56 protein-coding genes (2 of these 56 cut by a window edge) are annotated in these 55,699 nt (G+C 70.2%); 22 read left to right on the top strand and 34 right to left on the bottom strand.

Annotated elements, in window-relative coordinates; genetic code table 11:
- Nucleotides 1-58 carry the 3' portion of a hypothetical protein gene (locus ACIPJ2_RS10415; RefSeq protein WP_281264593.1) on the top strand. The gene continues 104 nt to the left of window position 1, outside the view, so the window shows 58 of its 162 coding nt (coding positions 105-162); its start codon lies off the left edge, out of view; its stop codon occupies nt 56-58.
- A 299-nt stretch (nt 59-357) separates the two neighbouring features.
- Here ACIPJ2_RS10415 and ACIPJ2_RS10410 read toward each other — a convergent pair whose 3' ends face one another.
- Nucleotides 358-786 (bottom strand): hypothetical protein, encoded by a 429-nt coding sequence (locus ACIPJ2_RS10410; RefSeq protein ID WP_402728759.1) that lies wholly within the window; start codon nt 784-786, stop codon nt 358-360.
- A gap of 55 nt (nt 787-841) precedes the next feature.
- Between ACIPJ2_RS10410 and ACIPJ2_RS10405 the strand changes: the two genes are divergently transcribed.
- The gene (locus ACIPJ2_RS10405; protein WP_402728758.1) at nt 842-1,153 is read left to right on the top strand and encodes a hypothetical protein; all 312 of its coding nucleotides are present in this window, start codon (nt 842-844) and stop codon (nt 1,151-1,153) included.
- Nucleotides 1,154-1,221: 68 nt separating this feature from the next.
- Here the strand turns inward: ACIPJ2_RS10405 and ACIPJ2_RS10400 are convergent, their stop codons facing one another.
- A complete protein-coding gene (locus ACIPJ2_RS10400; protein WP_402728757.1) occupies nt 1,222-2,253 on the bottom strand; it encodes an alcohol dehydrogenase catalytic domain-containing protein in 1,032 nt (343 codons plus the stop codon).
- A gap of 50 nt (nt 2,254-2,303) precedes the next feature.
- Between ACIPJ2_RS10400 and ACIPJ2_RS10395 the strand changes: the two genes are divergently transcribed.
- Complete coding sequence (locus tag ACIPJ2_RS10395) at nt 2,304-2,876, top strand: dihydrofolate reductase family protein (RefSeq protein WP_402728756.1); 573 nt, start codon at nt 2,304-2,306, stop codon at nt 2,874-2,876.
- Nucleotides 2,877-2,908: 32 nt separating this feature from the next.
- Here the strand turns inward: ACIPJ2_RS10395 and ACIPJ2_RS10390 are convergent, their stop codons facing one another.
- Together ACIPJ2_RS10390 and ACIPJ2_RS10385 are read right to left on the bottom strand one after the other, a co-directional pair.
- Nucleotides 2,909-5,017, bottom strand: a complete 2,109-nt coding sequence (locus ACIPJ2_RS10390; protein ID WP_402728755.1) for a transglycosylase domain-containing protein — start codon at nt 5,015-5,017, stop codon at nt 2,909-2,911.
- Nucleotides 5,018-5,077: 60 nt separating this feature from the next.
- Nucleotides 5,078-5,689 carry a TetR/AcrR family transcriptional regulator gene (locus tag ACIPJ2_RS10385; RefSeq protein WP_402728754.1) on the bottom strand — a complete coding sequence of 204 codons (612 nt, stop codon included), beginning with the start codon at nt 5,687-5,689 and terminating at the stop codon, nt 5,078-5,080.
- A gap of 52 nt (nt 5,690-5,741) precedes the next feature.
- Between ACIPJ2_RS10385 and ACIPJ2_RS10380 the strand changes: the two genes are divergently transcribed.
- From ACIPJ2_RS10380 to ACIPJ2_RS10370, 3 genes are all read left to right on the top strand, one after another.
- Entirely contained in the window at nt 5,742-7,196 is a 1,455-nt protein-coding gene (locus ACIPJ2_RS10380) for an MFS transporter (RefSeq protein ID WP_402728753.1), read from the top strand.
- 167 nt (nt 7,197-7,363) lie between these two features.
- Nucleotides 7,364-7,804 (top strand): GNAT family N-acetyltransferase, encoded by a 441-nt coding sequence (locus tag ACIPJ2_RS10375; RefSeq protein WP_402728752.1) that lies wholly within the window; start codon nt 7,364-7,366, stop codon nt 7,802-7,804.
- A gap of 26 nt (nt 7,805-7,830) precedes the next feature.
- Complete coding sequence (locus ACIPJ2_RS10370) at nt 7,831-8,418, top strand: copper resistance protein CopC (RefSeq protein ID WP_402728751.1); 588 nt, start codon at nt 7,831-7,833, stop codon at nt 8,416-8,418.
- Between the two features lie 18 nt (nt 8,419-8,436).
- On the opposite strand, the gene ACIPJ2_RS10365 is transcribed toward ACIPJ2_RS10370, so the two are convergent.
- Nucleotides 8,437-9,117 carry an SDR family NAD(P)-dependent oxidoreductase gene (locus ACIPJ2_RS10365; protein WP_402728750.1) on the bottom strand — a complete coding sequence of 227 codons (681 nt, stop codon included), beginning with the start codon at nt 9,115-9,117 and terminating at the stop codon, nt 8,437-8,439.
- 101 nt (nt 9,118-9,218) lie between these two features.
- On the opposite strand from ACIPJ2_RS10365, the gene ACIPJ2_RS10360 reads away from it, so the two are divergent.
- Nucleotides 9,219-10,052 (top strand): helix-turn-helix domain-containing protein, encoded by an 834-nt coding sequence (locus ACIPJ2_RS10360; protein ID WP_281264582.1) that lies wholly within the window; start codon nt 9,219-9,221, stop codon nt 10,050-10,052.
- Between the two features lie 15 nt (nt 10,053-10,067).
- Here the strand turns inward: ACIPJ2_RS10360 and ACIPJ2_RS10355 are convergent, their stop codons facing one another.
- Nucleotides 10,068-11,312: a beta-ketoacyl-[acyl-carrier-protein] synthase family protein gene (locus ACIPJ2_RS10355; protein WP_402728749.1), complete on the bottom strand. Its 1,245-nt coding sequence runs from the start codon at nt 11,310-11,312 to the stop codon at nt 10,068-10,070.
- A gap of 30 nt (nt 11,313-11,342) precedes the next feature.
- On the opposite strand from ACIPJ2_RS10355, the gene ACIPJ2_RS10350 reads away from it, so the two are divergent.
- Nucleotides 11,343-11,906: a TetR/AcrR family transcriptional regulator C-terminal domain-containing protein gene (locus ACIPJ2_RS10350; protein WP_402728748.1), complete on the top strand. Its 564-nt coding sequence runs from the start codon at nt 11,343-11,345 to the stop codon at nt 11,904-11,906.
- Between the two features lie 6 nt (nt 11,907-11,912).
- On the opposite strand, the gene dhaM is transcribed toward ACIPJ2_RS10350, so the two are convergent.
- From dhaM to dhaK, 3 genes are read right to left on the bottom strand one after another with little or no spacing between them, the layout of a single operon-like run.
- Nucleotides 11,913-12,698, bottom strand: a complete 786-nt coding sequence (dhaM, locus tag ACIPJ2_RS10345; protein ID WP_402728747.1) for a dihydroxyacetone kinase phosphoryl donor subunit DhaM — start codon at nt 12,696-12,698, stop codon at nt 11,913-11,915.
- The gene (dhaL, locus tag ACIPJ2_RS10340; RefSeq protein ID WP_402728746.1) at nt 12,695-13,321 is read right to left on the bottom strand and encodes a dihydroxyacetone kinase subunit DhaL; all 627 of its coding nucleotides are present in this window, start codon (nt 13,319-13,321) and stop codon (nt 12,695-12,697) included. Before dhaL ends, dhaM begins: the two co-directional genes overlap by 4 nt.
- A 31-nt stretch (nt 13,322-13,352) precedes the next feature.
- Nucleotides 13,353-14,354: a dihydroxyacetone kinase subunit DhaK gene (gene dhaK / locus ACIPJ2_RS10335; protein WP_402728745.1), complete on the bottom strand. Its 1,002-nt coding sequence runs from the start codon at nt 14,352-14,354 to the stop codon at nt 13,353-13,355.
- 307 nt (nt 14,355-14,661) lie between these two features.
- Here dhaK and ACIPJ2_RS10330 point away from each other — a divergent pair, with 307 nt between their 5' ends.
- Both ACIPJ2_RS10330 and glpK read left to right on the top strand, forming a co-directional pair.
- Nucleotides 14,662-15,384: an MIP/aquaporin family protein gene (locus ACIPJ2_RS10330; protein ID WP_281264576.1), complete on the top strand. Its 723-nt coding sequence runs from the start codon at nt 14,662-14,664 to the stop codon at nt 15,382-15,384.
- Nucleotides 15,385-15,414: 30 nt separating this feature from the next.
- A complete protein-coding gene (glpK, locus tag ACIPJ2_RS10325) occupies nt 15,415-16,926 on the top strand; it encodes a glycerol kinase GlpK (protein ID WP_281264575.1) in 1,512 nt (503 codons plus the stop codon).
- Between the two features lie 89 nt (nt 16,927-17,015).
- Here glpK and trpD read toward each other — a convergent pair whose 3' ends face one another.
- On the bottom strand, nt 17,016-18,071 hold the full coding sequence (trpD, locus tag ACIPJ2_RS10320; RefSeq protein WP_402728744.1) for an anthranilate phosphoribosyltransferase: 1,056 nt from the start codon (nt 18,069-18,071) through the stop codon (nt 17,016-17,018).
- A gap of 71 nt (nt 18,072-18,142) precedes the next feature.
- On the opposite strand from trpD, the gene ACIPJ2_RS10315 reads away from it, so the two are divergent.
- The 5 genes from ACIPJ2_RS10315 (at nt 18,143) to ACIPJ2_RS10295 (ending at nt 23,545) form a co-directional block, all read left to right on the top strand.
- On the top strand, nt 18,143-18,781 hold the full coding sequence (locus ACIPJ2_RS10315) for a heme-copper oxidase subunit III (RefSeq protein ID WP_402728743.1): 639 nt from the start codon (nt 18,143-18,145) through the stop codon (nt 18,779-18,781).
- 21 nt (nt 18,782-18,802) lie between these two features.
- The gene (locus tag ACIPJ2_RS10310; protein ID WP_402728742.1) at nt 18,803-19,612 is read left to right on the top strand and encodes a c-type cytochrome; all 810 of its coding nucleotides are present in this window, start codon (nt 18,803-18,805) and stop codon (nt 19,610-19,612) included.
- A gap of 33 nt (nt 19,613-19,645) precedes the next feature.
- Nucleotides 19,646-20,713, top strand: coding sequence for a Rieske 2Fe-2S domain-containing protein (locus tag ACIPJ2_RS10305; RefSeq protein ID WP_402728741.1), 1,068 nt, complete (start codon nt 19,646-19,648; stop codon nt 20,711-20,713).
- On the top strand, nt 20,713-22,395 hold the full coding sequence (locus ACIPJ2_RS10300) for a cytochrome bc complex cytochrome b subunit (protein ID WP_402728740.1): 1,683 nt from the start codon (nt 20,713-20,715) through the stop codon (nt 22,393-22,395). The genes ACIPJ2_RS10305 and ACIPJ2_RS10300 overlap by 1 nt, the downstream gene beginning before the upstream one ends.
- A 190-nt stretch (nt 22,396-22,585) precedes the next feature.
- Nucleotides 22,586-23,545, top strand: a complete 960-nt coding sequence (locus tag ACIPJ2_RS10295) for a phosphodiesterase (RefSeq protein WP_402728739.1) — start codon at nt 22,586-22,588, stop codon at nt 23,543-23,545.
- Between the two features lie 348 nt (nt 23,546-23,893).
- On the opposite strand, the gene ACIPJ2_RS10290 is transcribed toward ACIPJ2_RS10295, so the two are convergent.
- Genes ACIPJ2_RS10290 through ACIPJ2_RS10275 form a run of 4 tightly spaced genes read right to left on the bottom strand, consistent with a single transcriptional unit; the run spans nt 23,894 to nt 28,048 of the window.
- The gene (locus tag ACIPJ2_RS10290; RefSeq protein ID WP_402728738.1) at nt 23,894-25,447 is read right to left on the bottom strand and encodes a stealth conserved region 3 domain-containing protein; all 1,554 of its coding nucleotides are present in this window, start codon (nt 25,445-25,447) and stop codon (nt 23,894-23,896) included.
- Between the two features lie 50 nt (nt 25,448-25,497).
- The gene (locus ACIPJ2_RS10285) at nt 25,498-25,932 is read right to left on the bottom strand and encodes a DUF6804 family protein (RefSeq protein WP_402728737.1); all 435 of its coding nucleotides are present in this window, start codon (nt 25,930-25,932) and stop codon (nt 25,498-25,500) included.
- On the bottom strand, nt 25,932-26,519 hold the full coding sequence (locus tag ACIPJ2_RS10280) for a GDSL-type esterase/lipase family protein (protein ID WP_402728736.1): 588 nt from the start codon (nt 26,517-26,519) through the stop codon (nt 25,932-25,934). Before ACIPJ2_RS10280 ends, ACIPJ2_RS10285 begins: the two co-directional genes overlap by 1 nt.
- Nucleotides 26,516-28,048, bottom strand: a complete 1,533-nt coding sequence (locus ACIPJ2_RS10275; protein WP_402728735.1) for an SDR family oxidoreductase — start codon at nt 28,046-28,048, stop codon at nt 26,516-26,518. The genes ACIPJ2_RS10280 and ACIPJ2_RS10275 overlap by 4 nt, the downstream gene beginning before the upstream one ends.
- Before the next feature lie 42 nt (nt 28,049-28,090).
- Between ACIPJ2_RS10275 and deoC the strand changes: the two genes are divergently transcribed.
- From deoC to ACIPJ2_RS10260, 3 genes are all read left to right on the top strand, one after another.
- Complete coding sequence (gene deoC, locus ACIPJ2_RS10270; protein ID WP_402728734.1) at nt 28,091-28,822, top strand: deoxyribose-phosphate aldolase; 732 nt, start codon at nt 28,091-28,093, stop codon at nt 28,820-28,822.
- A gap of 110 nt (nt 28,823-28,932) precedes the next feature.
- A complete protein-coding gene (locus ACIPJ2_RS10265) occupies nt 28,933-29,895 on the top strand; it encodes an ROK family protein (RefSeq protein ID WP_402728733.1) in 963 nt (320 codons plus the stop codon).
- A gap of 84 nt (nt 29,896-29,979) precedes the next feature.
- A complete protein-coding gene (locus ACIPJ2_RS10260; protein ID WP_281264560.1) occupies nt 29,980-30,519 on the top strand; it encodes a hypothetical protein in 540 nt (179 codons plus the stop codon).
- A gap of 10 nt (nt 30,520-30,529) precedes the next feature.
- Here the strand turns inward: ACIPJ2_RS10260 and ACIPJ2_RS10255 are convergent, their stop codons facing one another.
- The 18 genes from ACIPJ2_RS10255 to ACIPJ2_RS10170 all read right to left on the bottom strand — a co-directional run bounded on the left by ACIPJ2_RS10255 (nt 30,530) and on the right by ACIPJ2_RS10170 (nt 49,376).
- Entirely contained in the window at nt 30,530-32,863 is a 2,334-nt protein-coding gene (locus ACIPJ2_RS10255) for a bifunctional (p)ppGpp synthetase/guanosine-3',5'-bis(diphosphate) 3'-pyrophosphohydrolase (protein ID WP_281264559.1), read from the bottom strand.
- A 60-nt stretch (nt 32,864-32,923) separates the two neighbouring features.
- Entirely contained in the window at nt 32,924-33,262 is a 339-nt protein-coding gene (locus tag ACIPJ2_RS10250; RefSeq protein ID WP_402728732.1) for a rhodanese-like domain-containing protein, read from the bottom strand.
- 5 nt (nt 33,263-33,267) lie between these two features.
- Nucleotides 33,268-34,266 carry a protein translocase subunit SecF gene (gene secF, locus ACIPJ2_RS10245; protein ID WP_281264557.1) on the bottom strand — a complete coding sequence of 333 codons (999 nt, stop codon included), beginning with the start codon at nt 34,264-34,266 and terminating at the stop codon, nt 33,268-33,270.
- Nucleotides 34,266-36,020: a protein translocase subunit SecD gene (gene secD / locus ACIPJ2_RS10240; protein ID WP_402728731.1), complete on the bottom strand. Its 1,755-nt coding sequence runs from the start codon at nt 36,018-36,020 to the stop codon at nt 34,266-34,268. Before secD ends, secF begins: the two co-directional genes overlap by 1 nt.
- A gap of 95 nt (nt 36,021-36,115) precedes the next feature.
- Entirely contained in the window at nt 36,116-36,502 is a 387-nt protein-coding gene (gene yajC / locus ACIPJ2_RS10235; RefSeq protein ID WP_402728730.1) for a preprotein translocase subunit YajC, read from the bottom strand.
- Nucleotides 36,503-36,584: 82 nt separating this feature from the next.
- Nucleotides 36,585-37,622: a Holliday junction branch migration DNA helicase RuvB gene (ruvB, locus tag ACIPJ2_RS10230; RefSeq protein ID WP_281264554.1), complete on the bottom strand. Its 1,038-nt coding sequence runs from the start codon at nt 37,620-37,622 to the stop codon at nt 36,585-36,587.
- Nucleotides 37,619-38,242 carry a Holliday junction branch migration protein RuvA gene (gene ruvA, locus ACIPJ2_RS10225; RefSeq protein ID WP_402728729.1) on the bottom strand — a complete coding sequence of 208 codons (624 nt, stop codon included), beginning with the start codon at nt 38,240-38,242 and terminating at the stop codon, nt 37,619-37,621. The genes ruvB and ruvA overlap by 4 nt, the downstream gene beginning before the upstream one ends.
- On the bottom strand, nt 38,239-38,970 hold the full coding sequence (ruvC, locus tag ACIPJ2_RS10220; RefSeq protein ID WP_402728983.1) for a crossover junction endodeoxyribonuclease RuvC: 732 nt from the start codon (nt 38,968-38,970) through the stop codon (nt 38,239-38,241). Before ruvC ends, ruvA begins: the two co-directional genes overlap by 4 nt.
- Nucleotides 38,971-38,990: 20 nt before the next feature.
- Entirely contained in the window at nt 38,991-39,761 is a 771-nt protein-coding gene (locus ACIPJ2_RS10215) for a YebC/PmpR family DNA-binding transcriptional regulator (protein ID WP_402728728.1), read from the bottom strand.
- Between the two features lie 114 nt (nt 39,762-39,875).
- Nucleotides 39,876-40,472, bottom strand: coding sequence for a pyridoxal 5'-phosphate synthase glutaminase subunit PdxT (pdxT, locus tag ACIPJ2_RS10210; protein WP_402728727.1), 597 nt, complete (start codon nt 40,470-40,472; stop codon nt 39,876-39,878).
- Nucleotides 40,473-40,476: 4 nt separating this feature from the next.
- A complete protein-coding gene (gene pdxS / locus ACIPJ2_RS10205; RefSeq protein ID WP_281264550.1) occupies nt 40,477-41,403 on the bottom strand; it encodes a pyridoxal 5'-phosphate synthase lyase subunit PdxS in 927 nt (308 codons plus the stop codon).
- Between the two features lie 13 nt (nt 41,404-41,416).
- Nucleotides 41,417-41,989 (bottom strand): HIT family protein, encoded by a 573-nt coding sequence (locus ACIPJ2_RS10200; RefSeq protein ID WP_402728726.1) that lies wholly within the window; start codon nt 41,987-41,989, stop codon nt 41,417-41,419.
- A complete protein-coding gene (gene thrS, locus ACIPJ2_RS10195) occupies nt 41,989-43,911 on the bottom strand; it encodes a threonine--tRNA ligase (RefSeq protein WP_402728982.1) in 1,923 nt (640 codons plus the stop codon). The genes ACIPJ2_RS10200 and thrS overlap by 1 nt, the downstream gene beginning before the upstream one ends.
- 154 nt (nt 43,912-44,065) lie before the next feature.
- Nucleotides 44,066-44,608, bottom strand: a complete 543-nt coding sequence (locus ACIPJ2_RS10190) for an adenine phosphoribosyltransferase (RefSeq protein ID WP_281264548.1) — start codon at nt 44,606-44,608, stop codon at nt 44,066-44,068.
- A gap of 60 nt (nt 44,609-44,668) precedes the next feature.
- Nucleotides 44,669-44,902 carry a hypothetical protein gene (locus tag ACIPJ2_RS10185; RefSeq protein ID WP_402728725.1) on the bottom strand — a complete coding sequence of 78 codons (234 nt, stop codon included), beginning with the start codon at nt 44,900-44,902 and terminating at the stop codon, nt 44,669-44,671.
- A gap of 602 nt (nt 44,903-45,504) precedes the next feature.
- A complete protein-coding gene (locus ACIPJ2_RS10180) occupies nt 45,505-48,108 on the bottom strand; it encodes an ATP-dependent Clp protease ATP-binding subunit (protein ID WP_402728724.1) in 2,604 nt (867 codons plus the stop codon).
- A gap of 131 nt (nt 48,109-48,239) precedes the next feature.
- Nucleotides 48,240-48,725 (bottom strand): Cys-tRNA(Pro) deacylase, encoded by a 486-nt coding sequence (gene ybaK / locus ACIPJ2_RS10175; protein ID WP_402728723.1) that lies wholly within the window; start codon nt 48,723-48,725, stop codon nt 48,240-48,242.
- Between the two features lie 456 nt (nt 48,726-49,181).
- Nucleotides 49,182-49,376, bottom strand: a complete 195-nt coding sequence (locus ACIPJ2_RS10170) for a hypothetical protein (RefSeq protein WP_402728722.1) — start codon at nt 49,374-49,376, stop codon at nt 49,182-49,184.
- A 93-nt stretch (nt 49,377-49,469) separates the two neighbouring features.
- On the opposite strand from ACIPJ2_RS10170, the gene ACIPJ2_RS10165 reads away from it, so the two are divergent.
- On the top strand, nt 49,470-50,339 hold the full coding sequence (locus tag ACIPJ2_RS10165) for a hypothetical protein (protein ID WP_402728721.1): 870 nt from the start codon (nt 49,470-49,472) through the stop codon (nt 50,337-50,339).
- A 231-nt stretch (nt 50,340-50,570) separates the two neighbouring features.
- Nucleotides 50,571-51,929, top strand: coding sequence for an MFS transporter (locus tag ACIPJ2_RS10160; RefSeq protein WP_402728720.1), 1,359 nt, complete (start codon nt 50,571-50,573; stop codon nt 51,927-51,929).
- 112 nt (nt 51,930-52,041) lie between these two features.
- On the opposite strand, the gene ACIPJ2_RS10155 is transcribed toward ACIPJ2_RS10160, so the two are convergent.
- Nucleotides 52,042-54,093 carry a carboxypeptidase regulatory-like domain-containing protein gene (locus ACIPJ2_RS10155; RefSeq protein WP_402728719.1) on the bottom strand — a complete coding sequence of 684 codons (2,052 nt, stop codon included), beginning with the start codon at nt 54,091-54,093 and terminating at the stop codon, nt 52,042-52,044.
- Nucleotides 54,094-54,197: 104 nt separating this feature from the next.
- Nucleotides 54,198-54,671 carry an NUDIX domain-containing protein gene (locus tag ACIPJ2_RS10150; RefSeq protein WP_402728718.1) on the bottom strand — a complete coding sequence of 158 codons (474 nt, stop codon included), beginning with the start codon at nt 54,669-54,671 and terminating at the stop codon, nt 54,198-54,200.
- A 22-nt stretch (nt 54,672-54,693) separates the two neighbouring features.
- Between ACIPJ2_RS10150 and ACIPJ2_RS10145 the strand changes: the two genes are divergently transcribed.
- Both ACIPJ2_RS10145 and ACIPJ2_RS10140 read left to right on the top strand, forming a co-directional pair.
- The gene (locus tag ACIPJ2_RS10145) at nt 54,694-55,560 is read left to right on the top strand and encodes an alpha/beta fold hydrolase (protein ID WP_402728717.1); all 867 of its coding nucleotides are present in this window, start codon (nt 54,694-54,696) and stop codon (nt 55,558-55,560) included.
- A gap of 61 nt (nt 55,561-55,621) precedes the next feature.
- Nucleotides 55,622-55,699: the beginning of a universal stress protein gene (locus tag ACIPJ2_RS10140; protein WP_402728716.1), read on the top strand. 783 nt of this gene lie beyond the right edge of the window; 78 of the gene's 861 nt are visible here — the first part of the coding sequence; the start codon lies at nt 55,622-55,624; its stop codon lies off the right edge, out of view.

Raw genomic sequence — 55,699 nt, 5'->3', positions numbered from 1 at the left:
CGCGGCGCTCGAGATCGACGCCGACGACGTCCCCACCGAGGACGGGGAGAAGTCGTAGGGCACGTCGTCAGACGGACACGGCGCGCTCGAACGGCGACGGGCAGCATCTCACGAGAAGTCGATGCTGCCCGTCGTCGTCTCGGACCGGTCGAGGCGGTGGCCAGCGGCGCCCTCGTTATGTCAGCTCACGGATGGCCACGAGTCGGCACAAGCTGAGGCGATGGGATCCCTGTCGCGACCGTCGGACTCATCGATCGGACACATCGTCCTACTCGCATGCAACGGCCCCTGCGAGCAACCTCATCGGGGCGGCCGGGCTCTTGGGCCGGGTGTCCACATAAGCGCCGATAATGCATATTATGTCAGCTCGTCCGTTCGCGGACGCTGCAGGACGAACCGGTCTCCCCGCTCGGACTCCGTGTAGACCAGCGCGCCGGGCGCGACCGACACCACGACGCCTCCAGCTTGTCCGGCGTGCTCGTCCAGGGCCGACCGGAGATCCTGGACGAACTCATTTCCGTCGACCGTGAACACCACACACGGTGTGTCCGCCGTCGCGCCGAGCGCTTCGAGCTGTCGCAACACCGCTTCGGGAGCCGGATCCGTTCCCGAGACGACCGGCAAGCGCCGATCGGTTCGGAACGGCTGTCGGAGTGCGACCTCGATCGCGAACTTCCGTCTGGCGGACACCGAGCCGCGGAGTCCGGCGAGCCGGGAGCGCCGGCCCGGTTCCACGAACGAGGTGATCAACGCCTCCGCATGGGCATCGATCTGCTCCGATGTCATCAAGACTCCCCTGGTGGTCCGTTGCACGTTCCGGTCTACCAGGAACGGCTCCGGGGTGCTGAAACTGGACGTGGTCGCGGACGGCGACGAGTTGGCTCGGTTGCAGTGCCGTCGTTCGACGGTCCTCGCCGACGAAAGGCACCTCATGCACCCCGTCAAGTACCTCAGCAGCATCGGTTTCCGCAGTGACTACGCCTACCTCGGAGCGTTCGTCTCGATCGCCCTCTCGCTGATCAGCTGGCTGTTCTCCCGCGGCAACAAGCACCACGACAAGGCACAGTCCGACCGATGGGGCATCTTCGTCGGCCACTGGGCGCCGACGTTCATGGCGCTCGGCGTCGCGCTGACCCTCGAAGAGCGGGACTGACACGACGGCGCGCCCCATCACATGCGTGTGATGGGGCGCGCGACCTGTCTGGGGTCCCGAGCGTGGGCTCAGAAGACCGCGACGGTCATCCCCACCGACGAGCTCGGTCCGTCCATGGCCTGGAGCGCGGCGGGCAGCTCCGAGAAGTCGATCGTCCGTCCGATGGACTCGTCCGGACGCAGTCGTCCGGCGACGACGTCGTCGAGCATCGCGGCGTACTCACCGACGGAGATGCCGTGGCTGCCGAGCAGCTCGAGTTCCTCGCCGATCACCCGGCCCATCGGGATCGCCGGCGCGGCCTCGTCGTCGAGGAGCAACCCGACCTGCACGTGCCGGCCCCGCGCGCGGAGTGACGCAACGGCAGCGACCGAGGTCGCGCGACTGCCGTAGGCGTCGACCGAGACGTGCGCTCCGCCGTCGGTCAGCTCCCGGACCCGCTCCACGGCCCGCTCCCCCGACGGCACGGTCGTCGCTCCGAGGGCCTCTGCGCGTGCGAGCGCACCGGGCGAGACGTCCACGGCGACGACGTGTGCACCTGCTGCGATCGCGATGATCACGGCCGACAGTCCGACACCGCCGCACCCGAACACCGCGACGTGCTCCCCCGCACGCAGGCGGCCGCGGGCGTGCAGCGCGTGGTACGCCGTCCCGAAGCGACACCCGAGTCCAGCGGCCTCGGCGAACCCGACGGCGTCGGGCAACGCCACGAGGTTCAGGTCGGCCTGCGGGACGACGAGCTCCTCGGCGAACGACCCGGGCAGGGTGAACCCCGGCTGCTCCTGCCGCGTGCAGACCTGGGTGGCGCTGTCCAGGCACTCCGGGCAGGTCCCACAGGCGAAGACGAACGGCGCGGTGACCCGGTCCCCCACCCGGTGGTCGCGGACCTCGGTTCCGGCCTCGACGACGACGCCCGCGAACTCGTGTCCGGGGACGTGCGGCAGCGTGACCGAGTCGTCGTGGCCGCGCCACGCGTGCCAGTCGCTCCGGCAGACGCCGGTCGCCGCGACCCGCACCACGACGCCGTGCGGCGGGCACGGTTCCCGATCCACGTCGACGATCGTCGGGGTGGCACCGAACTCCTGGTACATGACTGCGCGCACCGGATCATCATGGCAGGGACAGCAGCCAGAACGAGCGGACGAGGTGGGTGGTGACCGTGGGTGCACTGGTCCTGAAGATGTCGATGTCACTGGACGGGTTCACGAGCGGCGCGGACGGCTCTGACTGGATGTTCCGCGCGAGCACTCCGGACTCGGCGGCCTGGGTGACCGACACTGTCGCGAGCGCCGCGGTCCACGTCTTCGGTCGCCGGACGTTCGAGTCCATCGCCGGGTTCTGGTCGACCGCGACGATGCCCGTCGCGGAGGCGATGAACAGCGTCCAGAAGGTCGTGTTCACCCGGACCGGCTTCGACCCTCGCGCGCTCGAGGCCGCCGCGGTGTGGCGGGACGCGCGGGTCGCGGACGGGGACCTCGCCTCCGAGGTCACCCGCCTCAAGGCCGAGCGCGACGGGGTCGTGCTCGCGCAGGGTGGCACTACGTTCTGCCGGAGCCTCGTGCACGCCGACCTGGTCGACGAGTACCGGCTCGTGGTGTTGCCGGTCGCGCTCGGAGATGGGGACGCCCTCTTCGCCGGACTCCCCCGCGAGCTGGACCTCGAGCTCGTCAGCTCGACGACGTTCGTGGGCGGCGCGATGGCGAACGTCTACCGACCCCGGCGCTGACACCAGCCAACCGGCCGGCCGCGCCCCTGACCTCAGCCGGCCGCCGCCCGCATCGCCTGGTTCACCGCGGTCTGCGCCTGCTTCCAGACGTTCGACCGCATGCTCGCGTACGTGCCGCCCGCTCCGCTCCCGTAGTGCCGGAGGTTCGTCTTCTTCCCGTCTGTGAGCCCCTGCCAGTACGCGGTGACGGCCTGCTTGCTCCCACCGACGAGCCAGATCTGGTCGGCGTCGTCGGTGGTGCCGGTCTTCGCGAACAGTGGCGTGCCGTCCGGTGTCTGCGCGCCGACGGCCGTCCCCCGTGCGACGGTCCCCTGCATCGTGCGGAACGCGGTGTCCGCCACGGCCGGTGACAGTGCCTGCGTGCAGGAGCGCTGCTGCCCGCCGAGCGACTTCCCACTCCGGTCGGTGATGGCATCGATCACGGTCGGGGCGCAGTACACACCGCCGTTCGCGACCGCCGCGTAGGCCGACGCCATGGTCAGCGGGGCGATGTTCGACGTGCCGAGGATCGACGCCGGGTTCGCGGGCAGGTCGCCTCCCGCTGCGAGGTGCACGCCGAGCTTGGCGGCGACGTCGCGGATGTCGCAGAGGTCGAGCTTCGCCGCCATCGACGCGTAGGCCGCGTTCACGGACCCGGCGGTCGCGGCGGCCACCGTGAAGTTGCCGCGCTGCCCTGGGGAGTCGTTCTTCGGGCTCCACGCCGCGGTGATGGTCTCACCGCACTGCGTCCAGCGGCTCGTCGTGTGTGGTGTCCCGTTCACGACGGCGTTCACGCTCCGACCGGCTTCGAGCCACGCGAGCAGGGTGAACAGCTTGTACGTGGAGCCCGGCTGGAAGCCGATCCCACCGCCGCGGTCCTGGTCGACGCTGTAGTTGATGCTCGTGTCCGTCGCCGGTGCGCAGGCGCCCTGGTCCGAGTCGACCGCCGCGCAGGACGGCAGCTGGTTGTAGTTCCGGTTCTGCGCCATCGTCAGCACGCGACCGGTGGACGCCTCGACGGTGTCGAGCGTCGATCCGAGCGCGATCCTGGCCTCGGTGTTCGGGTCGTACGTGTCGAGCAGGCCCTTCTGCTGGCCGTTCAGCTCGAGGTCGAGACTCGTCTGGATCGTGTAGCCACCGTTCCGCCACGCGACGTCCCGTTGCTCCTGGGTCGCGCCGAGTTGCGTCATCGTCTTCACGACCCGAACGGCGTAGTCGCAGAAGAACTGGGATCCGACCCCGGCGGCGGCCACGCACCCCTGCGACGGCGCGGTCAGGTGGACGTACTGGTCCGGCTGCGCCGCGATGGCCTCGTCGTACTGGGCCCGGGTGAGGTGCCCCTGCGCGTGCATCGACCCGAGGATGACGTCTCGGCGCTCGGTGTTCGCCGGGTAGTGCGACGGATCGGAGAGGTTGCGCTTCTCCGGCCACTGCACGATCGCCAGGATCGAAGCAGCCTCGGCCGGTGTGAGGTTCGTCGCGTCCTTGCCGAAGTAGCGCTGCGCCGCGGCCTGTACACCGTAGGTCTGGTCGCCGAAGTAGGCGATGTTGAGGTAGGCGGCGAGGATCTCCTTCTTGGAGTACTGCTTCTCGAGACCGATCGCGAGCTTCATCTCCGCGAGCTTCCTGGACGCCGACGGCTCGATGGCTTCGCGGTACGCGGCGTCGACCTCCTCCTGCGTCGGGAGCTCGAGCGCCTGCTGCATCTTGATGTTGCGCACGAGTTGCATCGTCAGCGTCGACGCGCCACCTGACCCGCCGAGTCCCCCGCTGGCCAGGCTGCCGACGGCGGCACGGACGACCGACGACGCGTCGACGCCGCCGTGGTCCCAGAACCGCTTGTCCTCGCCGTCCACGGCCGCGTACCGGAGGTACTCGCTGATCTCGTCGAGCTGCAGCTCCTCGCGGTTCTGGTCGTACACGGTGGCCAGGTGCACGGGTTGGCCGCCCTGGTACGCGAGCACCTCGTTGCGCTGCGGCAGGTCACCGATCTCGATGTACTCCGGCAGCGAGTCGAAGACGTCGATCGTCGAGGTCGTGGTGACGCCGAGCACGGCGATCGCGGGGGTGACACCGACGGTCACGAGCAGCCCGGCGAGCGTGCTGAACCCGATGAACCCGATGAACGCTCCGACCCCCGAGCGGTTCTCCTGTGTTGCCATGCGCACACTGTCCTGCATGCGACATGACGTGCACTGGGTGATCGGTGTGGATGTCCGGGGTCAGGCTGGCAGAACGCCGTGACGGAGCGTGTCGACGAGGCGTTCGACGCGCGCGCGATGTGCAGCTGCGACGTCGTCACTCGACTCCCCCGCGAGCACGCGGCCGGCGGTCTCGACGAGCACCGAGGCGTACCCGGCGACCACGTACGCCGCTGCCAGTCCTGCGTCCGCCGGGAACGCCGGGTCCGACGACAGCGCGTCGCGGAGCGCGGCCTGGAGTTCCGTGGCGATCGCACGAGCGTGCGCCAGCAGCGCCGGCGACCCGGCGATCGTCCGGAAGAAGGGCACGGACCGTGGATCGAGCCCGGACAGCGGATGGTGCTCGTCGGCGAGTCGGTGGAACAGGCCGGACAGGGCCTCCCCCACCCCGACACCGTCCGCGCGCTCTGTGACGGCTCCGACGAGCAGTTCGCGGGCCTCGTCGGAACGATCGAGGAACAGGTCCTCCTTGCGTGGGAAGTGGTTGAAGACCGTGACGCTCGAGACCCCGGCGGCCCGGGCGATCTGCGCGACCGTCACCGCGTCGAACCCGTGCTCGAGGAACAGCTCCGCCGCCGTCGACGCGATCTTCTCGCGCGTCTGCGGTCCCCCGCGGGTCGCGGTCCTGGGCATGCCGACTCCTTCGTGCCTTGTGTCACTAACTTTAGTCGGTTAACCTAACGACATGTCCACCAACCAGTCCGACGTCATCATCCCGCAGTCTCGCGCCTCGCTCCGTGATGCGTGGGTCGCACTCGCCGGTCTGTCGGCGGTGTTCCTCTTCGAGATGCTCGACAACTCGATCCTCAACGTGGCGCTCCCGACGATCGGGCGCGAACTCCACGCGAGCACGACCGCCCTGCAGTGGGTGACCGGCTCCTACGCGGTGGTGTTCGGCGGTCTGATGCTCGGGTTCGGCGCCGTCGCTGACCGGTTCGGCCGCCGCCGCGTGATGCTCCTCGGACTGGTGCTCCTGGGGCTCGCCAGCCTGGCGACGGTGTTCGTGACGACGGTCGAGCAGCTCGTCGCCGTCCGGATCGTGATGGGCATCGCCGCCGCGATGACGACACCGGGGTCGATGGCGCTGGCCTTCCGGCTCTTCCGCGAGGACGACCTGCGGGTCCGCGCCACCACGGTGATCTCGACGGTCGGCCTCGTCGGACTCGCGATCGGCCCCACGGTCGGCGGGCTCGTCCTCGCGGTCGCCCCCTGGCAGGTGCTGCTGCTCGTCAACGTCCCGATCGCTGCACTCGCGTTCCTCGGGATCCGCACCGGCATCGCTCGCGACGACCCGACGGAGCTCCACCGCGACCCCGTCGACGTGCTCGGGGCTGTCCTCGGCACGGCGGCGATCGTCTGCGCGCTCGTGGCTCCCACGCTCTTCGTGCAGGAGGGCGTCGGCGCCGTCGGACCGTGGATCGCGACGACCGCCGCAGCCCTCGCGGTGGTGCTCTTCGTCGTGCGCGAGCGCACGGCCCGACACCCGCTCCTCGACCTCGCCCTGGTCGCTCGTCCGCTGGTGTCCGCCGGTCTCGCCTACAAGGCCGCGACGGGCATCGCGGTCGCGGGCATGGGGTACCTCGTCACCCTGCAGCTCCAGCTCGCCTGGGGCTGGTCCCCCGCGCTCGCCGCCGTCGGCATGCTGCCGCAGGTCGTCGTCCTGATCGCGGGTGGCCGGTTCGTCGGACCGTTCGTCCAGCGCGTCGGTCTGGGGCGTGCGGCGTGGATGAGCGCCACCTCCGTGGTCCTCGGACTCGCGGTGTTCGCGCTGCTCGGTCGCACCGGTTACGTCGCCGTCGCCACCGCGCTGGTGCTCGTCGCCGCCGGCATGCGCGTGGTCGGTGTCGTCGCCGGCGTCAACGTCCTCCGCGGCCTCCCCGAGGACCGCACCACCATCGGCGCCGCACTCGTCGACACCGCCTCCGAGGTCTCCTCCGGCGTCGGCCTCGCGGTCGTCGGCACGATCCTCGCCGCACTCGTCTCCGGCTCGATCGCGTCGGCGCACTGGACCGCAGCGCAGGCCGCCGGGTTCGACGAGGCGGTCACGGTCGGCAGCGTCGCCCTGACCGTGGTCGCCGCTGCGCTCGTCCTGTGGGCGACGACGCGGACGCGCCGCGGCGCGGCGCAGCCGACGGCCTGACCCGTCACGATCGACCCAGTCGACGGACGGCCCGGTCACGAGGCGGACGGGAGGCTCTGCGCACCGCCGCCACGAGCCTCCCGTCCGGCCATGGTCGAGTGGACCACCGGTCCACTCCGCGGAGATCGGCCGTTGTCGCGCCGCGCCGCGCCTGCTTGGGTGGTCGGATGAGCGACCTGCGGTTCTCCGACGACCCGGCTGATCTCGACTTCGAGCGAGTGCACCGCTGGCTGAGCGAGCAGTCCTACTGGGCGCGTAGCCGGACCCGCGAGCAGCAGCGCGCCGCGATGGCGGGCTCGCGGGTCTTCGGCGTGTTCGACGGCGCGAGCGGGGTCCAGCTCGGGTACGCCCGGGTGATCACCGACGGCGCGACGTTCGGCTGGCTCGCCGACGTCTTCGTCGACCCCGACAGCCGTGGCCGCGGCGTCGGCATCGCCCTCGTCGAGGGCATCACGACGTCGTTGGCGCCGCTCGGACTCAAGCGGATCGTGCTCTACACCGCGGACGCACACGGCCTCTACGAGAAGTCCGGCTTCCGACCGGTGCCGGATCCGGCGAACTGGATGGTCCTGCCCGGCCCGGGGTTCGGCCACGACGTGCACGACTGACCACCAGCCTCCCGGAGAATGGACGCATGCGTCGCATCCTCCAGTCCTCGGTCGCCGCAGCGGTCCTCGTCCTGACCACGCTCGTCGCGACGGAACCGGCCAGCGCGCACTCGGCGCTGACCGCGAGCAACCCCGCCGACGGCGCGACCGTGACGACGCCGCTGGAGCGGGTCGAGCTGACGTTCTCGCAGGCGCCGCTCGCCGGACTCGACGCCGGCCTCCGGATCGAGGTCCGCGACGCAGCCGGAACCGACGTGTCGAACGGCGAGGTGCTCGTCGACGGGACGACGATGTCCACCGGGGTCCGTGTCGAGGACGGCGCGTACTCGGTGCTCTGGCGGTACGTCTCCCCCGACGGGCACCCGATCACCGGCGAGCTCGGCTTCACGGTCGCGCTGCCCGCCGCGTCGACGCCGACGGCGGTACCGAGCCCGTCGTCATCCTCGCTCGACGTGACGCGGTCTCCGACCGCCCTGCCCGTCTCCGGGGCCGACGGCGGATCCCCCTGGTACGCGGGACCGGCGCCGTGGATCGGTGGCGGCGCGCTGCTGCTCGCCGTGGCCCTCGTGCTCGTCGCCACCACCCGCGGACGCCGGACCCCCGACGAGGAATGAGCGGCCGAGGACTGAGCGTCAGTACGCGATGCGTCCGTCGCGGTCGTGGAACTCGCCCGTCGGGCCGCTCTGGTCGAGCGTCGCCCGGGCGACCGTGGCGTCGGTGCCCTCGGTGACGGTCTGGTGGCCGCCGAACCCGTTGAACTCCGTCGCCGTGTACCCGGGGTCGCTGACGTTGACGCGGAAGTCGGGCAGGTTCTTCGCGTACTGCACGGTCAGCGCGATCACCGCTGCCTTCGACGCCGCGTAGGGGATCGACGGCACCGGGTACTCGTCCCGGCCGGGGGTGGTCAGCCAGCGCGCGAACCCGACGCCAGAAGCCACGTTGACGATCACCGGGTTCGCCGACTGCCGGAGACGGGGCAGCGCCGCCTGCGTCACCCGGACGATCCCGGAGACGTTGGTGTCGAGGACGTGCGCGATCGCGTCGGCGTCCAGGTCGTCGACGCCGAACGACGTCCCGAGGATCCCGGCGTTGTTCACGAGGACGTCGAGTTCCGGCAGGGACGCCACTGCCGCGTCGATGCTCGCCTGGTCGGTGACGTCGAGCCGGAGGACGTGCGCGCCGAGATCGCGTGCGGCGTCGCCGGTCGCGGGGTCGCGCATGCCGGCGTAGACGGTGTGGCCGGCGTCGATGAGTCGTCGTGCGGTCTCGAGCCCGAGGCTCCGGTTGGCTCCGGTGATGAGTGTGGTGGTCATGCACCCAGCCTGGACCGCACGCGGTAGGCCTCCCAGGTGCCGGTCGACGGTGGGACCCGGAGTACCAGGCCGACCCGGCCGATCGGGGCGATGATGGGGCCATGAGCGAGTTCGCGAGTGTGCTGCGGTCCTGGCGCGATCGGGTCCGGCCCGAGGAGGTCGGCCTCCCAGCCGGCCCCGGGCGACGCACACCAGGACTCCGTCGCGAGGAACTCGCCGCGCTCGCCGGTGTGAGCGTCGACTACGTGGTCCGGCTCGAGCAGGGGCGCTCGGTGAACCCGTCGCCGCAGCTGCTCGGCTCCCTCGCGACCGCACTCCGGCTGACGACCGAGGAGAGGGACCACCTGTTCCGCGTCGCCGACGCCGCTCCGCCGTCACGCAGCGTCGTCCCCCGCCACGTCACACCAGGGGTCCAGCGCATGGTGGACCGTCTCGGCGACGTCCCGCTCGCGGTGTTCACGGCGGCGCACGACACGCTGCTCTGGAACGACCTCTGGGCGGCGCTCACCGGCGACCCGGAACGCCTCGTGGGCATCGAGCGGAACCTGGTCTGGCGACACTTCATGCTCGGCCACGACGGCATCGAGTACGACGACGACCACCAGGAGGAGTTCTCCAGCGACCTCGTGGCGGACCTGCGCGTCGCCGTGGGGAAGTACCCGGGCGACCGGGCACTCGCCGAGCTGGTGGCCCGGCTCCGACGGGAGTCGCCGGAGTTCGAGCGCCGGTGGGCGGTCGCGCGGGTAGCGGAGCACCGAGCGAGCCGGAAGACCCTCCACACCGCCGTCGGACCGATCACGGTGGACTGCGACGTGCTCAGCGTGCCGGGCGGGGACCTGCGGATCGTGGTCTACACGGCGGTCCCCGGATCGGACGACGCCGACAAGCTCGACCTGCTCCGGGTCACCGGGCTGCAGGACCTGGCGCCCCGCTGACCCACCACGACCGGCTCACGCGGCCGTCAGGAGCAGCGACGCGTTCTGGCCACCGAAGCCGAACGAGTTGTTCAGTGCGGCCCGCATCGGCGCCTGCCGTGCGACGCCGGACACGACGTCGAGGTCGATCTCCGGGTCCAGCCGCTCCAGGTTGAGCGTCGGCGGCACGGTGCCGGTCTCCAGCGCTCGGATCGTCAGGATCGTCTCCACGGCACCTGCGGCGCCGAACATGTGGCCGATCGCGCTCTTCGGCGCCGTCACCACGGCATCCGTACCGACGACCCTGGCGATCGCGGCCGCCTCGCTCGTGTCGCCGACCGGCGTCCCGGTGGCGTGTGCGTTCACGTGGTCGACGTCGGTCCCCTGCAGTCCGGCCATCCGGAGCGCCTGGAGCATCGCGCGTTCCTGTCCGGAACCGTCCGACCGCGGTGCGGTGATGTGGAAGGCGTCGGAGGTGATGCCCCAACCCGCGAGCCGCGCACGCACCCGTGCACGGCGGGCGGCGGCGTGGTCGGCACGCTCGAGGACGACGAGCCCCGACCCCTCCCCGAGCACGAACCCGCGCCGGGCGGCGTCGAAAGGTCGCGACAGGGTGGTCGGGTCGTCGCCGTCCGGCTTCGCGAGCGCCTGCGACTGGGCGAACGACGCCATCGTCACCGGGGTCACCGCCGCCTCCGCTCCCCCGGCGACGACCACGTCCGCCTCCCCCGAGCGGATCAGACGGGCACCGAGCGCGATCGCCTCGGCTCCCGACGCGCAGGCGGAGACGGTCGTGTACGCGCCGGCGCGAGCATCGAGTGCGATGCTGATCTGTGCCGCAGCACCGTTCGCCATGAGCATCGGCACCGTTCGCGGGGACACGCGCCTGGCACCGTTCCGACCGAGTTCGTCGTGCGCGTCGAGGAGCGTCTCGATGCCGCCGATGCCCGTGCCCACCACGACGGCGAGTCGATCGGGGTCGACGTCCGGCGCGCCGGCGTCCGCCCACGCCTCGGCAGCGGCGACGAGGGCGAGCTGCTGGCTGCGGTCGAGACGCTGCGCGCGGACCCGCCCGAGCGCACCATCGGCGTCGAGCGCGGCATCGGCGCCGATGCGGATCGGCACCTGCGCCCAGAGATCGCCCTGCCGATCGAGCGTCCGGACGCCCGACCGACCGGCGACGAGCGCGTCCCAGAGCGGGGCGACGCCGTGTCCGAACGGCGAGACCGCGCCGGACCCGGTGATGACGACGTCGTGGAGATCGTTACTTGTATGCTGCACAAGTTGAGTTGTACCACGTACAATCCGGGCATGGCAAGCACACGCGGCTCGGCGACGCGGGCACGGATCCTCGACACGGCGGCCGACCTCCTCGGTGACCGCAGTCCCCGTGCACTCACCGTCAGCGACGTCGCACGGGTCGCCGAGGTCTACCCGAACCAGATCACGCACCACTTCGGGTCGAAGGACCGTCTCGTCGTCGACGCGGCGTTCGCCCGGTTCCTTCGTGACACCACGCGACTCCAGGCTGCCGGGCGTCGTGCGACGACCCCTGAGGCACTCCGGTCGGTGCTGGCGCGGACCGCGCTGGCGATGCCGTCGACGGCCCTCCTGGTGACGGCGCTCGGCACCGCGCAGGACGACGCCCGCCTCCGCGATCGCACGAGCACGCTGCTCGCGGTGCTCTTCCGGCAGTCCGAGCGCTACCTCGACCGCATCACCGCTGACCACGGCTGGCACAGCGAGCGCGGCGTGGCGCGTGATGCCCGGACGTTCTGGAGCGCGGTGTTCGGTGCCGTGCTGTTCGCCACGGCGGGCGCCGTCGGCGGGCCGTCCGACGTCGACGTCGCCGCGACGATCAGCATCACCGACTGACGGCGACTACTCCCCGAAGCCGGACCGGACGAGCGCCTCGAGCGCGTTCACGGCGTCCCGCGCGTCGCCCCCAGAAGCCTCGATGGTCACCGTGGCGCCCTTCGGCAGGGCGAGCGCCATGATGCCGAGCAGGCTCTTCGCGTCCACGCCGTTCACGCGGACGGCCGCGTCGTACTTCGCGGCGGTCTTCACGAAGTCCGCAGCGGGGCGGGCGTGCAGGCCGGTCTCGTTGACCAGTTCCACGGTCGTGGACGCGGCCACCTCGTCATCGGGGCCGGCCTGCTCGTCCGGCACCGAGCCTCTCCCCATCGGCACGGCCGTCTCGCCGCTGGCGCGTCGATCCGGAACCGGCGACGTGGGCCCAGACTGGTCGCCGTCCACCGGACGGGAGGCAGTGCTCGCGTCCGATCCGGAGGCTGCGGCGGACGCCGCGGCGGTGAGCACCGCGTCGACGTCGCCACCCGTCTGGGCCGCGACGGCGGCGGCGACCGTTCCCTCGACGATCGGGGCATCGGACACGTGCACCCGCGCGCGCACCTCGTCGTCCAGGAAGTCGAGTGCGGTGTCCGTCGTCAGGTACGCGGACCCGAGGTCGCACAGGACGACGACCGCGTCGGCATCGGCGAGCTCCTCGATGCCGGCCGTGATCGCCTCGAACGAGGTGCCGATACCGCCGTCCTCGGTACCCCCGGCGGCGACGAGCTGCACGTCGGCCGCCATCTGGCGGGCGAGCTCGACGGTCCCGGTCGCGACCGCCGCGCTGTGCGACACGACCAGGATCCCGACGGTCACGCCGCGTCCACGGCTGCGCGGAGGATGTAGGCGGTCGACTGCGCCCCCGGGTCGCGGTGCCCGACCGCCCGCTCGCCGAGGTAGCTCGCACGGCCCTTGTGGGCGACGAGCGGCTCGGTCGACTCCGCGCCGGTGACGGCCGCGTCCGCTGCCGCCTCGAGCACCCGCTCCGGGGACTCGCCGGCCTGCGCCGCCGTGGCCGCGGCGTCGACCGCCGGGGTCCACGCGTCGATCATCGTCTTGTCGCCGACCGCGGCCTTGCCGCGGGAGACGACGCCGTCCCTGGCTGCCGTGAGGACCGCGACGAGCGCGTCCGCGTCGAGTTCGGATGCGTCACCCGCTGCCTGGGCCGCCTTGAGGTACGCGGTGCCGAACAGCGGACCCGCCGCACCGCCGACCGTGGAGATCAGCTTCGTGGCGACGGTCTTGAACACGGCGCCTGGTGTGTCGAACGAACCGCCGTCGACGGCTTCGAGCACGGCGCGGAAGCCCCGGTCGAGGTTCTCGCCGTGGTCGCCGTCACCGATCTCCCGGTCGAGCGTCACGAGCTCCGCCCGGTGTTCGTCGATCGTCGCGGCGGTGCGGCGCACCCAGTCGATGGCCCATGCGGTGTCGAGCGCCAATTCTCGTTCCCTTCCTGCGGTCGGTGCGGTGTCAACGGCCCCAGCGCAGTGCTGGGGTCTCCACCGGTGCGTCCCAGAGTGTGGTCAGTTCGTCGTCGAGCACCGTGACGGTGATCGAGAACCCCTGCATCTCGAGGGACGTGACGTAGTCGCCGACCAAACTACGCGTGACCTCGTAGCCGCGGTCGGACAGGACTTCTGCGGCGCGTCGGTAGGCGATGTACAGCTCCGACAGCGGGGTTCCACCCATGCCGTTCACGAACAGGAGCAGGCGTGCGCCAGCCGGTGCGGCGAGGTCGGTCAGGATCGGTTCGAGGACCCGGTCGACGAGTTCGTCGACCGGCGCCATCGCGATCCGCTCACGGCCGGGCTCTCCGTGGATCCCGATGCCGAGCTCGGCCTCGTCGTCGGCCAGGGTGAACGACGGCTCCCCGGCGTGCGGCACGGTGCCCGGCGCGATCGCGAGGCCCATCGACCGCGTGACGTCGTTGACGTGCCGGGCGACGGCGGCGACCGCGTCCAGGTCGTCGCCGCGTTCGGCGGCGGCGCCTGCACACTTCTCCACGACGACGGTGCCGGCGACACCGCGGCGGCCGGCTGTGTAGAGGGAGTCCTGCACGGCGACGTCGTCGTCGACCACGACGGACTCGACGCGGATGTCGTCCATGCCGGCGAGCTCCGCCGCCGTCTCGAAGTTGAGGACGTCCCCGGTGTAGTTCTTCACGATGTGCAAGACGCCGGCGCCGCCGTCGACGGCCTTCGTCGCGGCGACGATGGGGTCCGGCGTGGGGCTCGTGAACACCGGGCCGGGAACGGCGGCGTCGAGCATCCCGTGTCCGACGAACCCGGCGTGCAGGGGTTCGTGCCCGCTGCCGCCGCCGCTGACCAGGCCGACCTTGCCCTGCTTCGGCGCATCAGTACGGTGCAGGTGGATCGGGTCCTCCACCAGGACGACGTGCCCGGCGTGTGCCTGGGCGAACCCGCGGACGGTCTCGATGACCACGTCCTGCGGGTCGTTGATGAGCTTCTTCATGTGTGGCCTCCACGGGTGTCGACGCCGAGACGAGGCCTGCACACCGCCGACGTCGTCCGGAGTGCGCCCAACATACAACGGGCGGGCGTTCGTCCGATCTGCACGTTCGTGCACGGCAGGGTCGTCGCGGGCAGCCCCCGGGGCTGGCGGACGCACATCCCGGATGCACGTTCGTGCACTTTCGCGCAGATCGCTCACGTGTCCATCGCGCGCCGCGAAAACCCAGCAGTATGCTCGCCACAATCACTCGATGGGGAGTGTCGGTGCAGCCCGGGACCCCCAAACCACAGCGCAATGGAGGTCACCGATGGACGGCATCGGAGTCAAGTTCCTGTCTGAGCTCGTCGGCACCGCGATGCTCATCATCCTGGGTGGCGGTGTCGTCGCCGCAGTGTCCCTCAAGAAGTCCAAGGGCTTCGGCGCGGGCTTCCTCATGGTCACGATCGGTTGGGGCTTCGCGGTCTTCGCCGGTGTCACCGTCTCCTACAAGTCGGGCGGCCAGCTCAACCCCGCGGTCAGCCTCGCCCAGGCCATCCTCGGCAACATCACCATCGGCGAGATGTTCCTCTTCTGGCTCGCCCAGATGATCGGTGCCGTGATCGGCGCCGTCATCGTCTGGCTCGCCTACAAGCAGCACTTCGACGAAGAGCCGGACCCGGCTGCGAAGCTCGGCGTCTTCTCGACCGGCCCCGCGATCCGCTCGTACGGCTGGAACCTCGTCACCGAGATCATCGGCACCTTCGTGCTCGTCTTCGTCGTGATCGCCTTCACGAACGGCAAGACCCCCGCTGAGCTCGGAGCCATCCCCGTCGCCTTCCTCGTGATCGCGATCGGTGTCAGCCTCGGTGGCCCGACCGGGTACGCCATCAACCCCGCCCGTGACCTCGGCCCGCGCATCGCGCACGCCTTCCTGCCCATCAAGGGCAAGGGCTCGAGCGACTGGGCCTACGCCTGGGTGCCGGTCGTCGGCCCCCTCCTCGGTGGAGCGATCGCGGCGGGCCTGTCCTACGCGCTCCTCCCCCTCGCCTGAACCCACCGAACGAACCCGTAAGGAGCACCAATGGCCGACTACATCGTCGCCATCGACCAGGGCACGACCAGCACCCGAGCGATCGTCTTCGACCACTCCGGGTCGATCGTCTCGACCGGACAGAAGGAGCACGAGCAGATCTTCCCGCGCGCCGGCTGGGTCGAGCACGACCCCGCCGAGATCTGGGACAACACCCGTGAGGTCATCGGCCAGGCACTGTCCCGCGCCGACATCACCCGCCACGACGTCGCGGCGGTCGGCATCACGAACCAGCGCGAGACCGCGGTGGTCTGGGACAAGACCACCGGCAAGCCGGTCTACAACGCCATCGTCTGGCAGGACACCCGCACGCAGTCGATCGTCGACAAGCTCGCGGACGGCGACACGGACCGGTACAAGTCGATCGTGGGCCTCCCGCTCGCGACCTACTTCGCCGGCACCAAGATCATGTGGATCCTCGAGAACGTCGAGGGCGCCCGTGAGAAGGCCGAGGCGGGCGACCTGCTCTTCGGCACCACCGACACCTGGGTCCTCTGGAACCTGACCGGTGGCGTCGACGGCGGCGTCCACAAGACCGACGTCACGAACGCGTCCCGCACGCTGTTCATGGACCTCGAGACGCTGCAGTGGCGCGACGACATCCTCGCCGACTTCGGTGTGCCGAAGTCGATGCTCCCCGAGATCGTCAGCTCCTCCGAGGTCTACGGCCACGTCGAGTCGTCCAGTCTGCTCCGCGAGGTCCCGATCGCCGGCATCCTCGGCGACCAGCAGGCCGCGACCTTCGGCCAGGCCGCGTTCGACAAGGGCGAGTCGAAGAACACGTACGGCACCGGCAACTTCCTGATCTTCAACACCGGCACGGACATCGTCCGCTCCGAGAACGGGCTGCTGACGACCGTCGGCTACAAGCTCGGCGACCAGGAGACGCACTACGCGCTCGAGGGCTCGATCGCCGTCACGGGCTCGCTCATCCAGTGGCTCCGCGACAACCTCGGACTGATCCAGAGCGCACCGGAGGTCGAGGCGCTCGCGAAGACCGTCGACGACAACGGCGGCGTGTACTTCGTCCCGGCGTTCTCCGGCCTGTTCGCGCCGTACTGGCGTCCTGATGCCCGTGGTGCGATCGTCGGCCTCACCCGCTACGTCAACAAGGGGCACATCGCGCGTGCGGCCCTCGAGGCGACGGCGCTGCAGACCCGCGAGGTCCTCGACGCGGTCAACGCCGACTCCGGTGTGGACCTGACCGAACTCAAGGTCGACGGCGGCATGACCGCCAACAACGAGCTCATGCAGTTCCAGGCGGACATCCTCGACGTGCCGGTCGTCCGACCGGTCGTCGCGGAGACGACGGCGCTCGGCGCCGCCTACGCCGCGGGCCTCGCGGTCGGGTTCTGGGCGAACCTCGACGAGCTCCGTGCGAACTGGCAGGAGGACCAGCGCTGGGAGCCGAAGCTCGACCCGGCGGAGCGTGACCGCACGCTGCGCCTCTGGAAGAAGGCCGTCACGAAGACCTTCGACTGGGTCGACGAGGACGTCCAGTAGTCCTGCAGTCCACTGCACCGCCGGGAGGCCCGGTGCCGGTTCCATGAACCGGCACCGGGCCTCCCGTCTTCGGTCTGGTCCGTACGCGCCTACCAGACGGGCGCTGCGGTCACCCAGTCGGCGAGCTTCTGCTCGGCGGCGCCGGAGTCGATCGCCTCGGCGGCGACGAGGAGCTGCTCGCGGAAGCGGTGCAGGATCGGACGGTCCCACTCGGTCGGGTCCTGCGCGAGCCGGAAGGACACCAGGCCGGCGGCCGCGTTGAGGAGCACGATGTCGCGGACCGGACCGGTCTCCCCCGCCAGGACGCGCCGGACGATCGCGGCGTTGACGTCGGGCTCGCCGCCGAGCAGGTCCTCAATCCGTGCCCGGGGGATGCCGAGGTCCCGCGGGTCGAGGTCGTGCTCCGTGACCCGGCCGCCGGTGACCTCCCAGATGTGGCTGTGACCGGTCGTGGTGAGCTCGTCGAGGCCGTCGTCGCCGCGGAACACGAGCGCCGTCGCGCCACGGGTCTGGAACACGCCCGTGATGATCGGCACGAGGTCGAGCTGGGCGACCCCGACGGCGTTCGCCTCACACCGAGCAGGGTTGACGAGCGGGCCGAGGAAGTTGAACACCGTCGGCACGCCGATCTCCCGGCGGACCGGGGCGGCGTGCGCGAAGCCGGGGTGGAACGCGCTCGCGAAGGCGAAGGTCAGGCCGACACGCCGGAACGTCTCGGCGACGTGCTCGGCGTCCATCGACAGGTCGAGACCGAGTGCGGCGAGGACGTCGCTCGACCCGGACTTCGACGAGCTCGCGCGGTTGCCGTGCTTCACGACGGGGACGCCCGCGGCCGCGATGACGATCGCAGCCATGGTCGACACGTTCACCGTGCCGACGACGTCGCCCCCGGTCCCGACGATGTCGAGCGCCATCGGGTCGACGTCCAGCGGGACCGCCGCGTCGAGGATCGCGTCGCGGAACCCGACCACCTCGTCGACGGTCTCGCCCTTCGCGCGGAGGGCGACGGCGAACGCCGCGATCTGCGCATCGGTGGCCCGGCCGTGCACGATCTCCTCCATCGCCCATGTGGACTGCCTGATCGTGAGGTCCTCGCGCGCCATGAGCGCGCTGATCACTGCAGGCCAGGAGAGAACGTCAGACATACCCAGGATCGTACTGTTTTCGAACGACCCGCCAGTTGCCTGGCAAAACACTGTCCGAGGTTTCGGCCATAATGGACACTGTGACAAGCACCCCTCTCTCCAGACCAGCCAGCGGTACGGTCCTCAACAGGCCGAACCCCGTTGCCGTGGGGACGATCGTGTGGCTGGGCAGCGAGGTCATGTTCTTCGCCGGCCTGTTCGCGATCTACTTCACGCTGCGCAGCACCTCCCCCGAGCTCTGGGCGACCGAGACCGCCAAGCTCGAGGTGCCGTTCGCCTCCGTGAACACCATCGTCCTGGTGCTGTCCAGCTTCGCGTGCCAGTTCGCCGTCTTCGCCGCCGAACGCTTCCAGGTGCACCGCACCAGCTGGAACCCGCGCGACTGGGGCATGACGGAGTGGTTCTTCGTCACGTACTGCATGGGTGCGGTCTTCGTCTGCGGCCAGATCTTCGAGTACGCCAACCTCTGGCACGAGGGCGTCACGCTCTCCTCGAGCGCGTACGGCTCGGCGTTCTACATCACCACCGGCTTCCACGGCCTCCACGTCACCGGTGGCCTGCTCGCCTTCCTCCTGACGCTCGGCCGTGGCTTCGCCGCCAAGAACTTCGGCCACAAGGAGGCCACCACGGCCATCGTCGTGTCGTACTACTGGCACTTCGTCGACGTGGTCTGGATCGGCCTCTTCGCAGTCATTTACCTTCTCAAGTAGGAATCGGACAGCACCCACCGCATGTTCAACAGAACCAAGTCCAAGAAGGGCCGCCGCTCCCCGCTGGCGACCGTGTCGCTCATCGCCGTCGCGCTGATGACCACCGGCGGTGCCTACGCACTGTTCAGCTCCACGGCGAACGCGGACGACAACGTCAGCACGGTCGCCGCATCGAGCCAGTCGCAGGTGAACGAGGGCCAGAAGCTCTTCGCGTCCAACTGCGCCACCTGCCACGGCCTCTCCGCGCAGGGCACCAGCGAGGGCCCGTCCCTCATCGGTGTCGGCGCCGCGTCGGTCGACTTCCAGGTCGGCACCGGCCGCATGCCGATGGCTGCCCAGGGCCCGCAGGCCGAGGAGAAGCCGTCGCAGTTCTCGGACGAGCAGATCGACGCCCTGTCCGCGTACGTCGCCTCGCTCGGCCCAGGCCCGTCGGTCCCGTCCGAGTCGCTCACCAACGGTCAGGACGGCGACGCCGCTGCCGGTGCGGAACTCTTCCGCATCAACTGCGCCATGTGCCACAACGTGGCCGGCGCCGGTGGCGCGCTGACCGAGGGCAAGTACGCGCCGAAGCTGACGGACGTCAGCGGCAAGCACATCTACGAGGCCATGGTCACGGGCCCGCAGAACATGCCGGTCTTCAACGACCTGAACATCACGCCGCAGCAGAAGGCCGACATCATCACGTACCTCAAGTACGTGCAGGACAACTCCTCGCCCGGTGGTTTCGGCCTCGGCGCCCTCGGCCCGGTGGCAGAGGGTCTGTTCATCTGGATCTTCGGACTCGGGGCGGTCGTCGCGATGACCGTCTGGCTGACCGCGAAGTCCAACTGATCGTCCGTGTCGCACGACACTGAAGGGAACACCATGGCAGAGCACGACGACGAGGCACTGAACTCGTCCTCGGCTGTCGAGAAGCACGGCACGAGCACGACGTCGCCCGGTACCGCGGTCCTGCCCGCCGAGCCGTTCGAGAACCCGGGTGAGCCGCCGCACCGCGCACGCCGCACCGACGTCGACCCGAAGAAGCAGCGTCTGGCCGAGCGCCAGGTCGCCACGTTCTTCTACGTGTCGATCGTCGCGAGCGTCCTGTCGATCGCGGCGTACGTCGCCTTCCCGATCAAGGCCGACGACTTCAGCACGGTCCGCACCGGGAACCTCTTCCTCGGCCTGGCCATCGCGCTCGCGCTGCTCAGCCTGGGCCTCGGCGCGGTCTACTGGTCCAAGTCGCTCGTCAGCGACCGCGAGATCTCCGAGGACCGCCACCCCACGCGTGGCTCCGACGCGACCCGTGCGAAGGCCGTCGAGGCCTTCCAGCTGGCGGACAAGGAGTCCGGGTTCAGCCGTCGCAAGCTGATCCGCAACTCGATGATCGGGGCCCTCGCTGCGTTCCCGCTCCCGGGCATCGTGCTCGTGCGTGACCTCGCACCCGCCGCCGACCCGAACGAGCTCCTCCGCCACACCATGTGGGCGAAGGGCACCCGCCTGACGAAGGACCCGACCGGTCTCCCGATCAAGGCGTCCGACGTCACGATCGGCTCGGTCTTCCACGTCATCCCCGACGGGCTGCTCGACAAGGAGGACATGCTCGAGGAGAAGGCCAAGGCAGCCGTGCTCCTGATGCGCCTCGACCCGAAGGACCTCAATCCGGCCAAGGGCCACGAGAACTGGGGCTACGACGGTATCGTTGCCTACTCCAAGATCTGCACCCACGTCGGATGCCCGGTCGCGCTCTACGAGCAGCAGACGCACCACCTGCTGTGCCCCTGCCACCAGTCGACCTTCGATGTCTCGAACAACTGCGAGGTCATCTTCGGACCGGCGGCTCGTCCCCTCCCCCAACTTCCGATCGCGATCGACGACGACGGGTACCTGGTAGCGCAGAGCGACTTCCACGAACCGGTCGGCCCGTCCTTCTGGGAGCGTGCACGCTGATGACCACCACCACGACACAGCAGCCCGCAACCGGCACCAAGCCGGCTCCGGACCGCGGATCCCGCATCATCGGCGGGCTCTCCAACTACATCGACGAACGAACGAGCATCTCCGGGCTGGTGAAGGAGGTCGGTCGCAAGATCTTCCCCGACCACTGGAGCTTCATGCTCGGTGAGGTCGCGCTCTACAGCTTCGTCGTGATCCTGCTCTCGGGCACCTTCCTGACGTTCTTCTTCCAGGCGTCCATGGCAGAGGTCGTCTACGACGGCTCGTACATCCCGCTCAAGGGCGTCGAGATGTCGACGGCGCTGCAGTCGACGCTGAACATCTCGTTCGACATCCGCGGCGGGCTCTTCGTCCGGCAGATCCACCACTGGGCGGCCCTGCTGTTCGTCGCCTCGGTGATGCTGCACATGGCCCGCGTGTTCTTCACCGGCGCGTTCCGCAAGCCGCGTGAGCTCAACTGGGTCTTCGGCTTCGTCCTCTGGGTGCTGGCCATGGCCGAGGGCTTCACGGGCTACTCACTCCCCGACGACCTGCTCTCCGGCAACGGGCTCCGCATCATCGTCGGCATGATCGAGGGCGTCCCCGTCATCGGCGTGTGGATCGGGTACATCCTGTTCGGCGGCGAGTTCCCCGGGACCGCGATCGTCGGCCGTCTGTACACGTTGCACATCCTGTTGCTGCCGGCGATCCTCGTCGCGGTGCTCGGTGTCCACCTCGTCCTCGTGGTGATCAACAAGCACACGCAGTACGCGGGCCCCGGCAAGACCAACGACAACGTCGTGGGTGTCCCGATCCTCCCGGCGTTCGCCGCGAAGGCCGGTGGCTTCTTCTTCATCGTCGCCGGCATCCTCGCCCTCATCGCGTCGCTGTTCACGATCAACCCGATCTGGAACTACGGCCCGTACGACCCGTCCCCCGTGTCCGCCGGTACCCAGCCCGACTGGTACATCGGCTTCGCGGACGGTGCGCTCCGTCTGGTGCCGCCGCACTGGGAGGTCGTGTGGTTCGGCTACACGGTGTCGTTCAACATCCTCGTCCCGATCGCGGTGCTCGTGGGGCTCATCCTCGCGATCTTCATCTACCCGTTCATCGAGGCGTGGGTCACGGGCGACAAGCGTGAGCACCACATCGCCGACCGCCCGCGCAACGCGCCGACCCGCACGGCCTTCGGGGCTGCCGGTGTCACGCTCTACGCCAGCCTCTGGGCGGCGGCGAGCTCGGACATCATCGCGACGCACTTCCTGGTGTCCGTCGACTCGGTGATCCACGTGATCCAGGCGACGACGGTCCTCGGTCCGTTCGTGGCCTTCTGGATCACGAAGCGCGTCTGCCTCGCGCTGCAGAAGAAGGACCGCGAGATCGTCCTCCACGGGTACGAGTCGGGCCGCATCGTCCGTCTTCCGCACGGTGAGTACATCGAGGTCCACGAGCAGCTCGACGAGTACGAGCGCTGGCGTCTGCTGCAGTTCAACGACTACAAGCCGTTGATGATCCGTCCGAACGCCAAGGGACAGATCACTCCCCTGCAGAAGATGCGTGCGAGCGCCTCGCGCTTCTTCTTCGAGGACCGCATCGCGCCGGTCTCGAAGGCCGAGCTCGACGCCGCGCACGCAGCGCACCACGGGCACGGCGTGGAGGGCAGCCACCAGGCCCCCCAGGTCGGCGCTGGTCACTGACGCAGTCCCACCAGAACGCCCCCGATCACGATGTGGTCGGGGGCGTTCTGCGTCCGCCGACACGCCGCCCCCAGTTCACGGGCGGTTCACCGACACGTGCTGGACTCTTCCAGGACGGTGTGGCAACGTGTTGCACCACGCATCTGGAACGGGCGTCCTTCGTGGCTCCCACCAACGGAATGAGAACCCGATGGAACCCCGGACGGCCGAGCACCCCAGGCCGAACCACTTCCTGCTCCACCTCAGCGACACGCACCTCATCGCCTCGGACGGTGATCTGTACGGTGACGTCGACTCGGCGGCACGGTTGTCGCAGATCGTCGAGGAGATCGAGGCATCCGGCACCCGTCCCGAGGCGATCGTCGTCACCGGTGACGTCGCCGACAAGGGCGAACCGGGGGCTTACGCCCGCGTGCGTCGCATCGTCGAACCGGCCGCCGAGCGCATCGGCGCCCAGGTCATCTGGGCGATGGGGAACCACGACGAGCGCGGAGCGTTCCGTCAGGAGCTCTTCGGACTCCAGCCGACCGAGCGGCCCGTGGACTTCGTCTACGACGTCAACGGGCTTCGGGTCATCACGCTCGACACCAGTGTCCCCGGCGAGCACTACGGCACCGTCACGCCGGAGCAGCTGGACTGGCTGGCGGAGGTGCTCTCCGAGCCCGCTCCGCACGGCACGGTCCTCGCGATGCACCATCCGCCGGTACCGAGCGTGCAGGACCTCGCCGTCCTCGTCGAACTGCGTGACCAGCGCGCCCTCGCGGAGGTCGTCGAGGGCAGCGACGTCCTGACGATCATCGCAGGACACCTGCACTACTCGACCAGTGCCGTGTTCGCGGGCATCCCGGTGTCCGTGGCGAGTGCGACGTGCTACACCCAGGACCTCAACGAGTTCCGGGGTGGGACCCGTGGCCAGGACGGTGCGCAGTCGTTCAACCTGGTGCACGTGTACGGCCACGACGTCGTCCACTCCGTGGTGCCGATCGGACAGTACGCCACCGTGGGCGAGCCCGTCTCCGCCGCGGAGACCGACGCACGACTCGCCGCTGCCGGGGTCGTGATCCCGCCGGCGGTCGAGCCGGCACCGGTCACGTCGAGCATCCCGGTCTTCACCCTCGATTCGGTGCCCCTCTCCCCCATCCACCGCTGACCGGTCACGACTCACCGCGTGCGTTCCACCGGGCGGTCAGAACACGTCGTTCTCGATCTGATTCGGCGACGCTACGTGGCCACTCGGCGGAGCTGAGCGGTGTGTTGCGACCGGTCAGCAGGCGTCGGGGGCTTGCCCCGACCGGTCAGCAGTCGCCGGGGGCTTGCCCCGACCGGTCACGACTCCCCGTTTGGGTTGCGCCGAGCGGTCGGAACTCGTCGCCGGCACCGCGTCCAGCCGACGGTTCGTGACCGCTCGGCGGACCTGAGCGGGGTGTTGTGACCGGCGGGCGGGCACCGCGCGGGCGCCGGGCACCGCGCGGGCGCCGGTACCGGGCGGGCGCGCGGGCTACGCCTCGGGCTGCTCCCACGGGGCCGGGAACGGGAAGTAGCGGTCGAGGAACTCGGTGACGCGGGTCGTGCGTTCCTCGTCGGAGACCTCGGGGAAGCTGCCGTCGTTCAGGCAGAAGAAGTCGACGTTCCGTTTCTTGAGCAGGTCGTCGAGTGCCCGGAGCCCGGACTGCATCGTCGTGTCCACGTACCGGACCGGCGCGTTCTCCTGCACGATCGCCCGCCCGGTGAGCAGCGCGTAGTAGTGGTACAGGGAGTTCGTCACCGAGATGTTCTCCGCCGCCCGGAACCGTGACGCCGCCGTCGCGCGGAACTCGTCCGCGAACTCATGCTCCATCTCGGTCATGATGCTGGACCGGAGCGGGGTCGGCGCGTGCTCGAGGTGGCGCGTGGTGACGGCACCGAACCGCTGCTGGAGCAGACGTCGGTTCACCCGCGCGGAGTTCTCGAATCCGCTCCGGCGCGGGTTGTTCGAGCCGAGGCCGATCCGGGTCGTCGCCAGGATGAACTTCGACACGGAGCCCGGGCTGAAGAACACCGAGGGGTCGACCTGCCGACCGAAGAACATGTCGTCGTTCGAGTAGATGAAGTGCTCGCTGATGCCCGGGATGTGGTGCAACTGCGACTCGACGGCCTGCGAGTTGTGCGTGGGCAGCACCGACGGGTCGGCGAAGAACTCCTCGCTCCGGACGATCCGGACACGTGGGTGGTCCGCGAGCCAGGCCGGCGCCGGCGAGTCCGTGGCGATGTAGATCGTCCGGATCCACGGGGCGTACGTGTACACCGAACGCAGCGCGTACTTCAGTTCGTTGATCTGCCGGAACCGGGCGGGGGCGTCGTCACCCTCCCCCAGGACGGCCGAGGACTGCGCGGCCTGACGCGCGCGCTGGTACTCGATCGCGTTGCCGTCGACCCACGAGAACACGATGTCGATCGGGAAGCGGATGTCCGAGACGTGGTCGTCGAACATGTGCTCGACGGTGCGCCAGGTGCGACCGTACCGCTCGATGTCGGTGAGCACGAACTCGTCGACGGGCAGGCTCCTGCGCATCAGGGCGTTCTCGACCGGCGCGAGGACCTCGGTGTCCGTCACCCGCCAGAACTCGAGCTGGACACTGGTCTCGGCACCGTACCGGAGCCGTCCGAGCGGCTCGAGGCGCGGGCGGAACACCCGGAGCACCGGCTGGTCGACGGGGCCCAGCCCGTCATCGACGACGAGGACGGCCGGCTCTCCCGGCGGCTTGGCGTAGAACGGCTCGCCGACGGCGGCGTCCATCACGGCCGACTCGGCGCGCTGACGGTCTCGCTCGTCGACGGCGATGACGGGGCGCTGGTCGTTCCCGCGGATGAGCAGGTGGTCGACGTCGGCCGCGGTGAGCGCGTCGTCGAGGAAGAGGAGGTCCTCGATCATCGACTGCTGCGGCGTCAGGTGGCCGTTCAGCAGGGTGAAGCGACCCTTCCGGAGCACGATGTCGGGGCGGTCGAGACCGCCGGAGGACGGTCGAGGGTTCAGCAGAGGACTCTCGGTCTCCGGCTCGGTCTCGTTGCTCATCCATGCCCTTCTGATCAGGTGGTCAGGCGCTGCACCCGACCGATCCGATCCTACCGGGCAGGCGGCTCCTCCGTCGTTCTGGGCACCTTCACGAGGATCCCGACGACGATGAACAGCGCCGCTGCGACGATCTGCAGTGCTGCCCAGACCTGTCCGGGGATCGGGATCGTCACCAGCGGGTTCCAGCAGACCGCGACCGCCGCCATCAGGACGGCCGCCCACCAAGCACGGCCCCTGGTCGCGAAGACGAGCACGATGAGCGCCAGGACCGTGACACCCCACCGGACGAACACGAACGCCGGCGCGTCGAGGAACGCGATGCACGCGAGCAGCACGATGGCCGCGACGAGCCCCGGCGCCAGGGCCGGGCGCGTGAACGCCGGCGTCCCCGCAGTTCCCGACGACGCGGCGGCTGCGGGGCGGGCACCGGGCGCGGCGGAGTGGAGCGACGACCCGACTGCTGGCCGTCCCTTGCGTGCGGCCATCAGGCAGATGCCTCGTCGAGTTCGATGGCCGTGATCGGGCGGGACATCGGCGGCAGGCCGCGGAGCCGCTCGAGCGCCGGACCGAGCTCTGCGACGTACGCGCGGTAGCCGTCGTCGGTCAGGTGCAGGCCGTCCTCGGTGTACTGCTCGGCGAGGTGGTCGCCGTCGGCGAGGGCTGGCCACGCGTCGAGGTACTGCGCGTGGCAGGTGGCGACGAACTGGCGCAGGTGACGGTTCGTCTCCTCGATCCGCGGTGTGAACTCGGCCTGGCGCGGCAGGACCGACACCAGGAGCAGGCGGACGCCGGGAAGCTCGCGGCGGAGCGTCACGAGGATCGTCTCCACGTTCCGTACGACGTGCTCTGCACTCTTGCGGTGGTTGCCGAAGTCGTTCGTGCCGATGAGCAGGACGATCGCGTCGGGAGCGGCCTGCACGACCTCGTCGAGTCGCTCCAGCACACCGTCCGTGGTGTCCCCGCTGATGCCGAGGTTCAGGGTGCGCTCGTCGGGGAAGCGTTCGTCCCACGTGCCTCCTGCGGTGATGCTGTCCCCCAGGAACAGGACCAGTCCGCGGTCGTCGTCGCTCATGCTGCCTCCTCGTGCGCTGGCGCGCGAGACCCATTCTGCTGCGTGCTGTTGGCCTGCGTCGAGTCGGTGCGGTGGGCCTCGCGTTCGGCGCGAGCCGTGATGCGCTCCACCATGCCCGGGAAGATCACGCCGTGGAACGGCAGGATCGAGTACCAGTAGAGGCGCCCGGCGAGCCCCTGCGGGAAGTACAGTGCCCGCTGGTGGTAGTCGCAGCCGCCGTCGTCCGTGGGCGTGACGGTCATCTCGAGCCAGGCCCGACCAGGGGACTTGAACTCGGCCCGGAGCCGGAGGTAGTGCCCGCGGTCGAGTCGTTCGACGCGCCACCAGTCGAGCGCGTCGCCCTGTTCGAGGCGCTTCGGGTCCCGTCGACCACGGTTGAGGCCGACTCCCCCGGCGATCTTGTCCATCCACCCCCTGGCGACCCACGCGAGCGGGAACGAGTACCAGCCGTTCTCGCCGCCGATCGACTCGACGACGCTCCAGACCGCTTCCGGCGGCGCGGACGTGTGCCGGGTCCGGTCATCGGAGTACACCGTGTGCCCGGCCCAGTCCGGGTCGCTCGGCAGCGGGTCGGCCGGGGTGCTCGACAGCGTCGCGCTCCGCCAGCTCGTCTCGACCTCGGCGGTGCGCATCTTCGTCAGTGCGAGCCGCACGGCCCGGCGGTACGACGTCAGCCCGCCCTCCGGCCGCGGCACGACGTCGTCGATGTCGTGCTCACGCTGGACGCACTCGAACTGCAGCGACTCGATGATCGGCGTCGCGAGCTTGCGCGGGATCGGCGTCACCATGTTGAACCAGTGTGCGGCGAGCCCGGGGGTCATCACCGGCAGCGCGGTGATCGGCCGCTGCGGGAGCTTGGCCTCGACCGCGTACCCGTTCAGCATCTGCCCGTACCGGAGGACGTCCGGCCCGCCGATGTCGAACGTCCGGTTCACCTCCGCCGGGATGTCGAGCGCCTCGACGAGGTAGTAGAGGACGTCGCGGACGGCGATCGGCTGGATCTTGTTGCGGACCCACCGCGGTGCCGGCATCCACGGCAGGACGTCCGTGACGTGCCGGATCATCTCGAACGACGTGCTCCCGGAGCCGATGACGACACCGGCCTGGTACGCGATCGTCGGCACACCCGACCCGAGCAGGATGTCGCCGACCTCCTTCCGACTGCGGAGGTGCTTCGACAGCTCCCCGTCGGGGTGCAGGCCGCCGAGGTACACGAAGCGCCGGACACCGCCGTCGTGCGCCGCGGTGGCCATCGTCTGGGCGGCGTCCCGCTCGGACTCCTCGAAGTCCCCGTCGGCACCCATCGCGTGGGCGAGGTAGTAGACCGCTTCGATCCCGTCGACCGCGGTGGCCACCGCCGAGCCGTCCTGCAGGTCACCCTGGACGACGTCGATCGACTCCCGCCAGGGGACGTCGTCGAGCTTCTGCGGGGTACGGACGAGCACGCGGACGGCGTGCCCGGCTTCGAGGAGACGTGGGACGAGACGACCGCCGATGTAGCCGGTGGCCCCGGTGACGAGGACGCGCATGCGGGGAACGGTACGCCGCGCCCCTCCGGGTACGCTTGTCGGGTGGACAACGCAGCCTTCCCCGTCACCGCCGACGCCGTGCGTCGACTCATCGACCACGCGATCCTGAAGCCCGAGCTGACCCGCTCCGACGTCGATGCGCAGCTCGACGAAGCCGCGACCCACCGCGTGTTCAGCGTGTGCGTCCGCCCGAGCGACGTCCGGCACGCCGTGGAGCGCCTCCAGGGCACCGGAGTGGGCGTCGGGACCGTCATCGGCTTCCCGCACGGCACCACCTCGACCGAGGCCAAGGTCGCCGAGTCGCTGCAGGCGCTCGCCGACGGCGCCTTCGAGCTCGACATGGTCCAGAACATCGGCGCGGCGAAGTCCGGCGATTGGAACCGCGTCCAGCAGGACGTGCGTGCCGTCGTCGACGCTGCGGGCGACACCGTGGTCAAGGTCATCCTCGAGACGGCGTTCCTCACCGACGAGGAGATCGTCGCCGCCAGTCGCGCGGCCGTCGCGGGCGGCGCGGACTTCGTGAAGACCTCGACCGGGTTCGCCGGCGGTGGCGCCACGACGGAGCACATCGCCCTGATGCGCGAGACGGTCGGCCCGGACACCGGCGTGAAGGCATCCGGCGGCGTCCGAGGGCTCGACACCCTCGTCGCGATGGTCCAGGCCGGTGCGGACCGCATCGGTACGAGCGCCTCGGCCCGCATCCTCGACGAGGTCGCACACCGCGTCGAGACCGGCGTCGCCTCCGGCGTCGGCGACGACACCACCTCCTACTGACCCCCGGCCGACCAGGCCCACCCGACCACCAGCACCGAGCCGGTGCGTGACCGACGCGACGCCGCGTCGGGAGCCGCTCCGAGCCTCCAGACCGTCGCATCGGAGCGCGCATGTCGAACACCGACCCCATCACCGACCACCCCGGGTCGCTCGCCCTCGCCGTGGACCTCGGCGGCACCAAGGTCGAGGCGGCCCTGGTCACCGACCAGGGCGTCGTCCTGCCCGGGACCCGGTTCCGGAGCCCTACCGGCCCGCTGCGCAGCTCCGAAGCGCTGCAGGCAGCCGTCGACGAGGTGGTCACGAGCGCCCTCGCGACGCTGCCGACCGACGCGACGCTCGCCGGTGTCGGCATCGGCTCGGCCGGCCCCGTCGACGAGGAACACGGACTCGTCTCGCCGCTCAACATGCCGGTCTGGCGCGGCTACCCGCTCCGCGACCGCGTCGCGGCGCTCGTCCCGGCCGGGACGCCGGTGACGCTGCGGATGGACGGCCTCGCGATCACGCTCGCCGAGCACTGGCTCGGTGCGGCGCAGGGCTCCGACCACGTGATGGGCATGATCGTCTCCACGGGCGTCGGCGGTGGGCTCATCCTGCACGGCCGGACCGTGAGCGGTCCGACCGGCAACGCCGGGCACATCGGTCACGTCGAGTGCGGTGGGTACGACGACCCGTGCGCCTGCGGCGGCACCGGCTGCCTGGAGGCCGTGGCGAGCGGGCCGAAGACCGTCGCGTGGGCGAGACGGCAGGGGTTCACCGGGGAGACGGGCGAGGAGCTGTCCGCCGCGTACGCCGCCGGGGACGAGATCGCCGTCGCGGCGATCAAGCGCAGTGGTCGCGCCCTCGGGCAGGCCATCGCCGCCGCCACGTCGCTCGTGGACCTCGAGGTGGTGGCGATCGGCGGCGGGTTCTCGCACGTCACGCCGGACCTGTTCGAGTACGCCAGGCAGGCCGTCGCCGAACGCGTCGAGTTCGGCTTCGTGACCAAGGTGCGGATCGTCCCGACCGGGCTGTCCCAGGACGGGCCGCTCATCGGCGCCGCGGCGCTCGTGCACCGCTCCCACGTCCTGCGCTGAGCCGGCCCGAACCGGCCCCTGTCGACCTGCGCTGCTGTCCACAGTCGGCTCCGCCGCGCCGGTCCGGTGCGGCAGGATGACCGAGTGCGCTCCTCCCGACTCGTCACCACCGACGACTGGCCAGAAGCCGAACTCCGCGCAGCGGTGCTGGCCGGCGACCTGGTCGCGATCGGCGAGTGCTGGGCGTCCGTCGCGGAACCGACGGACCCGGGGCTGCGCGCGGCGTCGTTCCGCTGGAGCGTGGGCGACGAGCGGATCATCGCATCGGACCGCAGCGCCGCCTGGATCTGGGGCGGGTGCTCGCGACCGCCACTCCCCCACGACGCCTGCATCGACGACGGGCAGCGCGTGCGCCAGCGGGGCGGTGGACGCGTCCGCGAGGTCCGCGTCGAACCATCCGACGTCGCGGTCGTCGCCGGCGTCCGGGTGACGACCCCGGTCAGGACCGCGCTCGACCTGCTGCGGATCGCCGGACCGGCGGACTGGGCGGTCCGCGCCCCCACCGTCCTGGGACTGCTCGCGGCGACCGACACCGCGCCGTCGACGCTTCGGCTCCGCCTCCGGCAGCTCGGGACGGTGCCGATGGTGCGGCAGGCGGAACGGCGGCTCGCCGAGCTGGTGTGACCGCTCCTGGTCAGCCTGCGCTGACGCGGTAGACGTCGTACACGGCGTCGATGCGTCGCACCGCGTTGAGGACGCGGTCCAGGTGCGTCGTGTCACCCATCTCGAACACGAACCGGGACAGCGCGAGACGGTCCGACGACGTCGACACCGTGGCCGACAGGATGTTCACGTGGTGGTCGGTCAGCACCCGGGTGACGTCACTCAGCAGTCCCGACCGATCGAGCGCCTCGATCTGGATCTGGACCAGGAACACCGACTTCGACGACGGCGCCCACTCGACCTCGATCATGCGGTCGGGTTCGTTCATCAGCGACTTCACGTTGGTGCACGATGCCTGGTGCACGGACACACCCTGCCCGCGGGTGATGAACCCGACGATCTGGTCGCCGGGAACCGGGGTGCAGCACTTCGCGAGCTTGACGAGGATGTCGGGCGCCCCGCGGACGAGCACGCCGCTGTCGCTGTTGCGGAGCTGCCGGCTCGTGACCTGCCGCGGGAAGGCGAGCTCCGGTTCGTCCGTCTCGGTCTCGGTCTGGACGCCGGCGAGCACCTTCTCGATCACCGACTGCGTCGAGACGTGTCCCTCGCCGATCGCGGCGTAGAGCGCGGAGACGTCCTCGTACCGCATCGCGGATGCGACCTCCGAGATGGAGTCCTGGCTCATGATCCGCTGGAGCGGCAGGTTCTGCTTGCGCATCGCTCGGGCGATGGCATCGCGGCCCTGCTCGATCGCCTCTTCGCGGCGCTCCTTGGTGAACCACTGCTTGATCTTGTTCCGCGCGCGGGGGCTGCGGACGAAGGTCAGCCAGTCCTGGCTCGGCCCGGAGTCGGGGTTCTTCGACGTGAAGATCTCGACGACGTCGCCGCTCGACAGCGAGCTCTCGAGGGGCACCAGGCGACCGTTCACCTTCGCGCCCATCGTGCGGTGTCCGATCTCGGTGTGCACCGCGTACGCGAAGTCGACCGGGGTCGCACCGGCGGGGAGCCCGATGACCTTGCCCTGCGGCGTGAAGACGTAGGTCTCCTTCGCGCCGATCTCGTAGCGGAGGGAGTCGAGGAACTCGCCGGGGTCGCTGGTCTCGGCCTGCCAGTCGGTGATGTGCGCGAGCCACGCCATGTCGTCGTTCGCGCTCGAGCTGTCCACGTCGCGACCGGCGGCACGCTGCTTGTACTTCCAGTGCGCGGCGACACCGAACTCGGCGCGCTGGTGCATCTCGTGCGTGCGGATCTGGATCTCGACCGGGCGTCCCTGCGGCCCGAGGACCGTGGTGTGCAGCGACTGGTACAGGTTGAACTTCGGGGTCGCGATGTAGTCCTTGAAGCGTCCGGGCAGCGGGGTCCAGCGCGCGTGCACGGAGCCGAGCATGGCGTAGCAGTCGCGAACCGTGGGGACGAGCACCCGGATGCCGACGAGGTCGTAGATCTCGTCGAACTCGCGGCCCCGGACGATCATCTTCTGGTAGATCGAGTAGTACTGCTTCGGCCGGCCCATGACCTCGCCGCGCACCTTGGCGGCCTTGAGGTCCTTCTTCAGCGTCCCGATGACGTTCTGGACGAACTGCTCGCGCTTCGGCTGCCGTTCCTTGACCAGGCTGTCGATCTCGACGTAGAGCTTCGGGTGCAGCACCGCGAACGACAGGTCCTCGAGCTCCAGCTTGATCATCTGGATGCCCAGACGGTGCGCGAGCGGCGCGTAGATCTCGAGGGTCTCCTTGGCCTTGCGCGTGGCCGAGGTGGACTCGACGAAGCCCCACGTCCTGGCGTTGTGCAGGCGGTCCGCGAGCTTGATCACCAGGACCCGGATGTCCTTCGACATCGCGATGACCATCTTGCGGACGGTCTCGGCCTGGGCGCTGTCGCCGTACTTGACCTTGTCGAGCTTCGTGACACCGTCGACGAGCATCGCGATCTCGTCGCCGAAGTCGTGGCGCAGCTGGTCGAGCTGGTAATCGGTGTCCTCGACCGTGTCGTGCAGCAGCGCAGCCGCGATCGTGATGGGCCCGATGCCGAGGTCCGCGAGGATCTGCGCGACCGCGACCGGGTGCGTGATGTAGGGCTCGCCGGACTTGCGCTTCTGACCGTCGTGCGCGCGTTCCGCAACCGAGTACGCACGCTCGATCAGCGTGACGTCCGCCTTCGGGTGGTGCGAGCGGACGGTCCGGATGAGCGTGTCGACAGCACCGGCCGGCTGGGCGCGGGAGAACAGGCGCGGCAGCAGGGACCGGAGGGAGCCGAGGTTGCCCGTGGTGTTCGGGCCCAGGGGCGGGCTGGACGGCAGCGGCGACGGACCGGGGCGGCTCGCGGCGGAGTCGTCCTGCGCCGACGTCTCACGGATGTCCGTCATGCTGCGTCTCCCAGAACTCGAACCGGCCGAACTCGATCCGACCAGACTACGCGCGTGTCGTCAGTGCTCGTGACCACGTTCGCGCTGGGCGTCGGCGCGCTCCACCGGCGCACCGGCGGCTTCCCACGCCACCATACCGCCGGCGAGGTTCACCGCAGGGACGCCGGACTGCTCGAGGGCCGCGACGACCCGGGCGGACCGCATGCCGGAGTGGCACACGATGATCGCCGGGTCGTCGGTCGGCTGGATCTCGGTCCACCGGGTCTGGAGTTCGGACATCGGCACGAGGGTGGCCTGGGGCGCGTGGACCTCGTCCCACTCCCCCGGCTCGCGCACGTCGTACAGACGCGCGCCGTCCTCGATGCGACGCAGGGCCTCGTCGACGGTGATCTCGTCCATTCGGGTCAGGCCTCGACCGGCGCAGCGGTCTCCGCACGCTTGCGCGCGGCGGCGGCCTTCTTCGCGTCGGCCTGCTTGATCTTCGGTTCGTTCTCACGCAGGTGCGCGTACATCGGCGACGCGATGAAGATCGTCGAGTACGTCCCGACGATGATGCCGATGAACAGCGCGAGCGAGATGTCGCGCAGGGTGCCGGCGCCGAGCACGTACGACCCGATGAAGAGGATCGCCGCGACGGGCAGCAGCGCCACGACGGACGTGTTGATCGAGCGGACCAGGGTCTGGTTCACCGCGAGGTTGACCGACTGGACGAACGTCCGGTGCGATTCCTGCGCGGTGTTCTCGCGCACCTTGTCGAACACCACGACGGTGTCGTACAGCGAGTACCCGAGGATCGTCAGGAAGCCGATCACCGCGGCCGGCGTGACCTCCAGCCCGACGATGCCGTACACACCTGCGGTGATCAGGAGGTCGTGGAGCAGCGCCACCATCGCCGACAGCGACATCTTCCACGTGCGGAAGTACAGCGCCATGAACACCGCGGCGAGGGCGAGGAAGATGATCAGACCACGGATCGCCTGTGCGAGCACGTCGGCGCCCCAGGTCGCACCGATGAACGTCGACGCGACCTGGCCCCTGTCGACGTCGTACGCGTCGGCCAGCGCGGACTGGATCTGCGTCGTCTCGGCATCGGTGAGCTGCCCGGTCTGCACGCGGATGCCGTGCGTCCCGAGCTGTGAGACGCGCGGGATCTCGTCGGGGACGATCTTCTCGACCGTGTTCGTCGCGAGGTTCTGGTTGACGGTCTTGACGTCGGAGATCGTGAACTCGGACCCACCGGTGAACTCGATGCCGAGCTGGTACCCGCCGCGGAGCCACGGCACCGCGAGGGAGATCACGATCGCGGCGATCGCGATGATGTACCACGTGCGACGGCGTCCGACGATGTCGTACGAGCGCTTGCCCGTGTAGAGGTCGTTGCCGAACTGGCTGAAGCTCGCCATCAGCTGTCCTTCCCGTTCGGCTTGCCGCCGTTGTCGGTGGTGTCGCCGTTGCCGGCCTTCCGCTCAGCGATCGTCTGGCGGCGCTGTGCCTCGCCGGCGGCCCGCTGGCGCTTGCCGTCCACGACGGGCGCACGGAACTGCGCACGACCGCGGTAGACCGCGCCGAGGGCTGTCGGGTCGAGGCCGCTGAACCGGTGCCCCTCGTTGAAGAAGCGGCGACGCGAGATGAGCTGCAGCATCGGGTGCGTGAAGAGGATCACGACCACGACGTCGATCAGGGTGGTGAGGAGCAGCGTGAACGCGAAGCCCTTCACGTCGCTCACCGCGAGGATGTAGAGCACGATCGCCGCGAGGAAGTTGATCGAGTCGGACGCCAGGATCGTGCGCAGCGCACGCTTCCAGCCGGACTCGACCGCTCCCTCGAGCGCCCGACCGTCACGGAGTTCGTCACGGATGCGCTCGAAGTACACGATGAACGAGTCCGCCGTGATGCCGATCGCCACGATCAACCCCGCGACGCCGGCCAACGACAGTCGGTAGTCGACGCGCCAGGACATGATCGCGATGACCAGGTAGGTCAGGGTAGCCGCGACACCGAGCGAGAGCACCGTGACGAACGCGAGCGCCCGGTACTGGATCACCGAGTAGATGATCACCAGGATGAGCCCGATCAGGCCGGCGACGAGACCGCCGATGAGCTGCGCGGTACCCAGGGTCGCGGAGATGTTCTCGTTCGACTGGACCTTGAAGTTGATCGGCAACGCGCCGTACTTCAACTGGTCGGCGAGGGTCTTCGCCGACTCCGCGGTGAACGAGCCGGTGATCTGGGCCTTGCCGTTCGTGATCGCGCTGTTGGTCTGCGGGGCCTCGATGACGGATCCGTCGAGCACGATCGCGAACTGGTTCTGCGGCGACTGCAGGGACACCAGGCGGTTCGTGACGGCCCGGAACTCCTTCGTGCCGGTGCCGTTGAAGTCGAGGGTCACCGCCCACTCGCCGGTCGTCGTGCCCTGCGAGTTGGAGGCGAGGCCCGAGGTCGCGTTCGAGATGTTGGCGCCGTCCACCTCGACCGGGCCCAGGATGTACTTCGACGTCCCGGACGCGTCACACGTCACGAGCGGCTGGTCGTCCGGCGCGGTGGTGACGTCGTCCGGCGCCTTGCAGTCGTAGTTGGTGTACAGGTCCTGCAGCTTCGGGGTGACCCAGGCGAGGTCGCTCGCGCTCGTCGGCTTCGTGCTCGGCGTCGCCTGCAGCGATGCCGGCGGCGAGTACGGCGTCGGGGACGCGGACGACGACGAGCCGTCGCCGACGGCGCTGTTCGTCGCGGCTTCGGTGTAGAGCACCGGGCGGAACGTCAGCTTCGCAGCGGCCTCGATGCGCGAGATGGTCTGCTGGTCGGGCTTGCCCGGGATCGAGACGACGATGTTGTTCGCGCCCTGCGTGTTGATCTCGGACTCCGAGACGCCGGTGGCGTCGATGCGCTGGCGGATGATGTTCACCGCCTGCTTGAGCTGGTCCGATGTGACGGAGTCACCGTCGGTGCTCTGCGCCGCGAGGGTCAGCTGCGTGCCGCCCTGCAGGTCCAGTGCGAGCTGAGGGACCCAGCTGGCGCCTTCGAACCACTTGCCCGCGTCGTCCTTGGTGGTGCTGGCGAGGATCGACGCAGCCGTGTTCAGGCCTGCGAGGACCGCCATGATGATCACCAACCAGGTGAGCGAGCGCAGCGCTTTCTTGACGGGTGTCGATCGTGCCACCGGTCGTCTCGTCTTTCTGTCAGGACCGTCGACGAGTGCGCCGGCGGACGGAGTGATGCCGCCGGGTCACGAGTGTGCCCCGACGGCCGAGTGGTTCAGTCCTCGGACTTGCGCTTCGCCTGTTCGGCGTCGTCCGCACGCTCGCCGTAGACCGGCTCGCCGTTCAACTCGGCGACGGGCTTCGGCTCGTCTTCCGGGGTGGCGGTCGTCTCGATGTCCGACGCGGTGTCGTCGACGACACGCGAGAGGGTCTGACGGTGGACGGTGACGACGGTCCCCGGCGCGATCTCGACGTCGGCGGTGACCTTCTCGTCGTCGACCGAGAGGAGCGTGCCGTAGAGACCGAAGGACAGCATGACGCGGGCTCCAGGGACCATCTTGGTCGCGAGCTCCGACTGCTGCTTCTTGCGCTTGCGGCTGTTGTAGAACATGAAGGCCGCGAACGCCACGACGATGACGATGAGGATGACTTCTTGACCCATGATTGCGATGCCTTCTCTGGTATTTCGGTTTCGGGCCGTAGCAGTCTAGGGCACGTGGCTGTGGCGGATGCCGCAGACGGGCCTACTCGTCGTCGAACAGCCCCGGTTGGGCGGAACCGGCCGGCTGACCGGGCGTGAGCCCGAAGTGTCGCCAGGCCGCCGGCGTGGCGATCCGACCCCGAGGCGTGCGGGTGACGAGCCCGATGCGGACCAGGAACGGCTCGACCACCGACTCGATGGTCTCGGATTCTTCCCCGACGGAGACCGCGAGCGTGTTCAGGCCGACCGGTCCCCCGTCGAACCGGGTGAGCATCGTCTCGAGCACCGCGCGGTCGAGTCGGTCCAGCCCGTACTCGTCGACGTCGTAGAGCTCGAGGGCGCCCTGCACCGCGGCCATGCCGTCCCGGGTGCCGTGCACGAGGGCGTAGTCCCGGACGCGGCGGAGCAGACGGTTCGCGATGCGCGGCGTGCCCCGTGACCGACCGGCGATCTCGCGGAGCGCGAAGCGGTCGAAGTCGAGTTCGAGCAGGTGTGCGGCGCGGATGAGGACCTGTTCGAGTTCGTCCCGTTCGTAGAACTCGAGGTGCGCCGTGAACCCGAAGCGGTCTCGCAGCGGGTTGGGCAGGAGGCCCGCCCTGGTGGTCGCCCCGACGAGGGTGAACGGGGCGAGGTCGAGCGGGATGCTCGTCGCCCCCGCACCCTTGCCCACCATCACGTCGATGCGGAAGTCCTCCATCGCCAGGTACAGCATCTCTTCCGCCGAGCGGGCCATCCGGTGGATCTCGTCGATGAAGAGGACCTCACCGGGCATCAGCGACGACAGGACCGCGGCGAGGTCGCCGGCGTGCTGGATCGCCGGACCGCTCGACATGCGCAAGGGGCGACCGGACTCGTGCGCCACGATCATCGCGAGCGTGGTCTTCCCGAGACCGGGCGGACCGGCCATCAGGATGTGGTCGGGCGTGCGGTCCTGCATCGCTGCGGCCTTGAGGAGCAGGTCGAGCTGCCCGCGGACCTTGCGCTGGCCGACGAACTCGGCGAGCGACTTCGGGCGGAGCGCGCCTTCGAACGCGAGTTCTTCCGGTGACTGGGCGTCCGCCGCGGTGATCCCGCCGCTCATCGGCCGGCCCCGGTCGGGCGGAGGGCACCGAGCGCGGCACGGAGCAGTGCCTGGGTCCCCATGGCCGCGACGCCGGGTTCACCCGCGATCGTCTCGTCGACCGCCGAACGTGCCGCGTCTTCGCGCCAGCCGAGCCCGACGAGCGCGATGACGACGTCCTCCGACGCGGGGTGCGCCGTGGCGCCCTGACCGGCAGCAGCTGCGGCGGACGAGGTCTCGAAGGCGGTGAGCTTGCCGGACAGCGCGACGATGATGAGCTTGGCGGTCTTCGGCCCGATGCCGGACACCTTCCGGAACGCGGCGTCGTCGTCGTTCGCCACGGCGTTCGCGATCTGTCCAGGGTCCATCGCGCCGAGGACACCGAGCGCCGACTTCGGGCCGACCCCGGACACGCTGCGGAGCAGGTCGAAGACGCGCAGCGCGTCGGTCGACTCGAACCCGAAGAGCAGGTGCTCGTCTTCACGCACGATCATCGCCGTGCGCACGAACACCTCGGCGCCGTGGCGCATGGTGAGTGCGTGTGCCGGTGTCACCGTGACGGCGTAGCCGACTCCCCCGACCTCGATCACGACGGCGGACCCGGCGACGTCGATGCAGGTGCCCCGGAGACTCGCGATCATGCCCCGAGCCTACGTGCAGCCGCCGACGCACCGGACGAGCCACGCTGCGAGGCAGCGTCGACGGGTGCAGCCGCCGACGTCCCCGACGCGGCGCGCTGTGCCCCCGTGCCCGAGCGCCCAGCGGACGCGGCGGCCGCCGCCGCGCGTGCGAGTGGCGAGGACGCCGTGCGCCCTCCGGTCCCGGCCTGCGCGTCGCGCCAAGCGCGCTGCGCCGGCGTCAGACTGCCGGACTGCACGCCGACCTGGTCGGGTGCACCGAGCCTCCAGGCATGACAGACGGCCAGGGCGAGCGCGTCGGCGGCATCCGCCGGCTTCGGGGCCTCGGCGAGACCGAGCACACGCGCGATCATCGCCTGCACCTGCTTCTTGTCCGCGTTGCCGTACCCGGTGACGGCTGCCTTGACCTCGGACGGCGTGTGCAGCCCGACCGGGATGCCGCGCACCGCAGCGGCGTGCAGTGCCAGGCCGGACGCCTGTGCCGTGCCCATCACGGTGCGGACGTTCGCCTGGGCGAACACCCGCTCGACCGCGACGGCGTCTGGGCGGTGTTCCTCGATCTGCTCCGCGATCCCCGCGGCGATCAGGACCAGCCGCTGCTCGAGCGCCATGTCCGACGGGGTGCGGACCACGGTGACCGCGACCATGCGGGCGCGACGGTCAGGGGTGACCTCGACGACGCCGACGCCGCACCGCGTGAGCCCGGGGTCGACCCCGAGCACGCGGAGCACGGGCCCGGGGCGCGACAAGGTCAGTCCTCGTCCTCGTCCTGGTCGAGCTCGGCCTGGACGTCGGCGGGGATGTCGAAGTTCGCGTAGACGTTCTGGACGTCGTCGGAGTCCTCGAGTGCGTCGATGAGGCGGAACACCTTGCGGGCCGTCTCGGCGTCGACCGGGACCTTCAGGCCGGGGACGAACTCGGCGTCGGCGGAGTCGTAGTCGATGCCGGCGTCCTGCAGCGCGGTGCGGGCCGCGACCAGGTCGGTCGCCGAGGTGTAGACCTCGAAGCCGCCGCCCTGGTCGATGACGTCCTCGACACCGGCGTCGAGCACCGCGGTCATCACGTCGTCCTCGGACAGGCCGTCCACCTTCGAGACGGAGATGACGCCCTTGCGCGAGAAGTTGTACGCGACGCTGCCCGGATCGGCCATGGTGCCGCCGTTGCGGGACATGGCGGTCCGGACCTCGGCCGCTGCACGGTTCTTGTTGTCCGTGAGGCACTCGATGAGCATCGCGACGCCGTTCGGGGCGTAGCCCTCGTACATGATCGTCGTGTACTCGATGGACTCACCGGTGAGCCCGGCACCGCGCTTGATCGCGCGGTCGATGTTGTCGTTGGGGACCGAGGTCTTCTTCGCCTTCTGCACGGCGTCGACCAGGGTCGGGTTGCCCGACATGTCGGCGCCGCCCATCTTCGCGGCGACCTCGATGTTCTTGATGAGCTTCGCGAACGACTTAGCACGTCGCTGGTCGATGACGGCCTTCTTGTGCTTCGTCGTTGCCCACTTGGAATGCCCGGACACGGTTCTCCTTGCGTCTTGCGGAAAGTCCAGATCAGTGTAGCGATCTGGAGGCTCGGTGCGGGCCCGGCGCGCAGGCGGCGGTCCCGAGCGGGTCAGGCGGCGGTTCCGAGCGGGTCAGGCGGAGCGGACGAGGTCCAGGAAGCGTCGGTGGAAGCGGTCCTCGCCCGTGACCTCCGGGTGGAAGGCGCTCGCGAGGACGTTGCCCTGCTGCACGGCGACCGCGCGGCCGTCCGGCAGCGCACCGAGGACCTGGACTCCGGCACCGTGCTGCTCCACCACCGGTGCACGGATGAACACCGCGTGCACCGGCGCCTCGCCGAGGTCGGGCATCGGGATGTCGATCTCGAACGAGTCGTTCTGGTTGCCGAAGGCGTTCCGGCGGACCGTCGTGTCGAGCACGTCGAGCGTCTGCTGCCCGGCGGTCGCGTTCGTGATCCGGGCGCTCAGCATGATCATGCCCGCGCACGTGCCGTACGTCGGCAGGCCGTTCCGGATGGCAGCGGACAGCGGCTCGGCGAGACCGAAGATCCGCGACAGCTTGTCCATCACCCCGGATTCGCCGCCGGGGATCACGACGCCGTGCAGGCCGTCGATCTCCTCCGGGCGGCGGAGTGGCACCACGTCGGCACCGAGCTCGGTCAGCGAGACGATGTGCTCGCGGAAGTCGCCCTGCAGTGCGAGCACCCCGATGCGGGGCGCTGCACCACCCATGGGGCTACCAGCCACGCTCGGCGAGGCGGTGGGGCGCGGGGACGTCGGCGACGTTGATGCCGACCATCGCCTCACCGAGACCGCGGGACACCTCGGCGATGACCTTGGGGTCGTCGTGGAAGGTGGTCGCCTTGACGATCGCGGCAGCACGGGCGGCCGGGTCCCCGGACTTGAAGATGCCGGAGCCGACGAAGACGCCGTCGGCGCCGAGCTGCATCATCATCGCGGCGTCCGCCGGGGTCGCGACGCCACCTGCGGTGAAGAGGACGACGGGGAGCTTGCCGGTCTCGGCGACTTCCTGCACGACGTCGATCGGGGCCTGCAGCTCCTTCGCCGCGACGTACAGCTCGTCGGGGCGGAGGTTCCGCAGCGCCGCGATCTCCTTCGAGATGGTGCGGATGTGCTTGGTCGCCTCGGAGACGTCACCGGTGCCGGCTTCGCCCTTGGAGCGGATCATCGCCGCGCCCTCGGTGATGCGGCGGAGCGCCTCGCCGAGGTTGGTGGCACCGCAGACGAACGGGGTCGTGAACTTCCACTTGTCGATGTGGTTGACGTAGTCGGCCGGCGACAGCACTTCGGACTCGTCGATGTAGTCGACGCCGAGCTCCTGCAGCACCTGCGCCTCGACGAAGTGGCCGATGCGGGCCTTCGCCATGACCGGGATCGACACCGCTGCGATGATCTCCTCGATCATCGAGGGGTCGGACATGCGGGCGACGCCGCCCTGCGCGCGGATGTCGGCGGGGACGCGCTCGAGGGCCATGACCGCGGTCGCGCCGGCTTCTTCCGCGATGCGGGCCTGCTCGGCGTCGACGACATCCATGATGACGCCGCCCTTGAGCATCTCCGCGAGGCCGCGCTTGACGCGTGAGGAGCCGGTGATGGACGTGCCGATGGGGTCCTGGCCGGGGGTACTGGTGCTGTCGCTCATGATGGCGATCAGTCTAGTGCTGCGCGGGCCACGCTTCCGCGACGAGCCGGCGGGTGTCCCCGAGCATCTGGGACATCGACTTGGTGCGGGCGATGATCGGGAAGAAGTTCGAGTCGGACTCCCACCGCGGGACGATGTGCTGGTGCAGGTGCCCGGCGACGCCCGCCCCGGCGACCTCGCCCTGGTTCATGCCGATGTTGAAGCCGTCGCAGTGCGAGACCTGCCGGAGGACCCGCATCGCGGTCTGCGTCAGCTCGCCGATCTCCCGGAGTTCTTCGGGGGTGGCCTCGTCGTAGAGGGGCGTGTGGCGGTAGGGGCAGACGAGCAGGTGCCCGTTGTTGTACGGGTACAGGTTGAGCAGGACGTAGGCGTGCTCGCCCCGCGCGACGATGAGCGCGTCATCGTCGGACTTCCGCGGTGCTTCGCAGAACGGGCAGTCGTCCTTGTGCCCGCGGCCCTCGCCCTCGCGACCGGCGTCGATGTACGCCATCCGATGCGGGTTCCAGAGGCGCTGGAAGGCATCCGGGACGGCCGCCTGGGTGGCGGCGTCCCGGATGACCAGCGGCTCGTCCTGCTCTGCCGACATCAGACCTGAGCGCGCTCGCGGATCGCCGTGAGGATGCGCTCGACCGCCTCGTCCACGGGCACGCCGTTGTCCTGGCGACCGTCGCGGAACCGGAAGCTCACCGCACCGGCGTCGCGGTCGTCGCCGCCCGCGATGAGCTGGAACGGCACCTTCGCCTTGGTGTGCGTGCGGATCTTCTTCTGCATGCGGTCGTCCGAGTGGTCGACCTCGGCGCGGACGCCGTGCGAACGGAGCTTCGCGATCACCTCGTCGAGGTAGTCGGCGTACTCCTCGGCGACGGGGATGCCCACCACCTGCACCGGGGACAGCCACGCCGGGAACGCGCCGGCGTAGTGCTCGGTCAGCACGCCGAAGAACCGCTCGATCGAGCCGAACAGGGCGCGGTGGATCATCACGGGACGCTGACGGGTGCCGTCGGCTGCCGCGTACTCGATGCCGAAGCGTTCCGGCAGGTTGAAGTCGAGCTGCACGGTCGACATCTGCCAGGTGCGACCGATGGCGTCGCGGGCCTGGACGGAGATCTTCGGGCCGTAGAACGCCGCACCGGCGGGGTCCGGCACGAGCTCGAGCCCGGACTCCTCGGCGACCTCGCGCAGGGTGTTCGTCGCCTCTTCCCAGACGTCGTCGTCGCCGACGTACTTCGCCGGGTCCTTCGTGGAGAGCTCGAGGTAGAAGTCGTCGAGGCCGTAGTCGCGCAGCAGCGAGAGGACGAACTGGAGGGTGGTGGTCAGCTCCTCCTTCATCTTCTCCTTGGTGGTGAAGATGTGGGCGTCGTCCTGGGTCATGCCGCGGACCCGGGTGAGGCCGTGGATGACGCCGGACTTCTCGTTGCGGTAGACCGTGCCGAACTCGAACATCCGCAGGGGCAGGTCGCGGTAGGACCGTGCCTGCGAGCGGTACGCCAGGATGTGCATCGGGCAGTTCATCGGCTTGAGGTAGTAGTCGGCGCCCTGGCGGGTGACGTTGCCGTCCTCGTCCACCGCCTGGTCCATGTGCATGGGCGGGAACATGCCGTCCTTGTACCAGCCGAGGTGCCCCGACTGCTCGAACAGGTCGCCCTTGGTGATGTGTGGCGTGTAGACGAACGAGTAGCCGTTCTCCTCGTGCCGACGACGCGAGTAGTCCTCCATCTCGCGGCGGATGATGCCGCCCTTCGGGTGGAAGATCACCAGGCCCGAGCCGATCTCGTCCGGGAACGAGAACAGGTCGAGCTCGGCACCGAGCTTGCGGTGGTCGCGCTTGGCCGCTTCCTCCAGACGCACGAGGTACGCCTTGAGCTGGTCCTTGTCCGGCCACGCGGTGCCGTAGATGCGCTGCAGCTGCGGGTTCTTCTCGGAGCCGCGCCAGTAGGCGGCGGCGACGCGCATCAGTTTGGCGGCGTTGCCGATCCACCGGGTGTGCGGGACGTGCGGGCCGCGGCAGAGGTCCTGCCAGACGACGTCCCCGGATTTCGGGTCGACGTTCTCGTAGACGGTGAGTTCACCGGCGCCGACCTCGACGCTCTCGCCGGAGTCGCCGTCGGCCGCGGCGCCCTTCAGACCGATGAGCTCCTGCTTGTAGGGCTCCCCTGCCATCAGCTCGCGGGCTTCGTCGTCGGTCACGACCCGGCGACGGAAGCGCTGGGCCTGCTTGACGATGCGGTCCATGCCCTTCTCGATGGCCTTGAGGTCCTCGGGCGTGAACGGCTCGGCGACGTCGAAGTCGTAGTAGAAGCCGTCGGTGACGGGCGGGCCGATGCCGAGCTTGGCGTCGGGGTTGATCTGCTGCACCGCCTGCGCGAGGACGTGTGCGGCGGAGTGGCGCAGGATGTCGAGGCCGTCCTGCTCGTCGAGGGTGACCGGCTCGGCGGTCTCCCCCGCCTGCACGTCCGCGGCGAGGTCCTTGAGGACGCCGGCGACGCGGATCGCGACGATCCCGCGCACGCCGTCGAAGAGCTCGGTGCCCGTCGTGGTCGTCGTCGCGGTCCGGGGCTCGGGTGCCTGGGGAAGCTCTGCGGGCTCGGGTGCGACTGACTCGGTCACGATGATGGGACTCCTCGGTTGGATGGGGTGGATCAAGACTAGTGCGCGAGGGCGGTCACGCCGGGACCATCCCGAGCGTCGTCACGGGCAGGCGCGGTTCGATGCGCTCCCGGCCCGCGAGCCCGTCGAGTTCGAGCAGCGCCGCGAACCCGATGGCCTGGTATCCGGCACGTTCCAGCAGCGTGATCGTGGCGTCCGCGGTCCCGCCGGTCGCGAGGACGTCGTCCACCACGAGCACGCGCGTACCGGCCGGGAGCTGACCCGGACGGAGCTCGAGCTCGGCCTCGCCGTACTCGAGCGCGTACTGCTCACTGAGGACCTCGCCGGGGAGCTTGCCCGCCTTCCGGATCGTCAGCACGCCGACCTGGTGCTGCGCAGCGATCCCGCCGGCGAGTGCGAACCCGCGTGCTTCGATGCCCGCGACGGCGTCGAACCCGGCGCCGATCGCGAACGGGGCTGCGAGGGCTTCGCAGACCCGGCCGAACGCCACGGCATCGGAGAACACCGGCGTCACGTCACGGAACAGGATCCCCGGCTTCGGGAAGTCCGGGACGATGGCGGTGAGTCGTTCGACGAGGGCAGCAGCGGTTTCGGTCACCCGACAACGGTACGGGTTCGACGACGAACGCCCGGCACACGGGGTGCCGGGCGTTCGTCGTCAGCGCCACACGCGCATGCCGGCACCGAGCATCAGCCACTGGGCTTCACGCTCGGCGCGTTCGCGCTCGAGCTGCACGCGCAGTGCGGGGTCGATCGAGGGCCGGACACGACGGGTGCGGCGGCTCCAGATGATGAGTGCCATCCCGATGCGCAGCGCGACCCGATCGGTCAGCGAGACCGTGCGGGACGCGTCGAGCGCTTCGGGGGGACGGAGGACGGACTTCGTTGACATCGTGGTCACCGTTCGATGAAGAAATGTTGAACAAGAAGCGGGCATGGCGAATCACCCCATGCCGGGCGTGGGGAATGGACCGGACCCGGAATGGATGCATTCGCACCGAATGACCCGGAATCGGTCAGGAGAACGTCGTGACACGGAAATCGTCGCAGCCACCACCGACATTCCCGACGGCATTCCCGGTCGTCGTCGTGCGCCGGACCGTGACCGCGATGCGGCGGTCCGGCGAGCACCGACGGCGGCCGGTCAGCCCCGGATGATCCCTGCGCGAGCGGTGCTCAGCGCGCACACCGAAGGGGTGCGGAGATCAGGCGTGTGGCGGACGTTCCGCGTCAGCGGGACCCGGCGAGCGGGGCGCCGGTGATCCCACGGACTGCACGGAACGGCGTCTGCGTGGTGATGGTGTTGGTGAACATGTCGGCCCCCTTTCGGCACGAGGTCTGGGTGCCGCGACCAGATCGTTCGCGGCGTGAGAACACTATCCACATTCCCGGCAGGAGCGCAAGCAGAAATCGGAAGAAAGGAGAATTGCATTCCCGAACACGACGAACGCCCCGGAACCGATGCGGTTCCGGGGCGTTCGGGATCGAGCTGGACTAGACGCCGACCACTGCCTGCGCGCGCACGACCAGGCCGTCCTCGCCGACGGTCACGCGGACCGTGTCACCGGCCTGCACGGCACCGTCGACCACGAGCGACGCGATGCGGTCGTCGACCTCGCGCTGGATCAGCCGGCGCAGTGGGCGGGCGCCGTACTCCGGCTCGTACCCGTGCTCGGCGAGCCAGTCGACCGCCTCGTCGGACACCGACAGCACCATGTCCTGCGCGATGAGTCGCATCGCGGTCTCCGAGACGAGCAGGGAGACGATCGCGTGCAGCTGCGCACGGTCGAGCTTGCGGAACAGCACGATGTCGTCGATGCGGTTGATGAACTCGGGGCGCATGGCCTCGCGGAGCTTGCCCATCACCCGGTTCCGCAGGTCGTCGTCCGAGTAGCCGCCGTCCGCCGACGCCGAGAACCCGAGCGCACCGGAGCGCGACGCGAGGAACTCGGACCCGATGTTCGACGTCATGATGACCACCGTGTTCCGGAAGTCGACCGTCCGGCCCTGTCCGTCGGTCAGGCGACCGTCGTCGAGCACCTGCAGGAGCAGGTTGAACACGTCCGGGTGCGCCTTCTCGACCTCGTCCAGCAGGACGACCGAGTACGGGTTGCGACGGACGCGCTCGGTGAGCTGACCGGCCTCGTCGTAGCCGACGTACCCGGGAGGGGCGCCGACCAGTCGGGAGACGGTGTGCCGCTCGCCGAACTCGCTCATGTCGAAGCGGAGCATCGCCGACTCGTCGCCGAACAGCGACGCCGCGAGCGACTTCGCCAGCTCGGTCTTGCCGACGCCGGTCGGCCCGAGGAACAGGAAGCTGCCCACCGGTCGGCGCGGGTCGCCCATGCCGGTCCGGTTGCGGCGGACCGCCGTGGCGATCGCGCGGACCGCGTCGTCCTGGCCGACCACGCGTTCGTGCAGCTCGGACTCGAGCGCGGCGAGCCGCGTCCGGTCGCCCTGCGTCAGCCGGGTGGCCGGGATCCCGGTGGCGCGGCTCACCACGGCAGCGATGTCCGCTTCCGTGATCTCGCCGGTCACCCGGTCCTGTTCAGCGGCTCCCGGACGGGAGGCACGGCTGACGTCCGCCGACGAGGCGGCGGTGATCCGGGCCTCCAGTTCGACCGTCTGGTCGCGCAGGCGCGACGCCTCCTCGTACAGCTCCTCGGCGACTGCGCGGTCCTTGTCCGCCAGCAGTTCGGCGAGCTGGTCGCGGAGGGCCTCGACGTCGACCTCGCCCGAACGGGCGAGCCGCCGGCGTGCGCCGGCCTGGTCGATGAGGTCGATGGCCTTGTCGGGCAGGTGCCGGTCGGTGACGTACCGGTGCGACAGCTCGACCGCGGCGCGGAGGGCGTCGTCGGTGTAGGTGACACCGTGGTGCTCGGCGTAGCGCGGGGCGAGGCCGGTCAGGATCGCGACGGCGTCCTCGACGCTCGGCTCCCCCACCGTGACGGGCTGGAAGCGACGCTCGAGTGCGGCGTCCTTCTCGATCCGTCGGTACTCGTTCAACGTCGTCGCGCCGACCATGTGCAGGTCACCGCGGGCGAGGCGGGGCTTGAGGATGTTGCCGGCGTCCATCGAGCCGCCCTCGCCGCCACCACCGGCACCGACGACGGTGTGGAGCTCGTCCACGAAGACGATGAGCTCGTCGGCGTGCGCCGCGATCTCGTCCATCGCCTTCGTGAGGCGCTCCTCGAAGTCACCGCGGTAGCGGGTGCCGGAGAGCATGCCGGCGAGGTCGAGGGAGACGACGCGCTTGCCGTGGAGCAGGGCGGGGACGTCACCGTCGGCGATGCGCTGTGCGAGTCCCTCGACGATGGCGGTCTTGCCGACGCCGGGCTCGCCGATCAGCACGGGGTTGTTCTTGGTGCGACGGAGCAGGATCTCGACGGTCTGCTCGATCTCCTCCGCACGCCCGACCACGGGGTCGATGCGGCCGTCACGAGCGCGCTCGGTCAGATCGGTGCCGAACTGGTCGAGCGTCGGGGTGTCCGACTGCTCCTGCTGGTCCGCCTCGGTCGTTCCCGGCATGGGACGCCCCTCTCGAGCCGCCTCTGCGGCCTGTTGTGCGTAGGACTGCATGACCTGGGGCGTCACGCCGGCGCTCGCGAGGAGCTGGCCGGTGACGGTCTCCTGGTCCATCACGAGCGCGAAGAAGACGTGCTCGGGGTCGGTGTAGGTGCTCCCGAACCCCCGCGCGGCCTGCGTCGCCTCCACGAGGATGCGCTGCGCGGACGGGGTCAACGCCGGGCGCCCGTCGACGCGGACGTCGGACGGGGCGGGGAGTCGCTGCTCGATCTCCTCGGCCAGGCGTTCGGGGTCGACGCCACCGGAGCGGATCACGGCGTCGAAGGGCTGGGTGCGGACGAGCACGTGCAGGATGTGCAGTGCGTCGATCTCGCGCTGTCCCTGCGCCACCGCGAACTCGGCGGTGTGCTGGAGCAGCTCGTGGGTGCGACGGCTGAGCAGTCGCGTGATGTCGACGGGGCGTCCCAGCGAACGGTAGCGCTGGGTGTCACCGTCGGTCTGCGCCGCGAGCAGGCGGGCGAGGAACTCGTCGAACGAGTCACTGCCGCCGGTCGGGCCGAACGTCTCTGGCAACGGGACCTCCTGGGAACTTGACTGCCTTTGACTCAATGCAACGCAGGAGGTGCCGGGTCATTCCCGGTCGTACGAGAAACTTGCGGCGAACTGACTCAGGTCCAGAGTCAGGGCCGCACTCAGGTCCGGACTCAGGTGCGGGCGATCGCAGCGGTCGTGGCCTCGGTGACCGCGAGCAGGTCGCTCGGGGCGATCTCGATGTCGAAGCCCCGACGGCCGCCGGACACGAAGATCGTCGCGTACTCGGTCGCCGACTCGTCGAGCACGGTACGGATCCGGGAGCGCTGGCCGACGGGGCTGATCCCGCCGACGACGTAGCCGGTGCGCTTCTCGGCGAGGGCAGGATCGGCGAGCGTGGCCTTCTTGCCCCCGACCGCTGCGGCGATGGCCTTGAGGTCGAGACGGTTCGCGACCGGGACGATCGCGACCGCCAGGGCCCCGTCGACGGAGACGATCAGCGTCTTGAAGACCTGCTCCTCACGGAGGCCGAGCGCGGCGGCCGCCTCTTCGCCGAAGTTCGTCGCGGTCTCGTGGTGCTCGTACACGTGCGGGGTGAACGGGACGCCTGCCCGCTCCAGCGCGAGCGTGGCAGGGGTGCTCGGGGATGCAACGCTCATGCCGTGATCCTCCCCCGCGCGGGACGCATGCCGTCGGCGGCACGCGGGGTTGCGCCGAACCTCGTGCGCCTCGGTGGAGTGCGCAGCAGTGTTCCAGGCCGGGTACACGGGTCGAATGCGTGGAAAGGGTGGCACGAGGGATCCGGTGGCGGCCACGACTGCGCACTCGATCGCTTCGGGCTCCGGGAGCCGGATCGAGTGCGCGGAACAGTCGAGGCGACTGGGTTCGGGTCGCCACGAGTGCGCACTCGATGGGGTTGGGCGCCGGGACTGGATCGAGTGCGCGGAAACGGTCAGCGTGACCGGGCTCGGGCCGCCAGGAGTGCGCACTCGATCGGGTTGGGACCCGGGGGGGGGCTGGATCGAAGGCGCGGAAGTGGCGGGCGCGAGTGGGATCGGGTCGCCACGAGTGCGCACTCGATGGGGTTGGGGGCCGGGGCGGCGGGATGTGGGGGGTCAGCCCTCGTGCTGAGGGCCCTGGTCGACTGGGTCGTACTCGGTGCCGCGGCCCTGCTCCTCCTCTGGGAGCGGGACGTGGCGCTCCGTGCCACTGCCACCGGGGTTCGTGGCGACGTAGTCGGCCTCGCCGGACTGCGTGTCGCGGCTGACGGGTTCGACGATCTCGGGGTCGGGTTCACGGGATGAGTTCATGGGCCAGGACTACTCCCCCGAACTGGGCGAGCGCGGCGCGCTGCGGAGTGCAACGATGAACGGGAGAGCAGCGGCCGGACTCCGGGAGCACGCATGGCCGACGACGGCGACGACACCAGGGACGCCCGAGCGCGCCTGGAACGTGTGGCGTGGGGTGCGGGGTCGACCGAGGCGGAGGCCGCGAAGGCGCGCATCGCGCTCGCGGACCTCGATCGACGGGCGCAGCGACGCTCGACCACCGTCCGCCGCGAGCCCACGGCAGCGGAGGCCATCCGCGTACCTGCCGCAGGGCCTGTGCCCGAGCCGGCCACGGCGCCGAGACCCGACCCCGTGCCGGACGAGCGGTCGATCGACCAGGGTGAGCCGGGCCTCCAGGCCGAGGTCGACCGATCGACCGAGCCGGACCGCCGGTCCGGTGCGGACGACGAGACCACGGCGCAACCGTCGACGGTCTGGGCGCGCGTGCGGCGGGTGTTCTCCGGGCGGCGTGCCCGACCGTGGATCGCCGGCGGCGTCGCCGCGGCGGTCGTCGTCGCGTTCGGGACCGGACTCGTGGTGGGGACCACGCGTCCGGACATGCCGGCGTCCCCGTCGGTGACCCCGACCGCGGGGACGGTGACCCTCGAGCAGCTCCTCGACGCGCCGCAGACGTACGCGGACCAGCTGCCGGGCTCGTTCGAGGTGCCGGTGAGCCTGCACACGACCCGACTCGTGTTCACGAACCGGTCGCTGAGCGGCGACGACTCGGCGACACCGTGGAACGTCTGGGCGGGCGTCGGATCCGACCGGTCCACGATCTGCCTGGTGGCGACGGCGGACCGGCTGCAGGCCACGACCGCCTGCTACCCGCGGGAGGACGCGTTGCACGGGTCGGTGTCGCTCTCGGCGTCGTCGCTCAGCGGGACGCTCACGGTCAACCTCTCGGGTGGCGGCGTCCAGGGGCTCGTGACGAACGAGTACTGATCGGGAATGCCCGCGCGGCTCCTGCGTTGGAGCGCTCCTAGGACATTCTCGGCAAGGGCCCTCGCCAGGTCCGGTTCATCGTGCAACACTGGATGGATCGCACTCGCCGTGGAGTGACCAACCAACACACCCACAACCCGCGAGCGCGCACTGCCCGACCGACCCGGTCGTGGTGTCGCCGACGTGACATCCCCGTCGCGCGCTCCGCCACGCCTTGAGGAGGTCAGCACCGTGTCCACCAGCACAGCGTCCATCAGCACGACCACGTCCACGGTCTCGACGTCCGTCCTGACCTCGAAGGCCGTCGTCGGCATCGCCGTCCTCGGCCTCGCCACGTTCTTCGCGATCACGACCGAGCTCATGCCCGTCGGGCTGCTCGGCACCATGAGCAAGGACCTCGGCGTCACCGAGTCCACCATGGGCATCGTCATCACCGTCTACGCGACCGCGGTGGCGCTGCTGGCACTCCCGCTGACGTCGCTCACCGCGCGGATGCCGAGGAAGACCGTGCTCGTGTCGACGCTCGTCGGGTACACCGTCTCCAACCTGATGATCGCGCTCGCGCCGTCCTTCGCGATCGTCTGTGCCGGCCGGGTCGTCGGTGGCATCGCACACGCGCTGTTCTTCTCGGTCGCGTCGGCGTACGCCACGCGCATCGTGCCACCGCGGCTCGCCGGCCGTGCCATCGCGTTCGTCTACTCCGGCAGCTCGCTGGGCTTCGTCATCGGCGTGCCCCTCGCGACCGGTGTCGGCGAGTCGATCGGGTGGCGTCCGGCGGTCGGTGCCGTCGCGGTCTGTGCGGCGATCCTGGCCGTCGTGGCCCTGGCGTTCCTGCCCGGTGTCCGCGGCACGTCCTCGCCGCACATCGGGTCGCCCAAGGCATGGGCGCGCAGCGGGCTGCTCGCCGTCGTCGTGGCCGACCTGCTGCTCTTCGCGGGGCACTACATCGTCTACACGTACATCGGGCCGTACGCGATCGACGCCGGGCTCGCCTCGGGCCTCGTGAGCGGGGCGCTGCTGGTCCTCGGCGGCACCGGGGTGATCGGGCTCTGGCTCGCCGGCATGTTCGTCGACAAGGCACCCCGGCAGACGCTCATCGCCGCGGTGGCCACGATGGCAGCCGCCTTCGTCGCACTGCCGTTCGTCCACGGTTCGCTCATCGGCACGATGATCGTCGCCGGCGTCTGGATGGCTGCGAACGGCACGACGGGGACGCTGTTCATGGCGGCTGCGATCCGCACAGGGGGCGTCTCCCCCGACATCGCGGGGGCGCTCGTCAACGGGGCGTCGAACATCGGCATCGCCGGCGGTGCGGCCATCGGCGGGCAGGTGCTCGGGCTCACGGGCATGCAGACGATGCCGTTCGCCGGAGCCGTCGTGCTGCTCGGGTCGCTCGGGGTCGTCGTCGCTGCTCGTCGGGGCTTCCCGCTGCGGACGACGCACCAGGAGCACCTGTCGACCTCGTCGATCGAGGCGATCACGTCGTCGCTCGGGGTCGTCACCACCTCGATGCCGACCATCAGCCGGGCGATCCAGACGATGACGGGGTCCGTCGCGACGATCACCGGGACGACGCGGACGCAGCGCTGACGCTGACGCGGCGGCGCGGTGCCGGGCGGCGCACAGCACCGGAAAACGGACACAGCACCGCGGAAATACGCGGTGCTGTGTCCGTTTCGGGGTTCGCTGGGCGCCGGGCGGGTCAGTCCTGCAGGTGCTCCGCGCGGCGGCGGTTGCGAGCTGCTCGGAAGGTGAGCAGCCCGGCTCCGAGGAGCACGAGCACGCCGGCTGCGATCAGCCCCGGAGTGAGGTCAGCGCCCGTGTAGGCGAGGGCACCGGTGGACGACGAGCCACCCGTCGAGGACACCGGCGTCGTGCCGCTGCCACCACCGGACACCGGCGGAGTCGTCGGGGTCGGGGTCGGCGTGGGCGTGACGGCCGCCGGGACGACGAACGCCAGCGGGGTCCCCGCGCCGGTCGCCGGGGTGGTGACCGTCTGCGGGTCACCGCCGTCGACCACGATCGTGTACTCGGTCTCCGGCTGCAGCCCGGGCAGCGTGAACCTGCCGTCGGCGCCGGTCGTTGTCGTGACCGGGGCGCCGACCTCGGGGTCGGTTGGGGTCGCGACGACGTCGACGCCGCTGACCGGGGCGCCGTTCGTGTCGGTGACGGTACCCGGCTGGTCGACGGTCTGCGGCACCGGGGCGACCGGGCTCGCGAACGCGAAGTCCGCTGTCGCCGGGCCAGCCGTCGTGTCGACCGCGACGTCGCCGCCGCCCGTGGCTCCGTCAGCCGGCACGGCCGAGCGCACCGTGTACGCACCCGGGACGGTGTCGATCGTGTACTTCCCGTCCGCACCGGTGGTGGTCGACACGAGCACGTTGCCGTCGGCGTCGAGCAGGTCCACGACCGTGCCCGCGGGGACCGCCGCACCGTCGAGGGTGACGGTCCCGGTGATGGCCACGAGCGCGTCGGCCGGTGCTGTGATCGGCTCCGGCTCGACCGGGGCTGCCCCCTCTTCGCCCGTGCGGATGACGACGGGATCGGCTCCGTCGACGGTGACGGAGACGTCGGTGTCGGGCGTGAGACCGGAACCGGTGTAGACACCGTCGCTGTTGGTCGTCGTCGACAGTGGGGTTTCCGGGGTGTTCGGGTCGGTGATCACGACCGGCACGTTCGCCGCGGGGTTCCCGGCGTCGTCGACGACGGTGCCGATGACCGACACGGTGCCGTCCGGCGCGGTGAACGAGAAGTCGACGTCCTGGTCAGCAGGGGTGCCGCCGGGCGCCAGGCTCACGCCGGTCACGGTCGCAGTGCCCGATGCGCCGGACGGAGGGGTGATCTCGACTGTGTACCCGCCGATCACCGGCAGGTTCGGGAACGCGTAGTTGCCGTCGGCGTCCGTCGTCGTCGTGTAGGTCGTGCCGCGTGGGGCGGTGACCGTGACCGTCGACCCGGGCAGCGGCGTGCCGTCGAGCGTGGCGGTGCCGGCGATCGCGGCCGTCCGCGAGGCGAACCAGGTCTGGTAGACGGGGAATCCGCTGCGCTGCTGGTAGGAGATCGTCAAGGTCTCGAGCGGGACGGTCGGGGTGAACCACGCGGTCGCTCCCGCGGTGTCCGTGGCGCCGGCGTTCCCGGTCAGCGTGCCGCTCGTGGCATTCCACGTCGGGACGTCCTGCCCCGTGGTGCCATCGGGGTCCGGTGTGCAGGACCACCCTCCGGTGACCGCCGCCGAGCACGAGTTGTAGCCACGATCCGTGGTTCCGGCGGAAGGCTGGAAGCCGAGCTGCGCTGGCGTCGCCGCGCCGCCGCCCTGTACCGTCGCGGTGATCGTCGCCTGGTCGGCATCGATGTCGCCGAGCACGAACGACCAGCTGCCGGCCGGCGTCGGGTCGGCAAAGGTGTACGTGGTCACCGAGGCGGACGTGGCGTTCGGGGAATCCGCGTTCGGGCGCTGGTTCATGTACGTGTTGCCACGGCTTGACCCGTAGAGCTGCCCCGGCCCGGTCGCCGCCGACTGCCACGTCGACGCACCGCTGATCACGGTCGACTGGCGCGAGTTCGACGTGAACGTCGTCGCCGGGAACCCGGGCATCGTCATCGTCCCCGTGTACGCCTTGCCGGTGCCGCTCAAGGTGAACGCACCCCAGTGCTGAGCTGGCAACGCCGACGCGCTCGTCGCACCCCCGAGGGCCAACCCCGTCGCGAGGACGATCCCGGTCAACCCGGCTGCCACCATCCGCCAACGGCGCATGCGTACTCCCCTGTTCGCGCACCGACCGACCTCGATGCCCGCTCAGGCTATCCAGCAACCCCCCGTTCGGGCCAGATCGAGATCCGGTCGTGACACCGCACCCGTCACTCCCGCACCACGTCCGCGAGCGTCGAGAGCGCCGAGAGCGCCGCGACCTGCCCCGCGACGAGCATGGAGCGAGCGGCCTCGATCGGCACCCAGCGGGCGTCGTCGACCTCGGGCACCTCGACGAACCGCCCCGATCCGCGCGGGAGCTCGAGCCGCACCGTGTTCGAGTGCACCGCGTCCACGGCGAACGACGGGGCGTGCCCGGCGAACACCGTCACACGCTTCCCGGACGCCTGTCGGAACTCGCCGAGGTCGACGAGGTCCTCCGTCGGTGCCCCCACCCCGATCTCCTCCGCGAACTCCCGGAGCGCGGCATCGCGCGGCGCCTCGTCGTCGCCGTACTCGCCCTTCGGGATCGACCACGCACGTTCGCGCCGACGCCAGAACGGGCCGCCCATGTGCGCGACGAACACCTCGAGCACCCCGGACGCACCGGTCCGGTACAGCAGCAGTCCCGCACTCCGCACCACGGTGCGAGGCTACGCTCGCGCCATGCAGCGAAGCACCCAGCAGGGAGACGGCCTGCGCCCGGTCCGGCTCGACGACGACCGGACCGTCCTGGTCGACGACACCGCGGACGGCACCGGTGCGCGCCCCGACGCGCCGACCGTCGTCTGGCACCACGAGACGCCGCACACCGGCGCGCACCTCGAACCGCTCCGCCGCGCGGCAACGGACCGCGGCATCCGGCTGGTCGCCGTCACCCGCCCCGGCTTCGGCGGCGCCGACCCGCTGCCGGGCAGGACGGTCGCCGACGGCGCCCGGGACCTCGCGCAGGTGCTCGACGCGCTCGGCATCGACCGCGTCGCGGTCGTCGGCGGTTCCGGCGGCGGCCCGCACGCCCTCGCCGCAGCCGCGCTGCTCCCGGGCCGCGTCACCGCCGTCGCAACGTTCGCCGCACCAGCCCCTTTCGTCGACGACGCCGCCTGGTGGGACGGCATGGCCGACGACGGCGGCCTGCGCAGCGCGCAGGCCGGACGGGAGGCTCGGCTCGCCTGGGCGGAGACGGCCGGGTTCGACCCCGCGCAGTTCACCGACGCCGACTGGGCGGCCCTGGACGGGGAGTGGGCCGCGCTGGGTCAGGACGCACAGGCGGCGGCCCCCACGAGCCTCCAGGGCGGTGCCGACGACGACGTGGCGTTCGTGACGGACTGGGGCTTCGCCCTCGCCGACGTGCGGGTGCCGGCGCTCGTCGAACAGGGCGTCGACGACCGGGTCGTCCCGGTCGCGCACGGCCGGATGCTCGCGGCCGGCCTGCCGGACGCGACCCTGCACGAACGGTCGGGCCTCGGGCACGTGTCCGTCCTCACGGCACTCCCGCAGGCGATGGACTGGTTGCTCCGCGCCGGCCGGGAGTAGTTTCAGCGCCAGGAGCGCCGACCGACGCCCCGCGCTGGCCCCGATGAGGAGGTCGATCGGGATGGACGAGCAGTGGACGAGCGTCACGCTCGCGGCGGATGCGGCACATCCGCACGACGAGGCCGTCAGGTGGATCGCG

Source organism: Curtobacterium sp. NPDC090217, from assembly GCF_044746705.1.
Classification (GTDB): domain Bacteria; phylum Actinomycetota; class Actinomycetes; order Actinomycetales; family Microbacteriaceae; genus Curtobacterium.
Note: the sequence above shows the minus strand (reverse complement) of the source record. Positions and strands in the feature narration are given on the sequence as shown.

Bases quoted from the DNA above. Each gene is read 5' to 3' on its own strand.
- ACIPJ2_RS10410 (WP_402728759.1), bottom strand. From the start codon at position 786: ATGACATCGGAGCAGATCGATGCCCATGCGGAGGCGTTGATCACCTCG.
- ACIPJ2_RS10390 (WP_402728755.1), bottom strand. From the start codon at position 5,017: ATGGCAACACAGGAGAACCGCTCGGGGGTCGGAGCGTTCATCGGGTTC.
- ACIPJ2_RS10385 (WP_402728754.1), bottom strand. From the start codon at position 5,689: ATGCCCAGGACCGCGACCCGCGGGGGACCGCAGACGCGCGAGAAGATC.
- ACIPJ2_RS10380 (WP_402728753.1), top strand. From the start codon at position 5,742: ATGTCCACCAACCAGTCCGACGTCATCATCCCGCAGTCTCGCGCCTCG.
- ACIPJ2_RS10375 (WP_402728752.1), top strand. From the start codon at position 7,364: ATGAGCGACCTGCGGTTCTCCGACGACCCGGCTGATCTCGACTTCGAG.
- ACIPJ2_RS10370 (WP_402728751.1), top strand. From the start codon at position 7,831: ATGCGTCGCATCCTCCAGTCCTCGGTCGCCGCAGCGGTCCTCGTCCTG.
- ACIPJ2_RS10365 (WP_402728750.1), bottom strand. From the start codon at position 9,117: ATGACCACCACACTCATCACCGGAGCCAACCGGAGCCTCGGGCTCGAG.
- ACIPJ2_RS10360 (WP_281264582.1), top strand. From the start codon at position 9,219: ATGAGCGAGTTCGCGAGTGTGCTGCGGTCCTGGCGCGATCGGGTCCGG.
- ACIPJ2_RS10350 (WP_402728748.1), top strand. From the start codon at position 11,343: ATGGCAAGCACACGCGGCTCGGCGACGCGGGCACGGATCCTCGACACG.
- dhaK (WP_402728745.1), bottom strand. From the start codon at position 14,354: ATGAAGAAGCTCATCAACGACCCGCAGGACGTGGTCATCGAGACCGTC.
- ACIPJ2_RS10330 (WP_281264576.1), top strand. From the start codon at position 14,662: ATGGACGGCATCGGAGTCAAGTTCCTGTCTGAGCTCGTCGGCACCGCG.
- glpK (WP_281264575.1), top strand. From the start codon at position 15,415: ATGGCCGACTACATCGTCGCCATCGACCAGGGCACGACCAGCACCCGA.
- trpD (WP_402728744.1), bottom strand. From the start codon at position 18,071: ATGTCTGACGTTCTCTCCTGGCCTGCAGTGATCAGCGCGCTCATGGCG.
- ACIPJ2_RS10315 (WP_402728743.1), top strand. From the start codon at position 18,143: ATGGACACTGTGACAAGCACCCCTCTCTCCAGACCAGCCAGCGGTACG.
- ACIPJ2_RS10310 (WP_402728742.1), top strand. From the start codon at position 18,803: ATGTTCAACAGAACCAAGTCCAAGAAGGGCCGCCGCTCCCCGCTGGCG.
- ACIPJ2_RS10305 (WP_402728741.1), top strand. From the start codon at position 19,646: ATGGCAGAGCACGACGACGAGGCACTGAACTCGTCCTCGGCTGTCGAG.
- ACIPJ2_RS10300 (WP_402728740.1), top strand. From the start codon at position 20,713: ATGACCACCACCACGACACAGCAGCCCGCAACCGGCACCAAGCCGGCT.
- ACIPJ2_RS10295 (WP_402728739.1), top strand. From the start codon at position 22,586: ATGGAACCCCGGACGGCCGAGCACCCCAGGCCGAACCACTTCCTGCTC.
- ACIPJ2_RS10290 (WP_402728738.1), bottom strand. From the start codon at position 25,447: ATGAGCAACGAGACCGAGCCGGAGACCGAGAGTCCTCTGCTGAACCCT.
- ACIPJ2_RS10285 (WP_402728737.1), bottom strand. From the start codon at position 25,932: ATGGCCGCACGCAAGGGACGGCCAGCAGTCGGGTCGTCGCTCCACTCC.
- ACIPJ2_RS10280 (WP_402728736.1), bottom strand. From the start codon at position 26,519: ATGAGCGACGACGACCGCGGACTGGTCCTGTTCCTGGGGGACAGCATC.
- ACIPJ2_RS10275 (WP_402728735.1), bottom strand. From the start codon at position 28,048: ATGCGCGTCCTCGTCACCGGGGCCACCGGCTACATCGGCGGTCGTCTC.
- ACIPJ2_RS10265 (WP_402728733.1), top strand. From the start codon at position 28,933: ATGTCGAACACCGACCCCATCACCGACCACCCCGGGTCGCTCGCCCTC.
- ACIPJ2_RS10255 (WP_281264559.1), bottom strand. From the start codon at position 32,863: ATGACGGACATCCGTGAGACGTCGGCGCAGGACGACTCCGCCGCGAGC.
- ACIPJ2_RS10250 (WP_402728732.1), bottom strand. From the start codon at position 33,262: ATGGACGAGATCACCGTCGACGAGGCCCTGCGTCGCATCGAGGACGGC.
- secF (WP_281264557.1), bottom strand. From the start codon at position 34,266: ATGGCGAGCTTCAGCCAGTTCGGCAACGACCTCTACACGGGCAAGCGC.
- yajC (WP_402728730.1), bottom strand. From the start codon at position 36,502: ATGGGTCAAGAAGTCATCCTCATCGTCATCGTCGTGGCGTTCGCGGCC.
- ruvB (WP_281264554.1), bottom strand. From the start codon at position 37,622: ATGAGCGGCGGGATCACCGCGGCGGACGCCCAGTCACCGGAAGAACTC.
- ruvA (WP_402728729.1), bottom strand. From the start codon at position 38,242: ATGATCGCGAGTCTCCGGGGCACCTGCATCGACGTCGCCGGGTCCGCC.
- pdxT (WP_402728727.1), bottom strand. From the start codon at position 40,472: ATGGGTGGTGCAGCGCCCCGCATCGGGGTGCTCGCACTGCAGGGCGAC.
- pdxS (WP_281264550.1), bottom strand. From the start codon at position 41,403: ATGAGCGACAGCACCAGTACCCCCGGCCAGGACCCCATCGGCACGTCC.
- ACIPJ2_RS10200 (WP_402728726.1), bottom strand. From the start codon at position 41,989: ATGTCGGCAGAGCAGGACGAGCCGCTGGTCATCCGGGACGCCGCCACC.
- ACIPJ2_RS10185 (WP_402728725.1), bottom strand. From the start codon at position 44,902: ATGTCAACGAAGTCCGTCCTCCGTCCCCCCGAAGCGCTCGACGCGTCC.
- ybaK (WP_402728723.1), bottom strand. From the start codon at position 48,725: ATGAGCGTTGCATCCCCGAGCACCCCTGCCACGCTCGCGCTGGAGCGG.
- ACIPJ2_RS10170 (WP_402728722.1), bottom strand. From the start codon at position 49,376: ATGAACTCATCCCGTGAACCCGACCCCGAGATCGTCGAACCCGTCAGC.
- ACIPJ2_RS10165 (WP_402728721.1), top strand. From the start codon at position 49,470: ATGGCCGACGACGGCGACGACACCAGGGACGCCCGAGCGCGCCTGGAA.
- ACIPJ2_RS10155 (WP_402728719.1), bottom strand. From the start codon at position 54,093: ATGCGCCGTTGGCGGATGGTGGCAGCCGGGTTGACCGGGATCGTCCTC.
- ACIPJ2_RS10145 (WP_402728717.1), top strand. From the start codon at position 54,694: ATGCAGCGAAGCACCCAGCAGGGAGACGGCCTGCGCCCGGTCCGGCTC.